This is a genomic window from Pseudomonas syringae group sp. J248-6 (genome assembly GCF_032586995.1).
Classification (GTDB): Bacteria; Pseudomonadota; Gammaproteobacteria; order Pseudomonadales; family Pseudomonadaceae; genus Aquipseudomonas; species Aquipseudomonas amygdali.
Map to the genome: position 1 here is coordinate 86,713 of NZ_JAWHOP010000006.1, position 53,322 is coordinate 140,034.

General features: G+C 57.4%; 67 protein-coding genes and 1 pseudogene (2 of these 68 cut by a window edge). 22 read left to right on the forward strand and 46 right to left on the reverse strand.

All coding sequences use genetic code 11. From position 1 onward, the window contains the following. Both tsf and rpsB read right to left on the reverse strand, forming a co-directional pair. Positions 1 to 542: the 5' portion of a translation elongation factor Ts gene (gene tsf / locus RYC17_RS10225; RefSeq protein WP_005743432.1), read on the reverse strand. 322 nt of this gene lie to the left of the window's left edge; the window shows 542 of its 864 coding nt (coding positions 1-542); the start codon lies at positions 540 to 542; the stop codon falls past the left edge of the window. Between the two features lie 190 nt (positions 543 to 732). Continuing rightward, complete coding sequence (gene rpsB / locus RYC17_RS10230) at positions 733 to 1,476, reverse strand: 30S ribosomal protein S2 (RefSeq protein ID WP_002554730.1); 744 nt, start codon at positions 1,474 to 1,476, stop codon at positions 733 to 735. Between the two features lie 312 nt (positions 1,477 to 1,788). Here rpsB and map point away from each other — a divergent pair, with 312 nt between their 5' ends. The 4 genes from map (at position 1,789) to RYC17_RS10250 (ending at position 7,542) form a co-directional block, all read left to right on the forward strand. Then, a complete protein-coding gene (gene map, locus RYC17_RS10235) occupies positions 1,789 to 2,571 on the forward strand; it encodes a type I methionyl aminopeptidase (protein WP_002554731.1) in 783 nt (260 codons plus the stop codon). Positions 2,572 to 2,621: 50 nt separating this feature from the next. Beyond that, positions 2,622 to 5,318, forward strand: coding sequence for a [protein-PII] uridylyltransferase (locus RYC17_RS10240; RefSeq protein WP_058399653.1), 2,697 nt, complete (start codon positions 2,622 to 2,624; stop codon positions 5,316 to 5,318). Positions 5,319 to 5,369: 51 nt separating this feature from the next. Then, positions 5,370 to 6,563 carry a succinyldiaminopimelate transaminase gene (gene dapC / locus RYC17_RS10245; RefSeq protein WP_316902930.1) on the forward strand — a complete coding sequence of 398 codons (1,194 nt, stop codon included), beginning with the start codon at positions 5,370 to 5,372 and terminating at the stop codon, positions 6,561 to 6,563. A gap of 133 nt (positions 6,564 to 6,696) precedes the next feature. Continuing rightward, positions 6,697 to 7,542: a matrixin family metalloprotease gene (locus RYC17_RS10250; protein WP_058399651.1), complete on the forward strand. Its 846-nt coding sequence runs from the start codon at positions 6,697 to 6,699 to the stop codon at positions 7,540 to 7,542. A gap of 161 nt (positions 7,543 to 7,703) precedes the next feature. Here RYC17_RS10250 and RYC17_RS10255 read toward each other — a convergent pair whose 3' ends face one another. Continuing rightward, entirely contained in the window at positions 7,704 to 7,934 is a 231-nt protein-coding gene (locus RYC17_RS10255; protein ID WP_058399650.1) for a hypothetical protein, read from the reverse strand. Between the two features lie 621 nt (positions 7,935 to 8,555). Here RYC17_RS10255 and RYC17_RS10260 point away from each other — a divergent pair. Next, positions 8,556 to 9,194 (forward strand): hypothetical protein, encoded by a 639-nt coding sequence (locus RYC17_RS10260; protein ID WP_058402173.1) that lies wholly within the window; start codon positions 8,556 to 8,558, stop codon positions 9,192 to 9,194. 21 nt (positions 9,195 to 9,215) lie between these two features. On the opposite strand, the gene RYC17_RS10265 is transcribed toward RYC17_RS10260, so the two are convergent. From RYC17_RS10265 to RYC17_RS10325, 13 genes are read right to left on the reverse strand one after another with little or no spacing between them, the layout of a single operon-like run. Continuing rightward, positions 9,216 to 10,460 (reverse strand): SGNH/GDSL hydrolase family protein, encoded by a 1,245-nt coding sequence (locus tag RYC17_RS10265; RefSeq protein ID WP_316902933.1) that lies wholly within the window; start codon positions 10,458 to 10,460, stop codon positions 9,216 to 9,218. Next, positions 10,457 to 10,636: a hypothetical protein gene (locus tag RYC17_RS10270; protein ID WP_316903098.1), complete on the reverse strand. Its 180-nt coding sequence runs from the start codon at positions 10,634 to 10,636 to the stop codon at positions 10,457 to 10,459. The genes RYC17_RS10265 and RYC17_RS10270 overlap by 4 nt, the downstream gene beginning before the upstream one ends. A 56-nt stretch (positions 10,637 to 10,692) precedes the next feature. Next, positions 10,693 to 11,223, reverse strand: a complete 531-nt coding sequence (locus tag RYC17_RS10275; RefSeq protein WP_316902935.1) for a DUF2514 domain-containing protein — start codon at positions 11,221 to 11,223, stop codon at positions 10,693 to 10,695. After that, positions 11,220 to 11,765: a glycoside hydrolase family 19 protein gene (locus RYC17_RS10280; protein ID WP_316902937.1), complete on the reverse strand. Its 546-nt coding sequence runs from the start codon at positions 11,763 to 11,765 to the stop codon at positions 11,220 to 11,222. Before RYC17_RS10280 ends, RYC17_RS10275 begins: the two co-directional genes overlap by 4 nt. Before the next feature lie 60 nt (positions 11,766 to 11,825). Next, positions 11,826 to 12,194 (reverse strand): phage tail protein, encoded by a 369-nt coding sequence (locus RYC17_RS10285; protein ID WP_316902939.1) that lies wholly within the window; start codon positions 12,192 to 12,194, stop codon positions 11,826 to 11,828. Next, a complete protein-coding gene (locus RYC17_RS10290; RefSeq protein WP_122280973.1) occupies positions 12,191 to 12,520 on the reverse strand; it encodes a hypothetical protein in 330 nt (109 codons plus the stop codon). Before RYC17_RS10290 ends, RYC17_RS10285 begins: the two co-directional genes overlap by 4 nt. Continuing rightward, complete coding sequence (locus RYC17_RS10295) at positions 12,517 to 13,362, reverse strand: hypothetical protein (RefSeq protein WP_227447917.1); 846 nt, start codon at positions 13,360 to 13,362, stop codon at positions 12,517 to 12,519. Before RYC17_RS10295 ends, RYC17_RS10290 begins: the two co-directional genes overlap by 4 nt. Positions 13,363 to 13,388: 26 nt before the next feature. Next, complete coding sequence (locus RYC17_RS10300; RefSeq protein ID WP_122280972.1) at positions 13,389 to 14,075, reverse strand: hypothetical protein; 687 nt, start codon at positions 14,073 to 14,075, stop codon at positions 13,389 to 13,391. Next, positions 14,075 to 14,383, reverse strand: coding sequence for a hypothetical protein (locus tag RYC17_RS10305; protein WP_316903100.1), 309 nt, complete (start codon positions 14,381 to 14,383; stop codon positions 14,075 to 14,077). Before RYC17_RS10305 ends, RYC17_RS10300 begins: the two co-directional genes overlap by 1 nt. A gap of 8 nt (positions 14,384 to 14,391) precedes the next feature. Then, positions 14,392 to 17,886, reverse strand: a complete 3,495-nt coding sequence (locus RYC17_RS10310; RefSeq protein ID WP_316902943.1) for a host specificity protein J — start codon at positions 17,884 to 17,886, stop codon at positions 14,392 to 14,394. Between the two features lie 54 nt (positions 17,887 to 17,940). Further along, a complete protein-coding gene (locus tag RYC17_RS10315; RefSeq protein ID WP_005747032.1) occupies positions 17,941 to 18,528 on the reverse strand; it encodes a tail assembly protein in 588 nt (195 codons plus the stop codon). Beyond that, a complete protein-coding gene (locus tag RYC17_RS10320) occupies positions 18,525 to 19,307 on the reverse strand; it encodes a C40 family peptidase (RefSeq protein WP_316902946.1) in 783 nt (260 codons plus the stop codon). Before RYC17_RS10320 ends, RYC17_RS10315 begins: the two co-directional genes overlap by 4 nt. 2 nt (positions 19,308 to 19,309) lie before the next feature. Further along, on the reverse strand, positions 19,310 to 20,008 hold the full coding sequence (locus RYC17_RS10325) for a phage minor tail protein L (protein WP_005747034.1): 699 nt from the start codon (positions 20,006 to 20,008) through the stop codon (positions 19,310 to 19,312). A gap of 163 nt (positions 20,009 to 20,171) precedes the next feature. Here RYC17_RS10325 and RYC17_RS10330 point away from each other — a divergent pair, with 163 nt between their 5' ends. Beyond that, positions 20,172 to 20,480, forward strand: coding sequence for a hypothetical protein (locus tag RYC17_RS10330; RefSeq protein ID WP_316902948.1), 309 nt, complete (start codon positions 20,172 to 20,174; stop codon positions 20,478 to 20,480). Between the two features lie 96 nt (positions 20,481 to 20,576). Further along, the gene (locus RYC17_RS10335; RefSeq protein WP_316902950.1) at positions 20,577 to 21,182 is read left to right on the forward strand and encodes a hypothetical protein; all 606 of its coding nucleotides are present in this window, start codon (positions 20,577 to 20,579) and stop codon (positions 21,180 to 21,182) included. A 222-nt stretch (positions 21,183 to 21,404) separates the two neighbouring features. On the opposite strand, the gene RYC17_RS10340 is transcribed toward RYC17_RS10335, so the two are convergent. From RYC17_RS10340 to RYC17_RS10405, 14 genes are all read right to left on the reverse strand, one after another. Next, entirely contained in the window at positions 21,405 to 21,749 is a 345-nt protein-coding gene (locus RYC17_RS10340) for a phage tail protein (RefSeq protein ID WP_316902952.1), read from the reverse strand. Then, positions 21,749 to 24,322: a phage tail tape measure protein gene (locus RYC17_RS10345; RefSeq protein WP_316902954.1), complete on the reverse strand. Its 2,574-nt coding sequence runs from the start codon at positions 24,320 to 24,322 to the stop codon at positions 21,749 to 21,751. The genes RYC17_RS10340 and RYC17_RS10345 overlap by 1 nt, the downstream gene beginning before the upstream one ends. A 55-nt stretch (positions 24,323 to 24,377) precedes the next feature. Beyond that, positions 24,378 to 25,022 carry a hypothetical protein gene (locus RYC17_RS10350; RefSeq protein WP_316902956.1) on the reverse strand — a complete coding sequence of 215 codons (645 nt, stop codon included), beginning with the start codon at positions 25,020 to 25,022 and terminating at the stop codon, positions 24,378 to 24,380. Positions 25,023 to 25,111: 89 nt separating this feature from the next. Next, complete coding sequence (locus tag RYC17_RS10355; protein WP_316902958.1) at positions 25,112 to 25,258, reverse strand: hypothetical protein; 147 nt, start codon at positions 25,256 to 25,258, stop codon at positions 25,112 to 25,114. Positions 25,259 to 25,314: 56 nt separating this feature from the next. Beyond that, positions 25,315 to 25,752, reverse strand: a complete 438-nt coding sequence (locus RYC17_RS10360) for a phage tail assembly chaperone family protein, TAC (protein ID WP_316902960.1) — start codon at positions 25,750 to 25,752, stop codon at positions 25,315 to 25,317. A 9-nt stretch (positions 25,753 to 25,761) separates the two neighbouring features. Beyond that, positions 25,762 to 26,259 carry a phage tail tube protein gene (locus RYC17_RS10365; RefSeq protein ID WP_005747041.1) on the reverse strand — a complete coding sequence of 166 codons (498 nt, stop codon included), beginning with the start codon at positions 26,257 to 26,259 and terminating at the stop codon, positions 25,762 to 25,764. 64 nt (positions 26,260 to 26,323) lie between these two features. Beyond that, complete coding sequence (locus tag RYC17_RS10370; RefSeq protein WP_003370680.1) at positions 26,324 to 26,692, reverse strand: DUF3168 domain-containing protein; 369 nt, start codon at positions 26,690 to 26,692, stop codon at positions 26,324 to 26,326. Continuing rightward, the gene (locus tag RYC17_RS10375; protein ID WP_003370677.1) at positions 26,692 to 27,177 is read right to left on the reverse strand and encodes an HK97-gp10 family putative phage morphogenesis protein; all 486 of its coding nucleotides are present in this window, start codon (positions 27,175 to 27,177) and stop codon (positions 26,692 to 26,694) included. Before RYC17_RS10375 ends, RYC17_RS10370 begins: the two co-directional genes overlap by 1 nt. Beyond that, positions 27,170 to 27,508, reverse strand: a complete 339-nt coding sequence (locus RYC17_RS10380; protein WP_316902963.1) for a phage head closure protein — start codon at positions 27,506 to 27,508, stop codon at positions 27,170 to 27,172. Before RYC17_RS10380 ends, RYC17_RS10375 begins: the two co-directional genes overlap by 8 nt. Continuing rightward, positions 27,508 to 27,984: a head-tail connector protein gene (locus tag RYC17_RS10385; protein WP_316902964.1), complete on the reverse strand. Its 477-nt coding sequence runs from the start codon at positions 27,982 to 27,984 to the stop codon at positions 27,508 to 27,510. The genes RYC17_RS10380 and RYC17_RS10385 overlap by 1 nt, the downstream gene beginning before the upstream one ends. Positions 27,985 to 28,002: 18 nt before the next feature. After that, the gene (locus RYC17_RS10390) at positions 28,003 to 28,404 is read right to left on the reverse strand and encodes a hypothetical protein (RefSeq protein ID WP_316902966.1); all 402 of its coding nucleotides are present in this window, start codon (positions 28,402 to 28,404) and stop codon (positions 28,003 to 28,005) included. Positions 28,405 to 28,454: 50 nt separating this feature from the next. Beyond that, on the reverse strand, positions 28,455 to 29,840 hold the full coding sequence (locus tag RYC17_RS10395) for a phage major capsid protein (protein ID WP_316902969.1): 1,386 nt from the start codon (positions 29,838 to 29,840) through the stop codon (positions 28,455 to 28,457). A gap of 11 nt (positions 29,841 to 29,851) precedes the next feature. Continuing rightward, entirely contained in the window at positions 29,852 to 30,694 is an 843-nt protein-coding gene (locus RYC17_RS10400) for a head maturation protease, ClpP-related (RefSeq protein WP_054986379.1), read from the reverse strand. A gap of 3 nt (positions 30,695 to 30,697) precedes the next feature. Further along, positions 30,698 to 31,843, reverse strand: coding sequence for a phage portal protein (locus tag RYC17_RS10405; protein ID WP_005747050.1), 1,146 nt, complete (start codon positions 31,841 to 31,843; stop codon positions 30,698 to 30,700). Between RYC17_RS10405 and RYC17_RS10410 the strand changes: the two genes are divergently transcribed. Further along, complete coding sequence (locus RYC17_RS10410) at positions 31,842 to 32,153, forward strand: hypothetical protein (protein ID WP_316903113.1); 312 nt, start codon at positions 31,842 to 31,844, stop codon at positions 32,151 to 32,153. The genes RYC17_RS10405 and RYC17_RS10410 overlap by 2 nt on opposite strands. 8 nt (positions 32,154 to 32,161) lie before the next feature. On the opposite strand, the gene RYC17_RS10415 is transcribed toward RYC17_RS10410, so the two are convergent. The 6 genes from RYC17_RS10415 to RYC17_RS10440 form a co-directional block, all read right to left on the reverse strand. Continuing rightward, complete coding sequence (locus RYC17_RS10415) at positions 32,162 to 33,895, reverse strand: terminase large subunit (protein WP_057420836.1); 1,734 nt, start codon at positions 33,893 to 33,895, stop codon at positions 32,162 to 32,164. Further along, positions 33,896 to 34,381, reverse strand: a complete 486-nt coding sequence (locus tag RYC17_RS10420; RefSeq protein ID WP_057420837.1) for a phage terminase small subunit P27 family — start codon at positions 34,379 to 34,381, stop codon at positions 33,896 to 33,898. A 167-nt stretch (positions 34,382 to 34,548) separates the two neighbouring features. Then, positions 34,549 to 34,896, reverse strand: coding sequence for an HNH endonuclease (locus tag RYC17_RS10425; RefSeq protein WP_410478455.1), 348 nt, complete (start codon positions 34,894 to 34,896; stop codon positions 34,549 to 34,551). Between the two features lie 38 nt (positions 34,897 to 34,934). Continuing rightward, positions 34,935 to 35,294: a hypothetical protein gene (locus RYC17_RS10430; RefSeq protein ID WP_316902975.1), complete on the reverse strand. Its 360-nt coding sequence runs from the start codon at positions 35,292 to 35,294 to the stop codon at positions 34,935 to 34,937. 305 nt (positions 35,295 to 35,599) lie between these two features. Next, positions 35,600 to 35,959 (reverse strand): hypothetical protein, encoded by a 360-nt coding sequence (locus RYC17_RS10435; RefSeq protein WP_316902977.1) that lies wholly within the window; start codon positions 35,957 to 35,959, stop codon positions 35,600 to 35,602. Beyond that, positions 35,959 to 36,330, reverse strand: coding sequence for a chemotaxis protein (locus RYC17_RS10440; RefSeq protein WP_096137009.1), 372 nt, complete (start codon positions 36,328 to 36,330; stop codon positions 35,959 to 35,961). Before RYC17_RS10440 ends, RYC17_RS10435 begins: the two co-directional genes overlap by 1 nt. A gap of 185 nt (positions 36,331 to 36,515) precedes the next feature. Here RYC17_RS10440 and RYC17_RS10445 point away from each other — a divergent pair, with 185 nt between their 5' ends. Beyond that, on the forward strand, positions 36,516 to 36,767 hold the full coding sequence (locus RYC17_RS10445) for a hypothetical protein (RefSeq protein WP_316902980.1): 252 nt from the start codon (positions 36,516 to 36,518) through the stop codon (positions 36,765 to 36,767). Between the two features lie 115 nt (positions 36,768 to 36,882). Here RYC17_RS10445 and RYC17_RS10450 read toward each other — a convergent pair whose 3' ends face one another. The 10 genes from RYC17_RS10450 to RYC17_RS10495 form a co-directional block, all read right to left on the reverse strand. Continuing rightward, the gene (locus RYC17_RS10450; RefSeq protein ID WP_189659289.1) at positions 36,883 to 37,269 is read right to left on the reverse strand and encodes an antiterminator Q family protein; all 387 of its coding nucleotides are present in this window, start codon (positions 37,267 to 37,269) and stop codon (positions 36,883 to 36,885) included. A gap of 2 nt (positions 37,270 to 37,271) precedes the next feature. Beyond that, on the reverse strand, positions 37,272 to 37,592 hold the full coding sequence (locus tag RYC17_RS10455; RefSeq protein ID WP_058401087.1) for a hypothetical protein: 321 nt from the start codon (positions 37,590 to 37,592) through the stop codon (positions 37,272 to 37,274). Continuing rightward, complete coding sequence (locus RYC17_RS10460) at positions 37,589 to 37,834, reverse strand: hypothetical protein (RefSeq protein WP_058401086.1); 246 nt, start codon at positions 37,832 to 37,834, stop codon at positions 37,589 to 37,591. Before RYC17_RS10460 ends, RYC17_RS10455 begins: the two co-directional genes overlap by 4 nt. Continuing rightward, positions 37,831 to 38,055 carry a hypothetical protein gene (locus RYC17_RS10465; protein WP_316902984.1) on the reverse strand — a complete coding sequence of 75 codons (225 nt, stop codon included), beginning with the start codon at positions 38,053 to 38,055 and terminating at the stop codon, positions 37,831 to 37,833. The genes RYC17_RS10460 and RYC17_RS10465 overlap by 4 nt, the downstream gene beginning before the upstream one ends. Before the next feature lie 16 nt (positions 38,056 to 38,071). Further along, entirely contained in the window at positions 38,072 to 39,352 is a 1,281-nt protein-coding gene (locus tag RYC17_RS10470; protein WP_316902986.1) for a site-specific integrase, read from the reverse strand. Further along, positions 39,349 to 39,780 (reverse strand): VRR-NUC domain-containing protein, encoded by a 432-nt coding sequence (locus tag RYC17_RS10475; RefSeq protein WP_046832813.1) that lies wholly within the window; start codon positions 39,778 to 39,780, stop codon positions 39,349 to 39,351. Before RYC17_RS10475 ends, RYC17_RS10470 begins: the two co-directional genes overlap by 4 nt. Then, complete coding sequence (locus RYC17_RS10480; protein ID WP_057404754.1) at positions 39,777 to 40,082, reverse strand: DUF1364 domain-containing protein; 306 nt, start codon at positions 40,080 to 40,082, stop codon at positions 39,777 to 39,779. The genes RYC17_RS10475 and RYC17_RS10480 overlap by 4 nt, the downstream gene beginning before the upstream one ends. Continuing rightward, positions 40,082 to 40,876 carry an ATP-binding protein gene (locus RYC17_RS10485; RefSeq protein ID WP_316902989.1) on the reverse strand — a complete coding sequence of 265 codons (795 nt, stop codon included), beginning with the start codon at positions 40,874 to 40,876 and terminating at the stop codon, positions 40,082 to 40,084. Before RYC17_RS10485 ends, RYC17_RS10480 begins: the two co-directional genes overlap by 1 nt. Beyond that, the gene (locus RYC17_RS10490) at positions 40,866 to 41,678 is read right to left on the reverse strand and encodes a phage replication protein (RefSeq protein WP_316902991.1); all 813 of its coding nucleotides are present in this window, start codon (positions 41,676 to 41,678) and stop codon (positions 40,866 to 40,868) included. Before RYC17_RS10490 ends, RYC17_RS10485 begins: the two co-directional genes overlap by 11 nt. A gap of 477 nt (positions 41,679 to 42,155) precedes the next feature. Continuing rightward, on the reverse strand, positions 42,156 to 42,635 hold the full coding sequence (locus RYC17_RS10495; RefSeq protein ID WP_316902993.1) for a hypothetical protein: 480 nt from the start codon (positions 42,633 to 42,635) through the stop codon (positions 42,156 to 42,158). Between the two features lie 444 nt (positions 42,636 to 43,079). Here RYC17_RS10495 and RYC17_RS10500 point away from each other — a divergent pair, with 444 nt between their 5' ends. From RYC17_RS10500 to RYC17_RS10560, 13 genes and pseudogenes are all read left to right on the forward strand, one after another. Beyond that, the gene (locus RYC17_RS10500) at positions 43,080 to 43,766 is read left to right on the forward strand and encodes a S24 family peptidase (protein ID WP_057404749.1); all 687 of its coding nucleotides are present in this window, start codon (positions 43,080 to 43,082) and stop codon (positions 43,764 to 43,766) included. A gap of 11 nt (positions 43,767 to 43,777) precedes the next feature. Continuing rightward, positions 43,778 to 44,017: a hypothetical protein gene (locus tag RYC17_RS10505; RefSeq protein ID WP_316902995.1), complete on the forward strand. Its 240-nt coding sequence runs from the start codon at positions 43,778 to 43,780 to the stop codon at positions 44,015 to 44,017. Positions 44,018 to 44,289: 272 nt separating this feature from the next. Beyond that, positions 44,290 to 44,781, forward strand: coding sequence for a hypothetical protein (locus RYC17_RS10510; RefSeq protein ID WP_316902996.1), 492 nt, complete (start codon positions 44,290 to 44,292; stop codon positions 44,779 to 44,781). Between the two features lie 649 nt (positions 44,782 to 45,430). Beyond that, the gene (locus RYC17_RS10515) at positions 45,431 to 45,832 is read left to right on the forward strand and encodes a helix-turn-helix transcriptional regulator (protein WP_316902998.1); all 402 of its coding nucleotides are present in this window, start codon (positions 45,431 to 45,433) and stop codon (positions 45,830 to 45,832) included. A gap of 73 nt (positions 45,833 to 45,905) precedes the next feature. Then, a complete protein-coding gene (locus RYC17_RS10520; RefSeq protein WP_316903000.1) occupies positions 45,906 to 46,682 on the forward strand; it encodes a hypothetical protein in 777 nt (258 codons plus the stop codon). Positions 46,683 to 47,229: 547 nt separating this feature from the next. After that, positions 47,230 to 47,568 (forward strand): hypothetical protein, encoded by a 339-nt coding sequence (locus RYC17_RS10525; RefSeq protein WP_316903002.1) that lies wholly within the window; start codon positions 47,230 to 47,232, stop codon positions 47,566 to 47,568. Beyond that, entirely contained in the window at positions 47,568 to 48,158 is a 591-nt protein-coding gene (locus RYC17_RS10530; RefSeq protein WP_316903004.1) for a hypothetical protein, read from the forward strand. The genes RYC17_RS10525 and RYC17_RS10530 overlap by 1 nt, the downstream gene beginning before the upstream one ends. Then, positions 48,155 to 48,421, forward strand: a complete 267-nt coding sequence (locus tag RYC17_RS10535) for a hypothetical protein (RefSeq protein ID WP_122280938.1) — start codon at positions 48,155 to 48,157, stop codon at positions 48,419 to 48,421. Before RYC17_RS10530 ends, RYC17_RS10535 begins: the two co-directional genes overlap by 4 nt. Positions 48,422 to 49,087: 666 nt before the next feature. Next, positions 49,088 to 49,693, forward strand: a complete 606-nt coding sequence (locus tag RYC17_RS10540) for a hypothetical protein (protein WP_316903007.1) — start codon at positions 49,088 to 49,090, stop codon at positions 49,691 to 49,693. Between the two features lie 59 nt (positions 49,694 to 49,752). Beyond that, on the forward strand, positions 49,753 to 51,564 hold the full coding sequence (locus RYC17_RS10545) for a DNA cytosine methyltransferase (protein WP_316903009.1): 1,812 nt from the start codon (positions 49,753 to 49,755) through the stop codon (positions 51,562 to 51,564). Positions 51,565 to 51,579: 15 nt separating this feature from the next. After that, a pseudogene (locus tag RYC17_RS10550) lies at positions 51,580 to 52,119 on the forward strand (hypothetical protein). Continuing rightward, entirely contained in the window at positions 52,116 to 52,634 is a 519-nt protein-coding gene (locus RYC17_RS10555; RefSeq protein WP_316903011.1) for a hypothetical protein, read from the forward strand. The pseudogene RYC17_RS10550 and the gene RYC17_RS10555 overlap by 4 nt, the downstream one beginning before the upstream one ends. Positions 52,635 to 52,693: 59 nt before the next feature. Further along, a protein-coding gene (locus tag RYC17_RS10560) for a hypothetical protein (protein ID WP_316903013.1) crosses the window boundary here: on the forward strand, positions 52,694 to 53,322 show its 5' portion. 160 nt of this gene lie beyond the right edge of the window; only the first 629 of its 789 coding nucleotides appear in the window; it begins with the start codon at positions 52,694 to 52,696; the stop codon falls past the right edge of the window.

Here is a 53,322-nt window from a genome sequence, read left to right on the forward strand (position 1 = left end):
AGGAACTCGGGGTTGCTTGCCGCTACGTGCATGGCGATATCTTTGGCCAGCTCGACGTCGCCACCCTTGAGGGTAACAACTACGCCGATCTTGTTGCCGTGCAGGTAAGTACCTACAACATCACCTTCGATACGCTTCAGGCGACGGATGTTGACGTTTTCGCCAACCTTACCCACCAGTACCAGACGCGCAGCTTCCTGAGCTTCGATCAACGGAGCGGCATCAGTCATCTTCTCAGCGAAGGCTTTTTCGACGCTTGCAGCAACGAAAGCCTTGAAGTCGTCTTGCAGGGCCAGGAAGTCGGTCTGCGAGTTGACTTCGATGATGACAGCGGCTTTACCGTCGTCCTTGATGGCGATAGCGCCTTCAGCAGCCACGTTACCTGCTTTCTTGGCGGCCTTGATGGCGCCGGAAGCACGCATATCGTCGATTGCTTTTTCGATGTCGCCGCCAGCCTTGGTCAAGGCCTTTTTGCAATCCATCATGCCTTCGCCGGTACGCTCGCGCAGTTCTTTGACCAACGCTGCAGTAATCTCTGCCATTTCAAAATCCTCTTGGATAGGTCTTAAACCATTCCACCCGGTTCGCCGGGCGTGCAATTCTTGAAAAATCAGGGTGGCAGCAACACATGACAGCAAGGTCATGGCTACAGACCGACAAATCATTTCCTAGGTGGCAAAAAGGGGGCTAAGCCCCCTTTTCGCGTACTGAGTAAACGCCAGGCGTTTGTACTCAGCCTTCTACAGCAGCTGCAGCTGGAGCTTCTTCGACGAATACGTCGGTGCCGCCAGCAACATTGTTACGGCCACGGATAACAGCGTCAGCCATCGAACCCATGTACAGCTGGATGGCGCGAATGGCGTCATCGTTGCCCGGGATGATGTAGTCAACGCCTTCCGGGCTGCTGTTGGTATCGACAACGCCGATAACCGGGATGCCCAGCTTGTTGGCTTCAGTGATCGCGATGCGCTCGTGATCAACGTCGATAACGAACAGTGCGTCTGGCAGACCGCCCATGTCCTTGATACCACCCAGGCTGCGATCCAGTTTTTCCAGATCACGGGTGCGCATCAGGGCTTCTTTCTTGGTCAGCTTGGCGAAAGTACCGTCTTCGGACTGTACTTCCAGCTCGCGCAGACGTTTGATCGACTGACGGATGGTCTTGAAGTTGGTCAGCATGCCACCCAACCAGCGATGGTCGACGTACGGCGAACCGCAACGTGCTGCTTCTTCAGCAACGATCTTGCCAGCGGAACGCTTGGTGCCGACGAACAGAATCTTGTTTTTGCCCGAAGCCAGGCGCTCAACGAAAGTCAGAGCTTCGTTGAACATAGGCAGGGTTTTTTCAAGGTTGATGATGTGAATCTTGTTACGCGCGCCGAAAATGTACTTACCCATTTTCGGGTTCCAGTAACGGGTTTGGTGACCGAAGTGCACACCGGCCTTCAGCATATCGCGCATATTGACTTGGGACATGATAGTTCCTTGATAAGTCGGGTTAGGCCTCCACGTATCCCAATGACCAACCAATGGCATCTGCCAAGGGCACCCAGGTCATCGTGTCGACACGTGTGTGGGTTTGTGCTTCAAGGACGGACCTTGGAAAGCGGCGCATTTTATATCACAAAAGGGAAGAGAACGGAACTCCCATCAAGTTCTTGTTTTGCGGTGCTTTTAAAGCGGCATCCGTTGCCTATAGAAGGAAGCGATGATTACCCGGCACTGGCGGTCTGATAGAATTGCGCCTTTGCGCACCAACCGCGTGCCAGCCACGCCGAGAGATTCTGTATGACCATCACCCTCAAAACCCCGGAAGACATCGAAAAGATGCGCATCGCCGGTCGCCTGGCCGCCGATGTACTGGAAATGATAGCGCCTCACGTAAAGCCCGGTGTGACCACCGAAGAGCTGGACCGCCTCTGCCACGATTACATCGTCAACGAGCAACAGGCGATCCCTGCCCCGCTGAACTACAAAGGCTTCCCCAAGTCGATCTGCACCTCGATCAATCAGGTGGTCTGCCACGGCATCCCGAGCGACAAGAAGCTGAAGAACGGCGACTCGCTCAACATTGACGTTACCGTCATAAAGGACGGGTACCACGGAGACACCAGCAGAATGTTCCATGTCGGCACCGTTCCGGTATGGGCCGAGCGCCTGTCGAAAGTGACTCAGGAATGCCTGTACAAGGCCATCGAAATCGTCAAACCCGGCACTCGCCTGGGTGACATCGGCGCGGTTATTCAGAAACACGCTGAAAAGAACGGCTTCTCCGTTGTTCGGGAGTTCTGTGGTCACGGCATCGGCAAGGTGTTTCATGAGGAGCCGCAGGTCATGCACTTCGGCGAGGCCGGAACCGGTATCGAGCTGCAGGAAGGCATGACCTTCACCATCGAGCCGATGATCAACCAGGGACGCCCTGAAACCAAGATTCTTGGCGATGGCTGGACGGCGATCACCAAGGACCGCAAGCTCTCGGCGCAATGGGAGCACACGCTGCTGGTAACCGCCGACGGTTACGAAATCTTCACTTTACGCAGCGACGACACTATTGCACAAAAAGCCCCCTGACCGGAGGCTGCACGACTGAACACCCGACCCGACGTGAGGAATACTGCTCCATGCCGCAAGTAGATCCAGACTTGTTCGATCGTGGCCAGTTCCAGGCCGAACTGGCCTTGAAAGCCAGCCCCATCGCTGCGTTCAAGAAGGCTATCCGCAGGGCGAAAGACGTCCTCGATGATCGCTTCAAGTCGGGGCGCGACATTCGGCGACTGATCGAAGACCGGGCATGGTTTGTGGATAACATCCTGCAGAAGGCCTGGGATCAGTTCGAATGGAGCGAAGACGCCGATATCGCCCTGCTTGCAGTGGGCGGCTACGGGCGCGGCGAGCTGCACCCGTACTCGGACATTGATCTGCTGATCCTGCTGGACAGTGATGACCACGAAGTTTTTCGCGAACCTATCGAGCGGTTTCTGACGCTGCTCTGGGACATCGGCCTGGAGGTCGGGCAAAGCGTGCGCTCTGTCAATGAATGTGCGCAGGAAGGCCGTGCCGACCTGACTGTCATCACCAACCTGATGGAAAGCCGCACCATCGCCGGCCCCGAGCATCTGCGCCAGCGCATGCTGGAAGTCACCAGCACCGAGCACATGTGGCCTAGCAAGGAGTTCTTCCTCGCCAAGCACGCCGAACAGAAAAAGCGTCATCACAAGTACAACGATACCGAATACAACCTGGAACCCAACGTCAAGGGCTCACCCGGCGGCCTGCGCGACATTCAGACCATTCTGTGGGTTGCGCGACGCCAGTATGGCACGCTGAATCTGCACGCACTGGCAGGCGAAGGCTTCCTGCTGGGCAGCGAAAACGCCCTGCTCGCCTCCTCTCAGGAGTTTTTGTGGAAGGTGCGTTACGCGCTGCACATGCTGGCGGGACGCTCCGAGGACCGGCTTCTGTTCGATTATCAGGTCCGCATCGCAGGCTTGCTGGGCTATGAAGACAACGATGCAAAGCTGGCCATAGAGCGTTTCATGCAGAAGTATTACCGCGTGGTCATGAGCATCGCCGAACTCAGCGATCTGATCATCCAGCATTTCGAAGAAGTGATTCTTTCCGACGACAGCGGCACAGCACAGCCGATCAATTCGCGCTTCCAGCTGCACGACGGCTATATAGAAGCCACCAACCCGAACGTCTTCAAGCGCACCCCATTTGCCATGATCGAGATCTTCGTGCTCATGGCCCAGCATCCCGAGATAAAGGGCGTGCGCGCCGACACCATTCGTTTGCTGCGTGAACATCGGCACCTGATCAACGATGATTTCCGTAACGATATTCGTAACACCAGCCTGTTCATCGAGCTGTTCAAGTGCGAGATAGGCATTCATCGCAACCTGCGCCGAATGAACCGCTACGGCATTCTCGGGCTGTATCTGCCGGAATTCGGCCATATCGTCGGGCAGATGCAGCACGACCTGTTCCACATCTATACCGTCGATGCGCACACGCTGAATCTGATCAAGCACCTGCGCAAGCTGCAATACACCGAAGTCTCCGAAAAATTTCCGCTGGCCAGCAAAATCATGGCTCGCCTGCCAAAGCCGGAGCTGATCTACCTGGCCGGGCTGTACCACGACATTGGCAAGGGCCGCGGCGGCGATCACTCTGAGCTGGGCGCAATAGATGCACAGGCGTTCGGTACGCGCCATCATCTGCCCGACTGGGACACCCGCCTTATTGTCTGGCTGGTGAGCAACCATCTGGTCATGTCGACCACCGCACAGCGCAAGGACCTTTCAGATCCACAGGTCATCCACGATTTCGCCCAGTTCGTTGGCGACGAAGTGCATCTGGACTATCTGTATGTGCTGACCGTTGCCGACATCAACGCGACCAACCCGACCCTCTGGAATTCGTGGCGCGCCAGCCTGCTGCGCCAGTTGTACACCGAGACCAAGCGCGCCTTGCGCCGTGGCCTGGAAAACCCGGTTGATCGCGAGGAGCAGATCCGTCGCACCCAGACCGCAGCGCTGGACATCCTGGTACGTAACGGCACCGACCCTGACGATGTCGAGCAACTCTGGTCAGCGCTGGGAGACGATTATTTCCTGCGCCACACCGCTGGCGACGTCGCCTGGCACAGCGATGCCATCCTGCAGCAGCCAGCCGACGGCGGCCCGCTGGTGCTGATCAAGGAAACCACACAACGGGAATTCGAGGGCGGCACGCAAATATTCATTTACGCCCCGGACCAGCATGATTTCTTCGCTGTGACCGTGGCGGCGATGGACCAGTTGAACCTGAACATTCATGACGCGCGCATTATCACGTCCAGCAGCAAATTCACCCTCGACACCTATATCGTCCTCGACAACGAAGGTGGTTCGATCGGCGACAATCCGGAACGCGTTCAGGAAATCCGCAACGGCCTGACCGAAGCGCTGCGCAACCCGGATGATTACCCGACGATCATCAAGCGCCGCGTGCCTCGCCAGCTCAAGCATTTTGCTTTCGCACCGCAAGTCACCATTCACAATGACGCCCAGCGCCCGGTGACGGTACTTGAACTACTGGCACCTGACCGCCCCGGCCTGCTGGCGCGCATCGGCAAGATCTTCCTGGAGTTCGATCTGTCATTGCAGAATGCCAAGATTGCGACCCTGGGCGAACGCGTGGAAGACGTGTTCTTCATCACCGACGCGAACAATCATCCGCTGTCCGACCCACAGTTGTGCAGCCAGTTGCAGGACGCAATCGTCAAGCAACTGAGCGTCAACTCAGAGCCCGGCCATGACTTGCGGATCAGCATATGAGCACTCGGCCAAACGAATCGACTCAACGCAGCCCATTGAGGAACACCCCACATGAATAACGCGATGCAACTGCTTCAGCCTTACCCTTTCGAGAAGCTGCGCGCCTTGCTGGCCGGCGTAACGCCCAACCCGGAAAAGCGCCCTGTTGCATTGTCGATTGGTGAGCCTAAGCACCGCTCACCCGATTTGGTCGCCAAGACACTGGCAGACAACCTCGATCAGATGGCGGTTTACCCGACCACGCTGGGTATCCCGGCGCTGCGCGAAGCCATTGCCGGCTGGTGCAACCGTCGATTCGGCGTACCACAGGGCTGGATCGATCCGGCACGCAATGTATTGCCGGTCAATGGCACACGCGAAGCGCTGTTCGCCTTCACCCAGACAGTGGTCAATCGTAGCGATGACGGCCTGGTGATCAGCCCGAACCCGTTTTATCAGATCTATGAAGGCGCCGCCTTTCTGGCCGGAGCCCAGCCTCACTACCTGCCATGCCTGAGCGATAACGGTTTCAACCCCGATTTCGACGCAGTCAGCGCGGACACCTGGAAGCGCTGCCAGATCCTGTTCCTGTGCTCGCCGGGTAACCCGACCGGAGCACTGATTCCGGTTGAAACCCTGAAAAAACTCATCGCCCTGGCCGATGAACATGACTTTGTCATTGCTGCGGACGAATGCTACAGCGAGCTGTACTTTGATGAGCAGACCCCACCGCCTGGCTTGCTCAGCGCCTGCGTCGAGCTGGGTCGCCAGGATTTCAAGCGTTGCGTGGTGTTCCACAGCCTGTCCAAGCGTTCCAACCTGCCAGGCCTGCGTTCAGGTTTTGTGGCCGGTGATGCCGACGTTCTCAAGGCCTTCCTGCTGTATCGCACGTATCACGGCTGCGCCATGCCGGTACAGACTCAACTGGCCAGCATCGCTGCCTGGAATGACGAGGATCACGTACGCGCGAACCGGGACTTGTACCGTGAAAAATTCGATGCCGTGCTCGACATCCTCGCGCCAGTGCTCGACGTCCAGCGCCCGGACGGGGGTTTTTACCTATGGCCGAATGTCGGCACCGATGATGCTGCATTTTGCCGAGACCTGTTCATCGATCAGCATGTGACTGCAGTACCGGGTTCATACCTTTCCCGCGAAGTGGATGGCGTCAACCCGGGTGCCGGCCGGGTTCGCCTGGCGCTCGTGGCACCTTTGGCCGAGTGCGTCGAAGCCGCCGAACGTATCCGCGCATTCCTGAGCAAATAAAAAGCCAAGCTTCAGGAATACAGCCCCGCCGCCTGCGTTGTGCGGCGGGGTAATTAGTTACCACCTGCTACACCCTGCACAAACGTACCTTCAACCTTCATTTTTCAGGCTTCCTGAAAGGAAGCGAACTACGATGAAGGTCAACCCCATGTCCGCACCCACCACACAGGGCATAAAGCTGCCTGCATCCTGCGCCATGCGCAGTGCAACGAATCATCAAGCCTCGTACGAAACCGCCATTCGCGAAAACCCAGCCAACGCGGCAATCACTCCCACTTACGAATCAGAAACAGGCTATGACACCGAGGAGTCAACGCGCATGGCACGTCTTCTGGTGTCGTTCAGCAAATACTGGGCACGCGGTCGGACTCTGAAAATTCTTTTCCAGAAAGACCCTCCTGCCATTCTGACGACACCCATCGTCGACGCTGCGAAGAAGTGGCTGCCTCACATAAGTCTGAAATTCGAGTTTGTGACAGGCGGGGCCAGCGATATTCGAATCGGCTTCAACGAACATCTGAACTGGAGCGCCATAGGCACTGATGCCCTGTTGGCCGAGCAGAATGAAACCACCATGGAATTCAACGTCAAGGAGCTGTACACGGCAGAGCTGAAACCCATGCCGGACTTGACGCGTATCGTGCTCCATGAATTCGGGCACGCCTTGGGAGCAGTTCACGAGCACCAGCATCCTCAGGCAAACATCCCCTGGAACGAATCGCTTCTACGCCCCCTGCTTTTGCAATCCGGATTGACTGACGAAGAAATCAATACCAATTTTTTCGACAAGTACGAAGCTGCTGATTTCTACCATTCGGCTTACGACCGTGATTCTGTCATGCATTACGATATTCCCAACGGCCTGACCCTTGGCGACTTTGAAATTATCAACACAGGCAAGACGCTCAGCCCTGACGACATCGAAGTGATGGGCTCCATATACGGGGACCGGAAGAACTCAAAGTTTGAAACGCGGTGACAGGACATCGCAAAGAAAATACTGATCGTCAGGCAGTGACGCGCAAGCAGTGCCTGCAGGGCGCTGGCCGACAGCCCTGCGGAACTCGCCAGTAACCGGATTTGAGCCATCGCGCCACGTACTTCACCCCGTGTGGCGCGATGGCTTTACAGCGATACCGGTCACTGTCGTGTTCGCAATTTTTCCGCAACCCACCCGACCGCCCAGCTTACCGGGTCATGGGACTGCATGGGCAGCAACGGCTTTCCTTCACGGGCGGCCAGCCTGCCTTGCGTCTCAGCCTCACCATGAATCCAGATCGTACTTTGCTTGAACCCCTCGGCACGTTGACGTTCCCTGTAATAACGTTGCCGGACAAGCGCTTCTTGACGCTTTCTCTCTTGTTCAGACATAACGCACCCAGCCTTTAAATGGAAAGCAATAATTGCCCGCCCGGGCTTGCCACTCAAGCGTGGAAGGGTGAAGTTTTCTTAATGACAGTTAGGGTTATTATCTAGTTTTTGTTCAGTCTTTGTACCAGCGCTGTCACAACACGATGCGGTCTGACGTGGCATAATACCCGGCTAAATTGCGAGGAGAGAAAGTGGGGAGTATCGAGCAAGATCAGCCACCCCACCCCAAAACGATGACTTACACTCTATTTGGCATCAAAGCCTGGAATACCCCGATAAATCCCCAATATCTTTTTTAAATCAAATAGTTACATAGAAAAAAGCTATATTTTTAACCGTTCTTTTCCACCTTTACTATCCCAATGAAATCAGATGTTTATGGTTGCGTTTTGGGGAAGATTTAGAAGTAAAGCACACGCAACTAGCCCTCCCCCGGCGTCCTGCCGACGAACACCACTCCCCAAATCCGAAACACTCAACTACTGTATGCACATACAGCAATTGAGAATCACTCCCATGAACGAGAGCAACAGCTCAGAAGCATTGGCCGAATGGCACAGAAGGCTCAACGATAGGAGGCAATGGACGAACCCTGCATTCACTTACCGGTTTCTGGCACGCATGGCCGAAGACATGCAGGCTGGCGGGCTGGTCGATCCATTGGAGCGCTTTGAGCTCTTCGAACTGGCCAGCGCCGCTTTCTGCCACTTCACCGAGGAAGGAAACCACGAATGGCGGCATCAGGCGTCGGACTATCTGGCCTACAACAAGGGCGGCGTCGTAGTCGGCAGCCTGCTGAACTCCCGATACGTGCTTCATGAGGCCGACCAGTCGCCCTACCATGCCGCCCACTTCGCCTTTCTCGATGAGAAAAACGACCTCATCATGAGGGATTACAAGAGGTACGGCGTGCTTGAAGGTCGCTACATCTATACCGAAACCGGCCAGACGCTGACGCTGGTTGAGCAATCCAGGCAGATCAACGGCGTGAGCTATCAACGCCTGAGCGATGAGGATCAATATCGAGCGCTTGTCGATGCCTCAGCGATAGCGCTCGACCAAGGCGACTTCAAGGCCTACGTTTCGCTGTGGGAGCGTCATAGCTACTCGATATTTATCAGATGCCTTCACTGCCTGGATGGATTCGCGGTGCGTGACGATTGCACGCACTGCGATGGACGAGGCTTTATCGAAGATCCGGAATGCCCGAACAAGCTGCCGCAGTCACTCAGCCGCCCAAGAGGCGTTGCGACAGAGTAACGGCACGCCCACCCCGCCCATCTACACCTTGCGTATCCCGAACTGCGCTGCCTTGACTGTCGAGTCCTGCGGTACACCTGCCGCCAGGTACAGGCCCATGCGTGAAGTGATCGTGGTTTCGCTCATGTCAATTGTGCCGCGCTGTGTTTCCAATGCCCCGGAAAAGCTGGCCGGCATGGTGAAAGGCTCTTGGTACTTGTCCATTGACCGATAGTAGAACGTGGACGACGCGCCGTTGACCGTCTTGGTGATGGTCAACTCAGCCTCCCAGGCTAGGATGCCGCGCGACGACCCCATGATTTCCGTCGCCGACACCATTTCGATAACGTCGCCGGCCGCCAGGTTGGTCTGTACCACGTTGGCCGTAGGTTGCATGTAGATGTAGCCGCCCGCCGTCGCCATGTTGCCACGCAGCTCGATGCACTGCGCCTCACCATAGGCGGCAGGCTCCTTGTACCAACGCGTCGTGATCCCGGTCAGACCAGAGCCAACGGCTTTGTAGCCGTCCGCCAGCACTGACCCGGCCACAGCATTCACGCCCGCCGGTAGCGCGCCGCCAGTGCCCGCCAGCAGAGGGTTGGCATTGAGGCAGCCGAACGGGCGGATGGCCGAGTAGACGTCGCCAGCGTCCGTGGGTAGCGGGATGCCGGGGAATTCGAAGTTGGCGGTGATGATCGGTACCACTCGCGAACTGATGAACTCAGCACCCAGGATGTTGGGATGCAGGCCCTCGACGGTCATCGCTTCGGTGAAGCCGTCCCAAATATTCACGACCGGTACGAACTGGCTGACATAGCTCAGCACCCAATCTTTGTAAGCGATCGCATCGGCCAGCGCCTGCCCGGTCAGCGCCTTGCTACCGAAGCGCGGCGTACCAGTGCCGACGATCAGGTACTTGCCAGGCGTGTTCAGGAAAGCGGTGACGATCTTCATCACGTTGGCTTTGGAGTCCGCCAGCGTCATGCCCGCAGTCGTGCTGTCATTGGTTCGGGATGGCAGCATCCACAGGTCGGCGGTGGATGAAATGATGCATGCCGGCAGGCGAGCCATGAATTGACCGGTGTGGTCGCCGACCTTGCCCTGGTTGTCGACATAGCTGGGAAACAGGCCGGTGCGCGCCGCGATCCAGCCCGCATAGCCATAGACCTCGGTACCGAACACCGTCGCCCCGATGGTGTGGCAGTTGCCCGAGAAGCTATCGCCGAGCAGACCCAGGCCGCGCCGGATCGGTTGGCGACGTGGAATTGGGTTGACCAGAAGGCTCATGCGTAGACCTCAAATGAAGCGCCAGCTGCGGGCACATAGCGGATCGTCGCGGGCGGAATGCTCAGCTGATAGCCACCGTCTTTCCAGAACGTGTCGGTGGTGATCCAGTTATCACCGGCCTGGATCTGGACCGCCACCGACCCGCCGTTCGCTTTCACTGCCAACGTCACTTTCATCGTGCGGTCGTAGGTTTCTTGCTTCGTTGCTGTCTGCACAGTGCTTCCCCGGCGGCCTACGGTCTGGCTGAATTGGTGGTGTTGGATAGCTCTTCGACAAAGCGGTTACATGCCAGCCCGGCTATTCGGGCCGAGTCAGCATATTTAGCGAGCTCTCCCGCTCGCGCGTCAGACCTGCTGAGCAGTTCGGAGAGCACCATGGCGGCGCGGTTGGCTGCTTTGCCTCGCTGGGCAGAGCCGGTATCGCCGGGGGCGCAACTGGTGGCGGCTGCCAGCTTTCCGGCTTCGACGCGCAACCGCTCGCCAGCAGCGTCAGCGACAGCAGCATCAGTAAGCGCAGCGGTCTGTTCTTGTCTTGCATCGTTTGCCACCTGGTTGGCCGCTTTCTGGCGGCGTTGTTCTTCGGTTCGGTACTCGGTGGTTGTGCTGGCCACCGCTTCGGATTGGACCTTGCTCTGTTCAGCCCACTTCGCCTGCCATGCCAGATCGGTGACGGTCACGCCGTGCCGGTATGCGCCGTACAGCGCACCGGCCAGCGCCAGCAGGATCAGCAACAGACCGATACCCCGCCACGGCACGGCCTTCACGCCAGCACCTTCAATGCTCGCTCATACAGCGCCTGCCGGTCAGCCAAGCCATTCGTACCGCCGTTGATGCGCTTGGTGATGGTCAGAAAGTCACCTTTGTCTGCCAGCGTGTTGAGCCCGGCCCGGTGCCAGAACCATGCCGCCGACATCGCGGCGTGCTGCGGCAGCTCGAGCAATTCGGGATGGTTGATCAGGTCCAGGCCCAGCGCTTCGCCGCATTCCTCGTAGTTGGCACGCCCCGTCACCTGGATCAGGCCCCGCCCACGGTACAACTGGCCGTCGCCGTCGGCCTCGGGTGTGTTGCCAAGCCGCTCAGCCAGCTTGCCGGTGTCGTACTTTGACAGGTAGTCGTTGCCGCCCAGCTCGCGCACGTAACGCAGCTGGCCGGACTCATGGCCGACCTGGGCGATGAACGCCGCGATGCGTGGCACCGTAACGATCTGGTACTTGCTCATGGCTGTGTTGAGGACGGGTGCAAAAACGCCGGCTTTCTGGCCGGCGTTCGGGAGGATCTGCAGTAGCTGCTGCGTGGTGATGGACATTCGGTTTTCTCCGGGCAAAAAAATACCCGCTCAATGGCGGGGTTCGGTGGCAGGTTTACGTCAGGCCAGTGGCTCTTCCACCAGCATGGGCGCGGCGGCGATCTCTGGAACAGCAGGCGCGACCGGCCAGACCGGTGCCTGATACCACGTAGGCTGTGCCGTGACCTTGCCCAGCGCGAACTTGTAGGCTTTCCACGCCTTGAGGATTGGCGCGAGCGCTGACGCTTCCTCTTCTTCCTCTTCGCTTGCATCCCCTGCCTCGATGCCATAGCCCAGTGTTTCAATGCGGTCCTGGATGCGGACTATCTGAGCGACCGCAGTGCTGTTGCGGGCTGCAAGATCAATCTTCGCCAATGCGAGATCGCGCGCGGCCTGAGCGGCATCCTTCATTTCCTTGGTAATCAGTTGTGACCAGTCGATATTGCTCATTGCCCGGATACCTCGTCGGCAGGTGGAAGAGGAAGCGGCTTAGGGAAAGCCACGGGGCCATCGGGGATATTGATCAGGTCAGCCGGAGAGGCTTGCTCCTGGCTGTAATTGGCGGGAAGCGGTAGCCACATCGTCATGATCAACTCACCGCCTACCCGATCAACATCACTGAAAAACCACTCCGATCTTATGGCAGATACCGGCAGGGTCGCCCCCTCTGGCATGGTCGAGAAGTCGAACTCCTCGCCATTGACTACGAGAACGTCACCCCTTTTCACTACTTCAAGCGTTCCCTCACGACGCTGAGGAGAAAGTTTTATAATCATTCGAACCACCTGCCTATTGCGACCCAGTCCATAGTTGCCGTTGCATTTTGACCGGGACTCATCATATTTAAATACCCGACTGATTGGTTACCATTTGCGGGATATGCCGGCCATGAAAAGGATCCGGTCTGCGCGCTTGTAGAGCCCAACAGTCGAGGCCTGCTTGAGAACGTTATCGGGTAGCCGATAGTTATGGTTCCTGAGTAATAGAAGCCGCCGAACGGGTTATTTGCAGTAAGGTTTTCAACTGATCCCTCACAAACTGCCATGCCACTGGCAAACTTGGTGTATCTGCGGCCCGATATGGTTCCTGATTCAATAATAGCGCCGGTCGGAGTTCCGCCTGATTGGGATACGGTGCCCAGAATTGGCGCGACCGCTGCCGAGTTCAGTCCCAGTGCACTACGCTGTGCTCCCTGGCTGTTCGCCGCCAGAAGCACCCTCGCCTGCGCTGGGAAATCTGTGGTTGCCATCGCGTCAGGCGCGGTGAAGTACACCAGCTTGTTGGCACCACCGGTCACCGCTGCCAAGGCATTGATCGAAGCGGCAGCCGCGAGCGAGCCGAACTTGTTGACGAGCGCCCTTAACTGGTCGGCTGCCTCTTTAACGTAACCCTGCAACGGGGCCAGCATGTAAATGCCTGCACCAACAGTCGCACCCTGATAAGCCGGGTAAATCGACAACGCAGTGTCACTGGAGATATTGATCACTTCATACCAGTTGCCATCGGGACCGCGAAAGCCATCGCCGACCCGACCACCTGAAATGAAAGCGGTATTACTGCCAATTACAGCATTCGAATTTTGGGTAACGGAAACCGTCCCCGTTTTTAGCCAAGGCATAATTTTTACTCGGTTAAATTAGGTAGTCAGACATTCATCTTTGCGAAGACTGCCGGCAGAAAGAATGCGGTAGGGTTGGCTGCTGCGATGGTAATTGCGTACAGCTTGCTGTTAGGAAAGTCCCACCAACAGTAAAGCGCCCTTGCTATCGTACTGCCTGAATTCAGCCCCATACCGAAAGAGTTAATCAACAGGTATTCGTTCTCGGGAAAGTTGAACGGCACTGAGTAATAGCAGCGCACAAGGTTCTGAGCGCTGTAGTCGAACTTCTCGTAATTCCACGATTGAAAAGAACGAGTAAAGTTTGCACTCGACGTTCCAGAATCAAAAAGCAGATTGGTAGCCCCGTCCCAGAGCCGCATTCCGAAATCGGCCACCGGCTGCGCAGCGAACTGTGCGACGAAGTACCGACCATTTGGCTGCGCGGTATTCACGTCGTAGGCGCGCACGTAGAAGCCTGTCCAGTTCCCGGCAGCGCCAATCAATCGCATGGCACAAAGCCCAGCCACCGCATTTACAGTATCTGGTCGCACAAACACCAACGGAGGCTCTTGGGAGGTAACTGGCCGAGGAAAGTAAGTTGTCGAGCCGAGTCCGCTTTCCTCCGTTGGCTGAAAGCGACCCGATGCGATGACCATCAGCCGCGCATATTGAGAATCGAGAACCACCACATTGCTGTTGTTAGAAAACTCCAGGCCGTATGCATCCGCCATTATGAAAACCTCATCACGATCAGTCGCATGGTTCCTGTGGAAACAGTGCTCGACCCGTAGGTCCGCGTGTGGTTGTAAACCCTAGCGATACCGTCAACGAGTTCTGTTTCGTGCTGCCTCTGATTGCCGTCGTAAGCGCCTGCCGGAATCACGATTGCCACACCGTTACCCGGCCCGACGCCCGGCACAGCAAAGTCCTGGCTGGTCTTTGTTCCGCCAGAGAAGGTAACGAGCGTCGACAACACAACCCGGATCGTGAACGAATTTTCGTCCAGCTGAAGCGCAGCATCTGCGCCCCATACCCTCATCCCGTTGCTCATTCGCTGAGGTCTCCCAACTGCACACGCTTGACGTTGTTGGCGTCGTACACGCGTACCGATCTGTTGGTGACCACCAGCCTGCCGCCAGCAGCGCCTGATCCATTGATCTCCAGCGTCCCATCCTTGCGCAAGATCCATCCGCGCTGCCCGGCCACGTAGTCGGTCGAGCTGATGAAACTGCCGATCTTGGCGTTGGTGATCGTGCCGTCCATGATGAACGTAGGCCCCAGGAACAGCTGGCCGTTCTGGGCAACGAATGGTGTCGAGATCGCCCCGCCAGCCAACGAATTGACCAATGCGAACCGGTCCGCCGACATGAGGATCTGGCTTTGCACAATGCCACCGACACTTTCAATACCGGCGGCGATCGCGGCCATTACGTATTGTCCGTTCGACGTGACCTGCAGCTTCACCGTGTAAGAAGCCGAGAGCCTTCCATCCAGACTGGCCACTGCCTGACTGGTTTGCTGGACTGCTGCAGTGTTCGAACCGACGGTAGCCTGTAGCGTCTCGGTAGCGGTGACCAGCGCATCATTTTGACTCGCCCGAACCACGACCTCGCGACTGTAGGCAGCCTGGGTGTCCCACAGCTTCAGGGCTCCTTGAAGGTCCCCTTCCCCGTCATCCTCACGGTAGGCAGCGCTCAGGGACTGCGTGCTCGTGGCCTGTGCCGTGATCACGCCTTCCAGCTCTGATATCTCGTTGCTATGGGTTGCCACCTGCCCGGCAAGGCCGTTGGCGGTCTGGAGCAGGTCGCCGACGTCCTCCCAGTAAGCGGCATTGGGCGGCGAAGTGTTGACCGGCACCGCCTGCTCTGCTTGATAGATCCGACCGTCAACAACGACCATCTGACCTTTTTCATAGGTCAGGTCTGGGTCGTAAGCCTTGAGGCCATCCAGTGCATCGATCTGGCCTTGCAGGCCGTCAATCTTGTCCAGCAAGCCCTGGCCAAGCTCGGTTTCTCCTATCTGACCGGCGATCATTTCAAGAATCGGTCCAGCATCACTGCTGGTCTGTCCCATCACGCCTATACCGGTCGGATACCACGGCCCCACATTGCCGGTCCTGTCCACCAAGCGCGCCCAGAAGAAGAAAGTCACGCCCGCCAGCAGGCCTTGCATGATGTATTCAGACTGCGGGTAAGCCAGGTCGCTAAGCTTTGTGGCCTTGGCCAGGTCGGTCGTCTGGCTGTACCAGATTTCAGTGCGCTGCGTGTCCTCTGCGCCTGGCGGAAAAGTCCACTTGAGCGCGATGCCGAACAGCAGCGACGTGGCAGTCAGTGAAGCTACGGCGGGCGGCAAGCTGGTCTTGCCCTGCAAGTTCGTCAGCAGCGACGTAGCAGGCAGCGACGACACATTCAAAGCGCTGACAGCGCGCACCCTGGCCATGTACTGACCGGAATAGATACCCGGCACATCCACCGACTGCTCGCCAGTGCGCGGCACCTTTACCCACTCGCGCGAGCCCCAGCGCCATTCCACGTCATACGCAACCGCGCCTGGCGCAGCGTCCCAGCTGATGGTCATGTTGGTGACGGCAATACCCTGCTCGATCACGACGTGCTGAGTCACAAACACAGCGCCCGGCGCAGCCTGCACGCCCACTGGAATGCCGCTGATTGGGCGGATATCCACCACAGCGCCGAAGTCGATGGCGTCAAACTTGCTCGGTTCGTGCTGGATGCACTCGAGCTGGTACTGGTGCCATTCCGGGCGCGTGATGTTGCGCACCAGAAACTGCATGGTTTTCAGGTCGTCGTACTCGAGTATCCATCCGCATTCGGCTTCTGGCACTTCGCTGAAGCTGGCGGCGACAGTTACCCGTCGTCCGGTGAGCGAGGTGATAACCCGTGCCTCGGTCTTGCCGCTGGGCAGGTTCACCCGCAGCTTGGCACCGGTCGGAAGATCGATGTCACGGTCAACGGTGATGACGCGCCCCGCCACCGTACTGATCCGCCCGCCGTTCGCACGACCGGCCAGCATTGGATCAGCCACGGCAATGATCTGCCCTGTCTTCGGAATGCCGCCATCCAGGCCGACGCGGAAGGTCGCGGGCCTTGTCTGCGTCTGTTCGGTGATCAGCGCATACTGGCCAGCACGCTGCGCCTGCCCGAGTGAAGTGCAGCCGTAGGCGTCCACCGACAGTTCGTTGACCGATCCAGATTCGGCCATCGCCACGTCATCAAAGACCGGCTCTTTGTCCGTCGCAAAACTCTGGTCCGGGTTGTCCCACGTCACCATTGCCAGGTTGTGGCGGTCGCGCGCCCGGGTGCCCGAATACTGGATTTCACCATTGTTCAGGATCTGCGACGGGTTGTAGGTGTAGACCGGGTCGCCTGGCATGTCGGCGTTGAACGTGATCTGACTGCCATCCCATGTGCTCATGCCGTGGAAGATGGCCGACAGGTCCTGCAGTACCGCATAGGCATCCGCCTGCTTTTGCAGGTAGATGTTGCAAGTCATTCGGGGGTGCATGCCGCCCATGCCGTTCGGCACCATCTGGTCGCAATACTGAGCAATGCGGTAGAGATTCCAGCGGTCCACCATCGTGGCATCGATCCGGTGCCCGAGGCCGTAGTAAGGGTTCAGCGCCAGGTCGTAGCACACCCAGGCCGGGTTGTTCGTGTAGGCCTCTTTGAACGTACCGTCCCATATCCCGTTACTGGTGCCTGCGCCAGACGTGGCATAGGTCCGCGTCTCCGGGTAGTAGTTGGTGGGTACACGCACGATGCGCCCGCGCATCAGCACTGCAATCTTGGCGATATCGCCGCCAAACTGCTGGGCGTCATACTCAACACAGCCCACAGCGGTGAGTGGGAATTCCTGATCGCTGTCTACGACCTCGGCCACCGCCTCGACGAACATCGCGTCCTGAACCAGCGAGCTGTTGGCTTCTGGTGTGATCCGGCGTACGCGCATCGTCCAGCGGCTGCCCGCAGGCAGGTTAAGCCGATGGCTGCGCTCATATTTGGTGACGTTCTTGCGGTCTACGTAGTCCGCCAGCACCTGAACAAAAGGCCCGCCGTCAGTGGCCAGGTCAATCGCATAATCGATTCGTACGCCGTTGATGTTGCCGCTCTGGTCTTGCGACTGGAGCTGCGGCCAGCTGAAACGCACACGAAGCGCGTCAAGCACCGGATTGTTGATGGAGCGCAGATAAGGCGTGGTGCTGAGCAGCTGCTGGTTTACGTCGACTTCGTTGCTCGACTCGGCAATTCCCTCAAGACGCTGTTGGTTCAGCTCGCCATTGCGAAACTGCCACTTCACGCCCGGGAAGTTGACAGTGCCGTCCTCGGCCATTAGCGGCGTTCCGTCGAGCTTCACTGAACGCAGGCCGTCCACCGGGCCAACAATGGGTCCCCAGCTCCACAGATAGACGATGCGCGCGGTGGCAATGGAAGCTGTGCTGTTTAACGCAATCGTCGGCTGCTTCTGTGTGGACTCGCCGCCCTTGCTCCCGCGAATGCTTCGCGCTGCTACCGCACTTCCCATACCACCCCCAGAAAAAAGAAAACCCGCCGAAGCGGGTCTGGTGTTACCTGATGATCAAACCTGATCTTGTGTGTAAATCCCGCCTGACTCGACGGCACCGCCGATCTCTCGTTCGCCGTAGAGCACGGGATAGGGATTGCCTTGGGCAACGGTGGTCACCGCGCCCCCAAAGCCATAGCTGGGGTTGTTTCCATCATCGTTGTTGCTGCCGACGCTGGCAGTGGTCGTGGGTGAAAGCATCTGCACGACACCGCCCAGGCCGACGGCTGCACCACCAGCAAGAAGCGCCATACCAACGCCGGAGCTGAGGCCGCCCGTAAAAGCGCCAGCAACCACCAACGCCACACCGAGCACGACCTGAAACAGACCGGCCTGCTTGCTGCCTTGAATCAGCGGCACGATGCGGATATCACTGGTGTCGCTGCCCTGCATGTCGAATTCGGCTTCGCCAGCGTTGCGCTTGCCGCAGAAGACGCTGAACACCAAGCCGCGCTCTTCGCCGGTCCGCAGAAACTTCTCGAAGCCAGGCTTCATCGCGCACAGCGCGTTCACGGCGTCACGCACGCTGTGCACGTCGATGCGGTACTCGCGCCCGAAGTGCTTGCGCAGCACGCCGTACAACTTGATGGTGCGCATGGTCATGGGGTGTATTCCTTGTGTCGCAGGATCAGTTTCACGCGGTTGGCCATCGACCAGCCGTAGACCTCACGGGCAGCCAGGCGACCGGGCATGTGGTGGTAGATGAACGGACCAGAACCGCCCAGTGCAGGCGCGTCCTCGCTTTGCAGGCTGGCGTCCGAGCCGAGGTAGATAGCTGCGTGATTCGGGAAGTGGCAGGCCCTGCCCACTGTCGGGATCTGAAACACCAGCAGGTCGCCGCGCTGAGGCTGCTCGACCCTGACGAACCCGCAGGCCTCGTAGTTCTCTTCGTAGTGGCTGGGGCTGTCCGGATCTTCCCACCAGAGTTCCTTACGTTCGAAGTTCGGCAGAGGCAGTGAGGCCTCGCGGGCGTACCAGTCACGGCAGGCCGACCAGCAATCAAGCAGACCGTGCGAGAAGTCCCGGCCCAGCAACGGGGCCTGGAACCCGCTGGGCTTGAACCATTGAATGTCACCGCCGGGCCAGCCCACAATCGCCCAAGGCAATTCGTGCAGCTCACAGCTGACCAGATCGGTCATGCTCGGCGTGGCGGCGCGGTCCGGGTGGCTGTGCACGATGGCCAGCACCTCGCCCCTGTCTTCTGCCGCCGCAGCGTCGTGCTTGTCGATTAGGAAGTGCTGCAGCGGGTTGGTGGCCACGTTGCCGCACGGTACGTACTCACGTCCGGCATCCGTCTTGATCAGCAGCCCGCAGGCCTCGGCCGGGTGTGACTGCTCGGCGTGCGCCCGCATGGCGTCCTGAAGCTTTTGATTGATTCGCATGGTTACCCCTTGGCGATCAGGCTTGCGCCCATTGAGCCGCCGAACCGGCGGGTATTGCCGCGCAACTTGCAACTGCTCCACCAGCCCCCGCAGCGATCCAGCGCTGGGTTGTCAGTGGGTTCGTTCTTCTTATCGAACATCGCAGTGCCGGTGTACGCGCATGCCTCCTGGCGGTACTGACCACGCATGGCCCACCGGCACAGCTTGGTGATCTGCTGGGACGGAAGCTGCTGGCCTTCCATGTCGATGGGGCTGGAAAGCTCGAAACCGACAGCCGAAAAGTTCTCTTCGGTCTTCTGCTCGATTCTCCACAGGCTGGTGCGGCACTGGTCTGCGGCATCTGGGTTGCCCCCGTCGAAGTTCGCCGCATCAAGGAAGTGCTTGAACGTCTCGATCACCTTGAAGCTCGCGCCGGCCAGATCCTTGAACTGAAGGCATAGCGCCGAAACTGCACGCGGTACACCCGACAGTTCGTTGGCCAGCCTGAGCTTTGGCGTAGCTGGCCGGCCGTCGCCGCGAATGTCGAAGCCGCTGGCCTCGATCTGGATCGGGGAATACAGCTGGCCCTGCCAGATGATGTCGCCTTCATGCTCGTGCCCGTGGAAGCGCCAGAGCGTGGCACCAAGCCGTGTGGCATCCAGTTCGTACAGACGAATCTGGTTGCCGGGCTCCAGTTTCTGGATGTCCGCACTGTAAATCATGGTGGTTACCTACGAAAAACCCCGCACTTGGCGGGGTCAGGGGTTTGAGGTGTCGATATCTGAAACTGTCCACCCATACAGCGTGGATGGAATGCCAGTGGCGGGGCTGTGTGCGGAGTAGTAGCGTTCTGCCTCCGACGGATTGCTGAAACAAAGGGACGACATGAACCAAGCGAATGTGGATAGAGCTCAACGCATCAAACGCGGCACGCAAAAAGTCGGCCATGCCCATGATGAACGCCAAGCAGGGCGGGAAGTATTAAAGAAAGAGCTGGAAGACACAAAGCTGCCTGCGCGAAGCATTTGCGACATCCTAATTCCATTGCAAAACCCAAAAAAAAGCGCACGAGCTAATGTCGATCAGCGCGGCCTTGATGATCTAATCGAAAAAATCAAACGCTCAAATCAGAGCGATTTATGTGATGTCGCCGACGAGTGGAATCTCATCCACGATGTCCAGCCTGTACGTTAAGCGCCGGCTTCGATGAGCTATCTCCCTGTCCTTAGCCTGCAAACCCAAGGACTGGGATAGCGCCAATTTCGGCGCGTTTATGACCAGGAGGTCGATGTGAATGCACAGTACGGCTATCTTGCCGGCCCTAGCGATGCAATGAAGCAAGAAATTGGTCAGGTTGTGATAAACCATGCGTTATGCGATCAAGGGCTATACGGTCTTTTCGCAGCGATTTCCGGACTGAAAGAAAGTCAGTCCGTTGTAGTTACTCGATCACTGAAGCTCAAAGCTGGGGCGCTGCTTGATTTGCTCATTGCGTTCCGTAGGTCGAACGAGTCACTGATTTACCCAGCCCTCCTTTCGCGTATTGATTCATGTGTAGCTGACTACCGAAAGCTCTCAAACGCTCGAAACGTCATTGCTCACTGGCATTGGGGTTTATCACCGGAAGGTGAAGAGTCCGCAACGGCCACCAACTTCTTGAGCATGAACCACGGAAACGCTGCCGGGACACAGCTGTTCACCCTTCAGGCGCTCAAATCAATCTCACTTGGCCTGTTTCACGTCAACACTTTGATGATGACAATCGCAGCACTATCAGCTCCTGACGTTCCTAGCTTCGTGAAGGAAAAGGCGCTTGAATCGTTTGATGACACGTATGAGCGGGTGAAGGAAGCTCTGCTTGGCCTTCCAGATCTTCCGGATGAAGAGCTGACATGATCCTGTAAATGTCGTCCAGCATGAAGACCGTTATATTTTGGTCGTGCAAGCTATAAACGTACTCCATTGCCGCATCCTTCATAGCTTTGGTGACTATTACGCAACGCAAATGCTCTGCAGGTCGGCCTGCGTATCTTGCAAGGTTTGCGAGACTCTCACTTTCGAGCCAATCTGATAGATCGCCCATTCTCGCCTCCGGCGGCCCTGCCGCGTCATGTCGTTTCATGGTTTGAATGTTTGCCTGAAGTTCGTGGACAGTGAGTGAAGACCGTTGCCGATGGTCGACAGCTTGTAGCCGTTCGACGCGTACCGGCCCTGCCCGCTGCCTGGAGGTGTCCAGAGGAATGACTTAAATCCCTCATGTCGGTCCAGAAAGTCCTGGACCTGTTGAAGTTTCTGGCCAGCGCCGAACCGCCCGGTCACCGTCACATCCCACGCTTGCGACTTGGTGTTGATACCGACACCGCCTGCCTGGGTGTAACCGTCGCCGAACTCGTTCGACCAGGTACGCTGCTTCACATCACCGGACGCGCCGACCTGTACATCAAAATCGAATGTTTCAGCCATTACGTGCGCCTCCACAGACGTCCGCCCTGACGCATTTCTCTATCCAAGAACTGTCCGAGCTGAGCCTCGAGCGCCGACGAAATCGCCGAACCCTGCCTGGCCGCGTCGGCATCAGTCATGCCCGGCTGAGCCTGCACATTCACTGGTGCATTGATGGTGAACGAAGGCCCGCCGCCACCGCCGGAGCCAGACTTGTCAGCCAGGTACTTGGTCAGGTCGCGGTTCTGGTTCGGGTTGAGCACGCGCTCACCACCATCAAGCAGCCAGGTGCCTTCCTTCGGGATGTTGTCCATACCGTTGTGAGCCATACCGGCAAGGGCTGACACAGATACGGCGGCAACCATTGGTGCAGTTGCCGCAGTCGCTGCAAGCGCAGCAGCTGGAGCAAGAGCAGGACCGACCAGAGGAATACCGGCAGTCGATGCGTAAGCGTTCAGCGCTGCCTGAGCCGATGCCGCTTGAGCATTGGCAATCAAGCCGGTGGCCGCCGCCGATTGGCCGCTTTTACCAACGAGCAATTGAATACCCTGATAGATCAACCACTGCGCCGCCATGTCGCTCAGAGCGTTGATCATCGACTTGGCCATATTCCCGGCGAAGTCGGCAATAGCGTCCGAAGCATCCTTTGCACCGGTAACTACGTCGGAGAACACATTGCCGAGGCCGCCGGTCAAATCATCCAGGCTGCCAGACACGAAATCAGCCGCGATCGCCGAGTAGTCTTCGGCCGCATCAACGTAGTTCTGCCAGGCATCACTGACGCCCGCCATCCAGTTGAACTGGGCCTCGTCAATCCGATTGTAATAGTCCTGCTGGATGACCATTCGTTCAGCCAGCGCTTCGGAGAGCATGCCGGTCTCTTTGGCGTACAGCTCGGCGCTGATATCGCCGGAGTTGCGCTGCGCCTGGAGGTCGGCCGCTTTGCGGGTGTAATCCTCCTGAATGGCCATATCCTGTTTCAGGCGGTCCCGCGCCTTGTCGCCCATCCCTGCGCCAGCAAGCTCCATGTCGAAGCCGCCGCCAATGGCAGCGTTCTCATCCTTCAGTGTGGCAAGGAAGCTGACTGCCTTGGCCTCTTCCTCGTTCGCTACCTTGAGTTTTTGGAGAGCATCCAGCTCCGATGCCAAGCCCTCGAGGCGCTTCTGCTGAACTGCGTTGATCCCTACCAGCTTGCCCGATGCGACTTCGAAGCGAATCTTGTCCACTTCCGTGGCGTTTTTCTGCGCATCCGCGCTTGTATTGATCAGCGCGATCTGGCGTTGCAGGTCGGTCTCTGACCCTTTGAAGGTGTCGCTCAGTTTCTTCGCCGCCGACGCAGCGTCTTTTGCAGCCTGCTTGGCTGCTTCCAACGCTTTGGGGTCGACTCCGCTACCTGTTCCGCCCTGATCACTGAAGCCAACGCCGCCAAACAGTCGCTGGTACTCGCCCGCCGCAGCACGCGCATCGGTGATGTATTTCTGAATCGTATCGCCCGCGAGTGGAGTTTCGAGACTTGCTTTAATCCCTGCTGCTGCCTCAGCGGCAGCGCCAAAGTTCACTTTAGCCTCATCGCGCAGGCGGGCACTGTCGGCTATGAACTGTTTGGACACATCGCCTATGGTGAACTTTGCCAAACCCGCCGCGACATCCGCCATCATCGAAGATGTATAACCGACTGCTGTCGCGTACATGCCTACTAGGGTATCCGAAACGATCTTGAATACTCTTGTAACTCCATCACCAGCACTGACGACAAAGGCAGTTGCGGTAACGAGCTTGTCGCTCATTTCCCCCACAACCTTTGTTACACCGCCACCTGCTTTCACGGTGTCATTAAGATCTTTGGTCAGTTGCTGAACCACGGGCATGAAGTCTTCGGCGATCTTATTTTTCGCACCCTGCAAGTTCTGCATGAGCCCAACAAGTTCACTCGAAAACTGTTTCGATACGGCTATTGTTTCGACGCTGAGAATAGCGCCGGCTGACTCTGCAGCCTCGCCCAGCGCTTTGAACTCCTTACCCCCGGCGCGCAGCAACGGTACCAATGCGCTCGCTTCATCAGCAATGCCTTCCATGTAGAACGTCATTTCAGCCTGAGAGACATTTGCTTTCTCAAGGGTCGAAACATACAACTGAAGTGCTTCTGCGCTATTGAGCTTTTTGAAACTCTCCGCTGTCACGCCGACCTTTGGCGCAATGACTTCAAAAAAATCCTTCAGCTCACCGCCGCCGGTATTGAAGAAGTCGCCCAGCTTGTCGTTGGTATCCTTGAAGATGTCTGCGAGCTTGTCCTGCTCAACGCCAACGGTTTTCGCGCCCGCCGCGTACTTCTGGAACTCGGTTGTTCCAAGACCAGCCAGCGCTGCAAGGTTGGAGATTTCCTTGGCGCTGCCTGCCGTATAGGTGACCAGCCCTGTCAGAGCGGCAGGGACGGCTGCGATGGCAACGCCCACACCCTTGGCCAGGTTTTCAAAAGACTTGGCGATTTCCGCGTTGCGTTTCTTTGCCTCCTGGCTTGCCCTATCAAGAGGGCCAGTGAACGAACCAATCCTGGCCACCAAATCCAGCGTGAGCGTGCCCAGTGACTTGCTCATTCATGTTTCTCCTGGCGAAAAAAAACCCGCCGAGGCGGGTCAGTGTGAAGTTAGCTTATCTGTCTGGATATCCTGACAGGTCAAAATCAAATGTCTGTTTTCCAGCGTGATAGAAGTCGATCCCAACCCTTAGGGAGCCGCCGCTTTTTACAATCCTTTCAAACGCTTTGGCATCCCGAATAAACATCAGATCAGCGTTTCCTGTGGAGCTGGTTAGCCCTGTCCATGTCTGAGGCTTCCCGCCGTTGACCCTTATTACAAAACCGCAGTCGGAGTAGTGACAAAGCATTTGCCCTTTATCAACCTTGAAATAAGCATCAAAGGTTTCGCCACCTTTACGGATATACAGACTGAGGTGAGAGCCGCCAGGATAGTTATACGGAAAAGCAAAGTTCACGGATGTAGTCGATTTAAGTCCATTTACTTTAACGTGCGCATCAGTCAAATCATCGGTATATGAAGACTCGGTCCAGTTGCTGCTAACTTCTGGTGGACGAGCTTGTTCGGGCAAATCCGGAAGCGCTGGCGTCGCCCCCACTTGCACCGAAGCAGGTAAGCTGCTCGTTACCGCCGTAGAAGGTGAAGCAGATTTGTAAACAATGACAACGACAATTAACAACATCAACCACGTAAACAGACTGGTTTTCTTCTTGGCTTTCGCGCCGCACGTAGGACACGCCTGAGCCTGAGTAGATATCAACGTACTGCATTCCCTGCACTTTATCAGAGCCACTTCGGATCCCCCCAGAAAGACGAGGACTGTATCAGCCTCGACGACCAGTCACCAGCTCACGCCCAACTCTCCATTGCCTGCTCGAGACTGATGGGTTGCTCAGCCTCATGCGGCATGAAGTCGAACACCTTGTACGGACCGTCCTTGTAATTCACGTTGGCGTACATCATTGCGAGCAATGCCGATCCGCGTTCCACCCGCATGCCGATGTTCAGAGAGCCACGTAGCGCCCGGTACTTCAGCCAAGACCTGAACTCGATCAGGCTGAGGTTTTCCTTGGCTTCCGCGATCGTACGCCCGCCGATGCCGGCGAGGACGAGCTCGTGCCAGAACTCTTCGTCGTCGGAGAGGGCTTCGTCTTTCCCAGGTTGTTGACCTCGGCAATGGCTTTCATCAGTGCCATTGTCAGGTTGCCGTCCAGCGCGCCGCGCTCGGGATCAGCGTCACCGGTGATGTCATCTACGGTGAAGACAGGCTTGCCCTCTTCGTTGCAGATGCTGGCAGCGATCCGGCCGGCATGAACCTCAAGCCTGCCGGCTGCGGAAAGCACATCGTTGATCGCCGTTTGAAACCCCATCGGCCTGACGTACACCGTGGCGAAGATCTCTTCACCGCCCTGCTGCCATTTGATTTCTTTCTCGACTGGGCGGCCGGTAAATGCGCCGACGCCCCTCAAGCTTTCAAGGCTGAGTTTCATGGAAATCCCTTATGCGCTGGCTGTCTTGCGGACCCAGGCGGAGCCGCCCGAACGCTGGATGGTGGCGGCCGTAGTCACCACAGTGTTGGCTGCGAAGTCGAACGGGAAGTCAGAAACGTAGCCATCGAAGATGAACCATGTCCGACTGGTCGGCAGCTCAAAGTCGTCACCGGCAGCGTTCAGTTTCGGAGCAGCCGTCCCGTCAGCCCAACCAACAGCCCATGCCACGCTCTCGATGGTGTCGTCTTCGGAAATCTGATGAAGACGAACGTGCGATGCGCTGCGAGGATCAGCGTTCAGGGTCAGGGAAGCTTGACCCGGAGTGCGAAGGCCGCGCATGTAGCGGCGCACTTTATCGCTCAGGCATGTGACTTCGATCTGATCGGCTGGGTTACCGCCCGGGCTGAATGCGGTGGCGCATTCGATCTCGAGGATTTCGAGAACCGCCGGATTGGTAGCGGAAGGCACCAGTGCGAAAACCTGAGTACCTTGGGTAAGAATCGACATGGCTTTCTCCAAATGTCGGACATAAAAAAGCCCGCACATTGCGGGCCGGATGAATGGGTTTCGGCTATCTGGGCACAAGCCAGTCGATATCGAAGCTCGACCGGTACAGCTTTGTTTCGGTGTCTTTGCTCTCGCCGCCCCAGCGCACCACATACGCTTTGAGCTCAATGGCGTGACTGATTGCGTCGGTCACTGCCCTTGCCTGCGCGCCTGTGGCGGCATAGACATCAACCTGCAACGTGAACCCATCGATATCTGGGCGGCCTGCGAGGTAGTTTTCCGGGCTGCCTGTGATGACCTGCCAGACTGCATACGGCTTCGCCACGCCTTCGGGCGCATCATCGAACGGATAGAGCCTGGTGGGGCTGACGCCCAGTAGTGCCGTTACCCCTTCGTCAGCAGCGCATACGGCGAATATGGGTGCATACGACATCACGCTCCCCCTGAAGCCTTGGCCGCTCGTTTAATCGCGCGGTCAATGGCCTTCTCGTATTCAGTGATGAATGTGTTGGTTGCCTCGGCTATGTTGTCGGCCAAGGCTTTTCGCGCGAACGGATCCGCACGCATTTTGGAAGTACCGAATTCGATCAAGCGCCAATGAGGCGTCGCAGCGTTCGCAGATTTGTCGCCGCCCTTCTTGAGGACAGCGCCTTGCAGAACACCAACCCGGAAACCCAGGTCCCCGCTCGACTTGAACAATTTCCCGTTCCAGCGAAGCGCGACGTTGTCCGCGATAGATCGGCCTGTTTCAGGGTCGTCTATCCGCTGCGCGCCTTCTTTCATCTTGTTGGCCACCAGCTGGGCAGCCTTACGTAGCGCCGACCGCCCACCTTTGCGCTTCATGTCCTGAGTGATCGATTCGAGCTTGCCAACGAGGGAGTCAATTCCCTCGAGCTGGAAATCCACTGAGTCAGCCATCGTTGACCCCCTTGGACACCAAGATGGTGAGATATTCCAGTCCCGAATCGGGATCGGGCAAAGCCGGGCCTTTGATGTCGTAGGTATCACCCCGGTACAGGATCCGCATCGTCGGTAGCACACCGGCTCGGTAGCGGATCACCATCCGCGCGGTGGCCTCTGACTGGCTGGCCTGGGCAGCAATAAAATCTCTGGCGCTCAGCGGCTCGACCGCTGCGGGCACCTTGTCCCAAACCGTCTGCCAGCTCGCCAGCTCTTCACCGGTTTTAGGGTCCTGCAGTCGGCCCAGCGACTGAAACGTAATGCGATGTCGCAACCGACCGGCACGCATTACACGCCCATCCCAATGCGGTAAGGCATAAGTAGCGACTTGGAGGCCAGTGGCAGCTCCGTCGCATTCGTACCGATTACCACTTCCTCGCGGTTGGCGAAGAGGTTGCCCAGCTTGAGCAGGCATGCTGCCTGTATGGCCTTGTTGATCACGATGCCGAAGTCGTCCATATCTATTTGCTCAAAGCTTTCAGACAATGATTGGCGAGCGCGCTCGCGAAGACGGCAGCGAATATCAACGTTTTCTGGGTCGTCGGCCAACTCCAGCTCACCCCGGTATGCAGCTCTCGCGGCTTGAGTGCGCTGAATGATTTCAGCCTTCACCTTTTCGACATCAGCCTGATCGGCATAGAACCGCCGCTGCAAAAACTGCATAACAGCTTCCTCCGCGGCGCCCAGAAGTTCCTCCACGAGCGGCTGATCCTCGGATTCTGCGTGCAGGTGATGCATGGCCGTTTCTATACTGATAACAGGCATGTTTCACTCCTGAGGCGGTTAGTGCTGCTCGGTTTGCGGAGGCGAATTCTCACCCTGAACCGGCGGTCCTTCGCTAGGAACATCAGCTTCAGGATTGCCGGCGGGATCCGGTGTGGTGGCGGTCAAAAGTTTGGCCAACTCGCTTTCGGCCTCTTCTTTCTTGCCGATAAAGTCACCGACCTGAGCGCCCTCAGCATCGACAACAATCCAGCGCTGCCCCTTCTTCGCTATCGTCAGCGCCGAGCGGTCACTGGAATCGTTGGTCAGCGCTGCGCCAGCCTCGCCTACGATCTTGCAAAGCTTGAGTTGCTCCAGTTCCTTGGCCAGCCATACAGGCGCGGCATAAGGCTCGTTGTCGGTATCACGGATGATGCCGCGGTCCTCGTAAGCCCGCAGCGGCTTGATCAATACATCTGACATATCTCACCTCGGTGGGCCGGCGGTGCCGGCCACTTTAGGGGTTGGGCAGCTTAAGCCGCAGCGGCGGCAGCCGTGAGCTTGCCAGTGACGAAGGCTTCGGTACGGTAGATGGCAAACGCCAAGCGCTCTTCAGCGCGAAGCGTGACCATGTTGTTCTCGAAGTCCTTGTCGTTCTCGGTGGAAATCAATATTTCAACTTCCATCCGGTCGAAGATCTGCGCGCCGAGTTTGAAAGCCCCCACCAGGAAGTCGTTTTGCTTCATCGCTTGGGTTGCGACTACCGGGCGATTCCACAGACGAGCCGCAGTGCCTTCCTGCGGTTGACCGATCAGATAGCGACCCTGGCTGTCTTTGATCAACTCGATCAGCGCCCAGTCAGTCGGGTTGAGCACGATGCCATCCGAAGGGAACTCTGCCAGCTCAGCTTGCAAAAGGGCCAAGCGAAGCCGGTCGATGCGCTGCTCGCCGGTTACGGTCCAGCCAGCTGGGGACGCGTATTCGTTTGCAACCGGAACGAGCCCTTGCAGATTTGCGCCGGCACCGCTGCCGTACAGCAGCTGCGACTCTTCAGTGAGCAGCAAGCCATAGCGAGCGCGCGCATCGATGTAGCTCTGCAAAGCCTTTGCGTCATCCAGAATCTGACGCGACGCTTTGAACAGGTGGGCGATTGTACGAACCGACGCCGTAACCAAAGCGGTCGTAATTTCGGAATACGGCTTTGCAGAGCCCTCCGCTACGGTCGCGGCATTGTTTGTAAAGCCTGTCTCGCGGACGTACTCAAGCGAGCCTGCCTCGGTCTGGCCGGGGGCAACCAGATCGCGAATGGTAGCCCGACGCATGCCCGGCAGCGCGACGGTATCCAGGCGCTCCGTGGCTGCCAAGCCACCGGCGGATGTGGTGGTGATTGCGGCGCGAGGTACGGAAACACGACGGGAGCCACGGAAAGACGAATTGACGCCTTCCATGTGTTCGCTGGTAACAACCAACTCGCCAGCGGACTTCGGGGTCTCGTTACGCTGCGTGTCACGATTGGCATTGACAAGCTTTTGCTCGGCTTCAAGCACGCGAGCCTGCAGTTCGCCCTGCTTCATCAGCAACTCGTCAACCTTGGCCGACGTTTCTTTGCTCAGGCCCTCGTGGCGATCGACATTCTTCTGCGCCTGCTCGGCATGTGCCTTGAGCTGATCACCGATGTCCTTGAGGTTGGCCTGGGTCTGCTTGTACTGGGTTTCGATGTCATCCTCACCGATTTTCCCCATCTGAGCGTTCCAGCCGCGATAGTGAGAGGATCCACGTTTTACAAGCGCAGTGGAGATACCCACCAGCAAAAGCGAACCCATAACTGCTTCGGGCGTGGCACCGAAGGTCAGCGGGATCATGGCAGCGATGGACAACACAGCCATCAAGAATGCCGGGGACAGACGAAATTTCTTCATTGTGTGAAGCCTCATACGGGAAAGGAAAAGTTGAGTTTCGGTAGGGGTGACAGGTCCAGCTCGACAGCGCGTGGCTTATCGGACGAGGCAGCGTATTGCGTACCCCCGCCAGCAGCGCGCGGCGTACTGGACTTGAAATTGGCGAAGAGTTCGCGGCGTTCGCTTCGGGCCATTCCGGCCTTTGCCAGAGCAATGTCCATGGCTTTCAGCGCGTTACTCTGCTGGGCCTGCTCGTCTTCACGCTCGGTGATTTCATCAGAAGAGAGAACGGCCGTTGCAAAGCCGAGCTCAACTGCTCGTCGGCCGCGTATGAACGTCTCGTCATCCATCATCTCGGCAATGTCAGCAACGGCCTGGCCGCTGCCTTCCGCGTAAAGGTCGGCCATCGCAGCGTCGAACTCTTCCATCGTGTTCGCTACATCGCGCAAGTCATGGCGGTTGCCGACAGCAAGCGTCCAGCAGTTGTGGATCATGAGAAACCCGCTGCTGGCCACTTCCCGCTTTGCGCCGGCCATGTAAATCACCGAAGCAGCCGATGCGGCCAGGCCCAGGACCTTGGTTGTGATCGGCTGGCTGTGCTCGCGCAGCCGGTTGTAGATGGCCAGGCCCTCGAACATGTCGCCACCTGGCGAATTGATATACACGGTGGCTGGCTTGTCGCCGATTGAGCGAAGGGCCGCGTCGATACGCGAGACGGTAACGCCTTCCCCGTACCAGTCCTGGCCAATAACGCCGTAGATGGTGATGGTATCGCTGGTGGACTCCACGGCCGCTTTGATGGCGGGATTCCATCTGTCGAGCGCGCGCGGGCTCAGCTCGCAGTTAAAACTGCCAGCCTTGGATTTTGGTTGCATGATTTATTCCTTCGAGTTTGCCGGCTGATCCAGCCAGTTCTGTAGAGCTGCCCTTGCGGCCTGCCCGTCATCGCCCTGACCCAGTTTGTCGATCGGCGAAAGGTTGGTTTGCACAGTTAGCACACCGGCATTTCCGCCCATTTTGGGCAGGTTCTCCTTCATGCGGCATTCGTCGCGCGTGTAAATGCCGTTCTGCACCATGCCCGAATACAGCGCTGCTCGTGCGGCGCTATCGGCCCGCATCAAGCCCTCGATGGAAAACTCGGGGTAAATCTGACGGCGCTGTGCAGGCGCCAGCAAACTGCGACTGATCCCTTCCTCGATGCGGCGCATGTAGCTGCGCAGCGTGAAGGTCAGGAATCGAAGCAACTTCTGCTCAAGGCCGGTCCCCCAATTCGATGCCTTATCGCTGTAACCGACCAGCGTCGGGTCCACCATGTAAAAGCGGCAGATCTCTTCGGCGCTGTACTCTCGAGATTCCAACAGCTGAGCGTCCACTGGATTGATACCAATCACCTTGGCGGAAACACCCTTTTCCAAAACCGGTGATTTACCGGCATTCATCGCCCCGCTGATGCGTTGGACATAGTCACGAAAATCGTCGCGCTGCTGCTTGTTCAGCGTTGCATCAACCTCAAAGGCCACGGTTTGGTGCATGCCGTTTTTGAACGTTGAGCTCGCAACGTCCTCTGCCGACATTGCCGCGCCGAATACGTCTGCGCCATAGGCGATGGGTGAGAGCCCGATTTGCCCATCCAGAGAGAATGCAGGGATATGCATCATGTTGCTGCCAGCAATATCGCGGAGCTGCCCGTTTTTTTCCCGGTATCGGTAAAGAATCTCGCCGTTGTCCGCGACATCCAAATCCATGCGGTTGGGCAGCAGGAATTCAAGCGCTACGATCCGGCCGCTTATACGGATGATCTCGACAAAAGCGTTACCCCGCAGCAGCATCGAAGCTACTACGGCCTCCCAAAACTGCACAGCAGTCATGCGGCTGTTCGGGTTGGTGTTGAGAATCCAATGCAGGTCATTGTCACCGGCCACCTCACGACCACCATCAGGCATGCGCCGGTATAGGCCGAGCGGCAGCGTTGCGATCGTTTCGGAGATGAGGCGCACGCAAGACCAGCAAGCGGCCAGGCGCATGGCTTTGTTGATCGTCACGGTTTTGCCGTTGGCGGATGTGCTGCCCACGGTTTGCGCCCAAATTCCGGAAGCGCTGCCTGAGAGAGACCTGCCCACCCAATCGATAATCGATGACCGCGGCGCGTTGATTGCGCCGTTCAAGACGGATTTAAAAGACTTAGCCAACGGTCAGTCCCCTTCGAATGAAAGCTGCCGCTACGAAGCACGAAGAAGCGGCGGCAATAAGCGCCCAACCCACGCCAAGCAGCACGTATACGCCTGCCACTGCAAGGGCAAAGCCCAGCACTGCTGTCAGCAGGTAAATGATTGATGCTGTGTTCATTCGAATATTGGGTCCCGGATTGAATCCATGAATCGGTCCACGCCGCCATCGCCGACAATGACTTGCATCATCGCCCGACCGACCGACATGATTAGTGCCACAGCGCCATCGATCTTGTTGTCATCGCCCTGTTTGATGGGCCGCACTACGTCGTCGTTACCGGGCATGTTTTTGCCGATCACGTTGCCGATACACCAGGTCATGATCGGATTGCCGTCATGGTGGAACCTTCCAGCGGTAATAGCCGCTTCCAGCTCTTTCATGGCGTCGGACATGTTGGTGTAGTTCTGGGTAATGGTGATCGGGTTGAAACCTTCGTCATCGAGGTCATGGCTCAACCCAGTAGCCCCATGCGGGTCGATGGGCGATTCACGCAGCGGTGCGTGTTGATTCGCCTCTTTGGTGTCTTCAAGAATTTCGTGGTAATCGATCTCGGCACCATCGGTAACCTCAAGGTGTTTCGAGTTCAGCCAGGCTTGGAAGCGCTCGGACATGCGCTTGTTGTCGCTGTCATAAGCGGTGTCGTACGGCACCCAAAACTTGGGAGCCACGCTGTAGTAGTGAATCTTTCCGTCGATCACCCGCCAAAACAGGCGCGCCCTCGAGTTCATGTCCAGCTTTCGTGCAAGGTCGAATCCGGCGATCCACTCTTGCCCCTCGAATTGATCGAGTGTGAGCGACGTGTCCTCGCAGGACTTCCAGTCCTGCATGTTGAAAAAGCCGGACTTGGCACTGACCCACAGATTCAGATGCTTGGTCTTGAACGTGTTGGTGAAACGCGCAGACCGAATCGCACGAGCCTGCTGGCTTTCCAGATACTCCTGGAACACAGACACGCCATGGTTGGGGTTGGCCTTGGCCAACATCTTGGGATCGGTCCAATCGTCGCCCTCATCAAGCGTCCAGATCCAGCCGAACAGTTCATCGTCTGGGACGGTGCCCTCCAGCATCTCAATGACCTGGCGACGCTTGTCGTAGCAGGGCCCCTCGATATCGGCGCCGGAAGTGGTGATGATGAACATCAGCGGTTGCCGGCGGGCGCCCATACCAGTGAGCATGGTGTCGTACTGAGCCGAGGTGCGGTGCTCATGATATTCGTCCACGATCGCGCAACTGGGTGATGCGCCGTCACCAGGGTCGCCAATAAGTGGCTCGAAGCGACTGAAGTCGGACGGAATATTCATGTTCGAGGCGTTGACCTCGATGCCCGCCGCCTGGACCAGCATGGGTGACTTGGCCACCATCAGTTTCGCAGGGCGGAAAACCTCCCAAGCCTGCTTCTCAGTGGTGGCACCTGCGTACACCTCGGCGCCGTACTCACCATCCGCAACGAACATGCTGATGCCGACACCGGCCGCAACTACCGACTTTCCGTTCTTGCGGGGAATCTCCCAATAGCTCTCACGAAACCGGCGGTACCCGCCCTTCTTCTTGACCCACCCGAAGGTGACGGCGAGACCGAAAAGTTGCCATGGCTCAAGGCTGATTCGCTGACGCTTGAACGCCCATTCACCCTTGGTATGTGGCAATAGCTGAATCAGCTTGAGTTTTTTCTCAGCCTTCGCCGGATCGAACTTGAATCTGAACCCGCGCTTGCGGCTGGCTGCCATGTCGTCGAAATGGCGCTGCACTGCCTGATGGATGTAGCGACAAGCTGGCACTTTCCCGCGTAGCAGAGACCTACCCCACACCATCGCTTTATCAACGTTGGGGTGGGCGGACTTGGCCATTCAGGATCTCAATAGTTCGGCGAATTCGTTGGTCTCTTTTTCCTTGTTTCCTCCGATCAGACGTGTGCGGCTGGCTGGATCAAGGCCGAGCATCGACCCGAACGTAACCATTTGCCGCATCGTTTCGTTCGCGGCGGTCAGTGCCGGGTTTTTCATCGGTCCGCCGGTTGCACCAGTAACCACGATGCCGTGGGTCTGGACTGATTCTTGCGCCATCCGCCAGTTGTCGTATGCAACGCAGAACGCTTCGACGTTGTGTAAATCAGTTATAGCGACCACGTTTTCGCGCAGAAGCTCGGGAACAATCATCTTCCACATCTGCGAAGCGCGGCCGCTGAGCCATTCGGGTGGATCAACATTTGTGATCTTCGAAAAAGCCGGCTCAGCCTTATTCAGCGCGCGTTTACCGGGATTTCCGGCTAGTGCTTTCTTGGCGGTCGGCTTGGGTTTGCGACCACGGCCGGCGACCGTGGCGGTACCTCCCATCGCGCAACTCCAGAATTTTTAATTTCGCGGGTGTAAAAAAACGATTGAGGGCGCGGTCTAGAAGCCAAAGGCACCAGACTTTTGACCCGCCCCCACCGCACCAGACTGATGCGCGCACCATAGTGGTGCGTTTTCGTGAAGACTGACGAGAATAGTTCTCGTTTCGCTCATCGGCGCCGGGCAGCCTGGGGGTTGCCCCATCCGCCGTCCTCTGCCGCCGTCTTTCTGCTATGACATGCGTGGCACAGGCCTTGCCAGTTGGATCGAACCCAGAAGGCATCCTTGTCACCGCCGTGAGGCACGATGTGATCCAGGTCAGTTGCCACGACTACCAATCCTTGGCGTTCGCACTCAGCGCACAGCGGATGTTTGGCAAGGTAGGACTTACGTGCCTGCTGCCACTTATAGCTGTAGCCGCGCTGGCTGCTGGTCTCGCGCTGCTTCTCACGCTGCTTCACTTCGAACTGCTTGCCTACATCCTTGTGGGCGTCACAGTACCGAGGGTTGCGGGTCAATGTGTTGCAGCCTTGGGCATTGCATGGCTTCTGCGGCCTTAAAGGCATGGTGTGCCGTCCAGGTAAGTGTGGGCCGGTGCATTAGGGTCTTCTGGCTCTTCTTCACTCAGGGCGTTGATCAGAAGCATCTGTTGCTCTGTCATCAGCCGAAGTAGTTCAGTTTGCTTGCGCATCTCCTCAAGGATCGCAGCACCGTTCGGCTGCAGAGCCACCTGAATGCCAGGTTGACTTACCAGCAAGTTGCACCCGAGCCGCTGAGCAAATGGCTCAAGGCTCTTGGTCACTCGTTCGTGCTCCTCCTTTGTCATAGGTTTCTCTGGGTATATCACCAGTAGATCGCCCTTGTTTGGGTTCAGCTTTTGTATCTGGCTGAACAAAGAGTTGCTGTGCTCGTTCATATGCCACCTTGCTCCACTTCTTGATCCACTCGCGTCGGGCATCACACCCGCTACAAGACATCAGCTCACTTGCTCGACAGTCACAACGCCTTTAAGCCGGCGGGTAAGCACCGTGCCAGATCGCCTGTTTGCCTTGTAGGGATATGGCATGAACACCGCGATACCCAGGCGGGTATCGCACCAAACAACGCGATTTATTTCGTTGCCATTGACGTATACCCGTCTCTGGCCGCGACCGTCGTTCCAGCTATGGAAGCTTTCATTTCGGGACATGATGACCTCTGTGCATTTCGGCGCTGGCTGCATTACGGGATCTGCCGCTCCAGTACCTCGTTGACCTTGTCAGCAGCCGTGCCAGCAGTCTTTGCGGCCTCGGTCGCCGTGCCTGCGGCTGCCTCAGCCTTAGCTGCGGCACCCTCAACCTTTACGGCTGCCTCGGTCGCGGTGTTTGCCAGCCTGTTCAGGCGCATGTCGCGCTGCTTGGTGGCTTCGTCATATCCCCGACGAACTTCGGTGACCTGAGCGGTGTACCAGCTGGATAGCCGCCACTCGGCGACCTGAAAGCCCAGCATTGCACCACCAGCCAGCAGCAGCACCGCTATCAGCCAAACCTCTACCCGTCTCCACCAATGGCGAGCGACGAAGTTGATTGCGCATCTTTCCATCAGTTGATTCCCCCCAACTTGGTGCGCAGTCGAGCAATCTCTGCGCTCTGCGTTGTTACCTTGTCGGTGAGCTGGGCAACCTGGCCGGTGAGGGCTTCGATCTTCCCTTCCATGCGGCCGACAGCGGCGGCCAGCTCGTTGCGTTCTTTCGCGAACTGATCGGCACGGGCCTCGGCGTCCTTTCGGGCGAGGCGTTCGGAGTCGAGCAGTTCATTCAGTCTGCGGACCGTGCCGATGTCGGCGTTGTCCATGGCGCGATCGGTCGCATCCTTAGAGAGGAATCGCCTTAACCAGAGGAAGCCGCCCAGCAGAATGGTGCCCGTGCCGCCCAGCCAGGTGGCGGTGCCTGGGCCAAGGTCGGTTGGGTCCATCATTACTCCAGAAAAGAAAAAGGCCCGCCATTACGGCGAGCCTGATATTTGAATAAAACTGACTTGACGGTTAACTATCGGTGATCCCCATTCAGGACAACAACTGACACCGACTTAAATGGATCCAATCAAGCATATGTGATATCTGTGAGACGTGGCGATTTGCCACGACCTATAGAGAATTCGTGATGGTATGGAAGAGCGATGACAACAAAAAGTACCGCGGAAAAATCGACAGAGTCTTTGTTTCCCTTACTGAGTATTGGGAAACTGAATACTTCATCGACCACTACCTGAAAACGCGCGGGTGTTCCGTGAGCGATGAAAATCAAAGCAAGGTAGCGCACAAGCTTGAAGACGCTCCAGGTAAAGCCCCGCATAAACGAGACGACCTGACCGCATGGCTTGATAAAGAGTGGGGGCTCAAGGCCAAATAAAAAACGAAAGCCCGACTTCGGTAATGGAATGTCGGGCTTTTTACTCTGGTGCCGCGCTGGAACAGCTAAACACCGTGCCATCAAAACAGGTGTTTATCAGGCCTGAAAGAACTTTTTACGCTGCCTCGCAAAAATCCCCCAAAGCACCGTCAAGCCATGCCACCCCTTGACGGATGATTTCTCGTGCCGACCGCTCCGACATCTTGTGCGTCTCAGCGATCCGGACCATCGTCCATTTGGAGCCGAAGTACCACCAGATGAAGTCGCCCATCTGCTGGTTGCGCGCGATCAGCCTTGCGATAGCTGCATCAACAAGCATTGCAGTGTCGTCGGTGATGACATAACTCATTGCAGTTGGCTCTGGGGCGCACTGATTCATCAGGGCTGCCAGCGGGGAGACATAGCGCGGCACGCCCATGCCAGACATCCGCCAGGAGCCCCAGTTTTCAAGTAGGTATTCGGTGTCGCCCAATGGCTTGTCGACGTATGTACGCTTTTTCATGGTCAATCCCCTGTGTAATTCGATCCACCGGCACCGCGGCGGTTATTCTGTTCGTACTGGGCAGCCAGGCCAGATATCTGCACTGGGCGCTTCAATTGTTCGATCTGCCGGTCAGCGGCCTGCAGGCGCATGCTCAGCTGCGTCACCAGCACTTCCAGCGGCAGAGCGTCACCTGTTTCGGCGGCGACCCAGCCCGAAGCGTTGCACTGCACGCAGGCCAGTTCATGAAAAACGCCCTTGATCACCGCTCGGCCTCGGCAGGCTTGGCACGGGGCAAGGTCAAGTGGGGCAGCGCGGAACGCTGGCCCGTGACTCTTCTTCACTGATCAGCCTCCGGCGCTATAGCCTTCAATCCCACCCAAAGGCTTTCGCCATGAACCGGATTGCCGTGCTTATCCATAACGCCAATCCGCACGGGGGCCGAATAACGGCGGCCGCTGCATTCATAAATCGGGCTACCGTCGGCGGCGATCTCACCCTCAACCAGCGTGGCGACTTGGCCTGTAAACAAAACATTCGCGGTTAATTCGGCCATTTTCAAAACCTCCTCGTGACTCTTCTTCATGCGGTCACACCAAGCCCAGGGCGAAGCCAGGCGACTATTGGGTCGATATCGAACCCGCAGGTTCTGCTGTCAAAACGGTGGGTACTTTCGTCAATCATCGTCAGATCCAACTGCGTGAAGTTGTCGAAATGTCTGACAGCAACGAAAACCACAAGCGGTCGGATCAGATCGATGTACGCCATCGTCAAAGGCGGGCCGGTAAATTCTGCGGTTTGAGTCATTTTTAAACCTCGCCTTTTATGGATTCGTGATCGCGCTGGAAGCCGCACCGGTACTGCCCTCGGCGGCATTCTGCGAATTTTCGTTTCTAGTCAGGGTCGAGCGGTGAATGCGGCTAAAGCCTTTCCCGTCTAACCATTCGTGCCACTTGATCAGCGCGTCACGCTTGAGCAGTTCAGCCGAGGTGTGGATATAGGTCTGCACGTTGCGGGTCAGCGTGTGGTTCACCAGCATCTCGCCGATCAGGAAGTCGACACCCAGATCAGTCCAGCCGGTCCGGGCCACTTTGCGCAGGTCGTGGCTCGTCCACTCACCCTTGCCCAGACGAGCGAATACGGCACATGCCTGGCTGTCGCTGATCGGTCCACGGTTGCGAGCCGGGAACATGTAGGCACCCTTGTAGCCCCTCGACGATTGCCAGTCCCGATACCGCTCCAGCAGCGCGCAGGCTTGCTGGGTCAGCGGCAGCCGATGCTCGCAGCGCGTCTTGGTGTTCTCGGCTGGAATGAACCACTCACCCTGCTCGCCTAGCGTCAGATGCGACCACCGCGCTTGCCTTGTCTCGCCAGCGCGGGTGCCATGACACAGCATCATCAAGGCCAACATGCAGTCCTGCGGGTGCTGGTCGAACCCAATGGCAAGCTCACCCAGCACCTCTTCCAGCTGAACGGCACGCAGGCGCGAGGGTTTCGGCAAGATGCGGGCCTTAGTGAAGTCGGTGAATTTGAAACCGGCGACTGGGTTTTGGGCGATCAGGCGGAGCTTTTCGGCCTGGCGGAAGGCGACCACCAGCACGCCCCACATCAGCCTGACGTAGGACAGCGACATTTCGGCCTGCATGGGCCACATCACCAGCTTATCCAAGGTGGACCGGTCCACGTCGGCAATAAGCAGGTCGGACAGACGCGGCTTGAGGTGGCAGGTGATGATCGAGGTGTTGGTGGCGCGGCGCTTGGCCGAAAGACTGCGCTCTGTGGACTGCCGAACCATGAACCACTCCAGCAGCTGGCCAACGGTCTGCAGGGTGCCAGCAGCTGCCGAGGCCTTCGGGTCAGTCGCAAGGCGCTCCCGGATCTTCGGCAGAGCGTTGATCAGGCCTTTCACCGGCAGCTCTGGGAAACCGGCGATCTTTTCCCACTTCTTGCCCACAACCAGGTGCCAGGTACCGCGCTCACGATTCTGATGAAACCGGAAGTAGACGCCCGGATAGCGAGCATCGCGCAGGTCGCGCACGTCTGAATTCGCTGCCTGACGGCGGATTTCCGCATCAGAGAACGAAGTAAGCAGGGTCTGGCTCATGCGGCCACCACAGTCTTAGGAAGTCTGAGGTATGCACGGATCTGCTCCATCGCGTCGAAGTGACCACGGCAGACGATCGCCAGATAGCCTTGCAGGTTGAGCTGACGTATCCACTCGTATTGGCTGCCCGAGACAGCGGCATCGTTCGGTGGCGTGGCCTTGAATTCGATGTACAGGCCGAAGTACCCGCCACGGGCCATCGGCAGCACCAGATCGGGAACACCGGCGCGCACGCCCTGCTCTTTCAGCTTTATCGCAACCAGCTTGTGCCGGTGGCCACCGTTGGGAACGTGATAGATCAGCGCCGCCACCAAGGGCATGCGCAGCTTGAGCTCGCGCAGCAACGCGGCCTGCTCCAGGCCTTCACGGTCGACGGACTTGGCGCGGGTGCGCTTCGGCTTGAACAATGTCATTTCGGCGGGCTTCACGGGGACACCTTCCCTTCACGAATGAGCAAGTCTTGGGTACGCATGACACCCTCGGCGTGGAAAAGCCGGACTTCTTCACGGCTCAACACCGCCGGTGCGCGCAGGCGGCCATCGGCGATGTCGTGGCAGTAGGCACAAGCCCAAGCGGCCTGCAGGTCGTTTGGCTTGATTCCCATGCCACACGTCCCGGCCAGCCGGTAATGGGCCAGCACCGTGGTCGAGGATTCGCTCGAGCAGCCTGGGTAACGGATCTGGCATTCGCGGTCACGCGCTGCCTTGGTGAGTTTGGTTTGCCGGGGCATCAAAAGTCCTCCTTGCCGCGATGCGATTCCCATTCGAAGGGCAGCACGATCACTCCGCCCTCACGTAGTCGGTCAACGCAGCGCTCGCCCATCGCCGTCGGGAGTGCCTTTCCGTCGAGGTTTGAAATAATCACGGTCGGGCGCATCTGCTCGTAACGTCCGTTGATGATTGCGAAAAGCGTGGTCAGCTCGAAATCGCTAGGCGCCTCTTTGCTCACGCCGATTTCATCGAGAACCAGCAAAGACGGCATGACGAGAGCCGCAAGGATCTGCCCTTCGGTGCGCTCGCTGCCCTGGCGGTAGGTCGACCTGATGTCATGCAGGATTGTGCCGAGCGTTCGGTAGACGGCCGTGGCGTCAGTCTTGCGCATCAGCTCGTTGGCAATGGCAGTGCCCAGGTGGGTCTTGCCGGTTCCAGGCTTGCCGAGCATCAGCAGGCAGCGGCCTGTTTCGGATATCTCCGGGAACTTGTCCACGTACTTTCGACACACCCGTAGAGCCTCTTTCTGGCCCGCGGTATCGGCGATGTAACCATTCAGGGTCTTGGATGCAAAACGCTTCGGAATCAGCGCTGCGCCGAACTTGAGGGATAGATCGTATCGCTCATTGATCCTTGCACGCTCAGCATCCTCATCCTTGGCGATACGCATGCAGTCCGGGCAGCCCGTTTTGAATACCCTGCCGAAAATCACGTTTACGGTCTGAGGGAATTGCCCATGGTCATCGCAGATGCCGGTCGTCTGTTGCGGCGGTGGCGTGGCGCTGGGCATGGAAACGACGTTCTCAGATCGCATAGCTGCCATCCTCCCGGGTGATCAGTCCAGCGGTGTAATCGCGATCAGCAAAACCGTGGTGCCGGGAGTTGGGGAACTGATGCACGTTGGTTGCAGGCTGCACCTCATCCTCCCAGCGCTGGCCGTTGAGCCAAGTTGCTGGGTGGGGAACGAACCGGCCGCCGTCCTTGATCCAGGCCAGCGAAGCGCATTGCTTGGCCAGGCCCTGGGCGATCAGCGTGAACAGCTCGTCATTGACCTTGAGTTTCCGCCAAACCTTCTCGGCTGCCGCCTTGCCCTTCTTGTTCGGGTAAAGCTTCCAGAACTTTGGGAACAGATCGCCCGTCGTCGGCGACGATGCCGAAGGTGTCGGTGTGTTGAGGGGATCAGGAATCAGAGAATCAGGAATCAGAGAATCAGGAATCAGAGAATCAGCCGGAGTGCTTCCGATAATGGCAGTAGCAGTACCGCCAAAATCGGTACTGATACAACCTTCTGATACAGAAGGGATAACTGACTCCGGCTCATTACGATGCGGGTTCTGATGTTTGTCGAAATTCTCGACTTGGATGTAGCGCTTGCCGGATACCGTATAGCGGACAATGAAGCCCTCGGCCGCCAGCCAGGCCAGCATGCCATCGACATCAAGGCCGTCACGGTACGGAAAGAGCTCACCCTTGATTCGGAGAGGACGATCCTCGAGGCGGCCAGCTTTATCAGCGAGCAGCCACAGACCCTCGAACAGCAAGGTCAGCATGGGATCAGCTACGCCAAGCACTTCGTTCTTAAACAGCGCTGGCTTGATATTGCGTGCGCGGGCCATATCACAGCCCTCCATGCGTGAGGGTTGAGAAATGACGCGTCAGATTTCGCATAAACGACCAAGCTGACAGGCCTTCGCAGGTATTGCTCGTCGCTGAATTGGTGGGCATAATCGACCTCGTTATGTTGTGAAGAAGCCGGTCTAGCCACCGGCTTTTTTTTGCCCAAAATTCAGGCGTTGTGGGTGTCCGGTGCATCCGTGGTAGCTTTCTGCTTCCACACAACAAGGTCACGGAGACCGGACATATGGGCTTTGAAAAAATGAACTACCTGAGGGAGTGGTACGCGCTTTCCGATCGGTATGAGCAGGCGCTGAGAGACAACCCTGAGGAAAGATGGGCAAGGAACAATTCGGATCAGTACCTTCGGCAAGCGCTCGGCGCTTACAAGCTGAAGTGTTTCGCAGAGCGACTGCGCTGCAGCCCGGAGGCCATCTGGAAACCGCTCGATCCGCTTGAAGCGCTGCGTCTTTACTTGATCAACAAGCATCACTGGCGCCTGGAGCACGTTCGCTTGATCGTCGATGACGAAGATTTTCTGTATCTGCTGCGTGAAGAGGTTCTGGCGCTAAAGCTGAGTCCTGCTGAAGCGGAGCCCGTATGGCAGTCTGCTCAGGGCTGGGGGACTTCTCGTGAGTTCGCTGCGCATTTTGCTCAGCCTGCTCTGTAGCTTGCCGAAAACATAAAATCGCAGAATCCCAAAAAGCTGCCTCGGACTTGTGCCAGGTGGCTTTTTCTTCGCGCGTGACATCCTCCGGCCAAAGCAGGATCGGAAGACGTCGGCCATCAAGCGCAGCGATGCCTGCGAGAATCTGGGTAGCGACCTGTGTTGTGGTACCAGTTGCCCGACTGCAGATCGCTTTCACCGCAATCTCGCGATCTCCAGCAGAAAGCTGAACTTTCTCGGCCTGCTCGCGGCGCTGCTCAGATGCATCGGTGTGGCTGTTGCTTTCGTTCATGTCTTACTCCGAGATTAGGTACTGGATGAATCAACAGCCCATCCGCTGTACTACCTGCCCTTCCCGCCTGAGCGGATAATTCAACTCACGCTGCTGGCATGTGTGGCTGATGAATTGGTTTAAGCGCTGATTTTTTAGCTTTGGCGCTGGATTGGGCCGAGCGGTTCTCGGTTTCCTCCTCCAAAGCCTTGAATACTTCTGGCCTGGCAACCCTTAGGAACATCATTCGTGCTCTAGGGATGCCGTGTTTCTTCCAGTCGCTCACGGATGGGGGGCGCACCTCGCACAACTCTGCTACGCGAAACGTCCCCCCGAGAGCTTCGATAATTACGCTCGCGTTCATGCCTGATCTCTCCGGCTATGGGTTCATAGCTGCGAATATTAGGCATGCCTTTTATTTTGGTCAATAGGAATACCTTAGATACGTGATGTTAGGCTCCCCTAATGAGTACATTTAAAGAACGCTTAAAGCTCGCCATGGCTGGGCCGCCAAAGATTTCGCAGGCGGCGCTTGCCCGCGCGTGCGGGGTAACGGCACCGTCGGTGAATGACTGGGTTTCCGGTAAAACGAAAACAATCGAGGGCCAAAACCTTCTTTTAGCTGCTGATTTCTTGCAGGTGTTGCCTTTGTGGCTTGCTACCGGAAAAGGGCGAATGCGAAAGACGGACGCTGCGGATGAGGATTCCAGCCAATTAAGTGGCGAGCAGTCCAACTTCGAGATGACTGCTCAGCCAGATCGGATGTACCGCTACCCGGTCGTGAGCACGGTTGCTGCCGGGGCCTGGTCGGAAGCGGTTGAGCCCGGTTTTTCAGATCGTTACGAGATTAGCGACTACAAAGCCAAAGGCCGAGCGTTCTGGCTTGAAGTGGCAGGCGATTCTATGACCGCCCCCTCAGGCATGAGCGTTCCAGAGGGAATGCTGATACTAGTGGACCCTGGCGTTGAAGCGAGGCCCGGCAAGCTGGTGGTTGCCAAGCTCCCCAGCAGCAACGAGGCGACCTTCAAGAAGCTGATAGATGATGCAGGCCAGCTCTATCTGAAACCACTCAATCCTGGATACTCGATGATCAAATGCACGGACGATTGCAAGATCATCGGCGTGGCTGTGCGGGTCACCGGTTTTTTGTAGGAGTACCAGTCATGGGATTGACGAAGCCAAATCAACAACTCGCACGCGACCTACAGGGCCTCGCCTCTGACTTGAAGTGGTCCGCCGTGGAGTTGCTGCGGATCGTTGAGCGATTGAGCCTGGCGGGTAACGAGCCTGATGCTCAGGCCATCCTGAAGATGATCATTCTGTTCCAGGCCGACGAGGACAAGCTGGCAGGGTATGTAGATGAGATTAGGGTAGGAAGGATTGTACGGGAACGATCTGAGTAGCCGGATCATCTGGCGCGGCGGAGATTTGTAAGACATTCGCTATAGATCGCGTAATCGTTTCACCATAGCTATTCACTATTCTAGCTATCAGCCGAAGTAATAGAGGAACCGCCCGGGAGCTTGAGCATCTGAGCTATAGTCAGATTGTCCGCGCCACGTTTTGTAAATTACGATTTCGTGGCGCGGAATTCATTTGACACACCGGTTCTGGTCATCATAATCGCGTGCCTAGCGCACTATTACGCTAGATATGATGCATAGGAGGAGATCTAATGCACATCATCACTCAAATTGATCGCATGGAGCGAATGAGTGACTACCTACGAGGTGAGGCGGTTCGCTCACTTGACCTGCTTCGCCAGATCGATGGCACCATCGAGGCGCTGGTGCTCATCCGTCGCCAGATGGATGGTTTCAACGAGCTGGTTGGAAGCCTGATCAAACAGGTCCACGCTCAAGCATCTGGCACATATACCGAAGATGAGCTGATTCCATCCTTGGAGCAGTCTCAGGATGTTCTCAAGCGGTTGCATGCCGATTTCGAGATGCGCCATAAATGTGCCAAGGACGCGCCGGAGCTTAAATCTGAGGATGGCGTAGAGGATGCCTACGGCGAGGTAATCGAATCATTGCTTCGCTACAGTGACTCCCTAGAAAGATTGAAATGGTCTGTCTTGGAGCACAACGCTGACATGGAAGGTCATCAAGAGCCACATTTGCTGACTACAGACAAAGACATTGATGACCTATTTGATAACCTGTGAATTTAATAATCAGATCGTTGGACGTGTCGAGCGGTAGATTCAAGAAAGCCTTAGGTAAGCTGCCAGACGAGATCAAGGCTCAGGCCAAGCAGGCTCTTAAAGATCTCAGACGGAATCCGCAGCCAGGCTACCTTAAGCTTGAGAAGCTGAACGGCTACAGCAGGCCGTCAATCTATACGATACATTTTACCGGTAACAACTCCCATAAAATGAGCTTTGAATTGAAATCCGACGTAGCAGTGATGAGAAACGTCGGGACGCACAAGCTTATCGACAGAACTCCATAAGCCCGGCCCAGCGCCGGGCTTTTTCGTTCCAGACCCAGCCTTTCCGATCTAAACAGGCCCGCCACTGAGCGGGTTTTTTTGTGGGCGCGTGAAAATAGTTAGGCATACCTATTGACTCATAAAGAAGGAATGCCTAATGTTCACCTATCGAGACGCGAGACTGCTCCGGCAGCCTTCCGAATCGGCCACAAGACTGGTGAAGCCGCCAGATAGCACGGGATCAGCGAAGTGATCTCCCAGCCCCGGAAAGCGGGACCGACTGGACGAAGCTCTTTACAGAGAACGGAATCACCTGTTGGACAGCATCACTGAAGCACCTGGCTTGCCGGGTGCTTTGGGATGACAACCACCGAGTAGACGTAATGGATACCACCATCGTATGCGGGGCATGGAGAGGCCACCTCGGCCGTGGTCTTGCGCCGCGAGAGTTGCAGTTTTTGTTGTCAGCGGCCCAGGGCTGCACCGCCAAGGAAATCGCCCGCACGTTCGGCATCGCGCCGGGCACGGTCGTCAAGCGGTTGTCGGTCGCAATGTTCAAGCTCGGCGTGAATCGCCAGACAGCGATGATCGCCGAAGCCATGCGCCGACAGATCATTTCCCCGCTCTGCCTGTTGTTCGTGTCGGTGATCGTTCTGCACGCGGTGCTGGGCGATGAATCGATGAGGCGAGAGCGCAGAGCCCCCGAGTCACGCCGGGGCGGGTACGAACAGAAGATCAGCCGTAAGGGCTCGGACAAGCTCCGGCCAGTGGCAGCGATCTGCTGAGAAAGAATTCGCTGGCTGACCTCGACGGCGAGGCCAGGCGGTAATCAAACAGAACCACACGGAGCAACGAGTCATGGGACAAACACTTGAGCAACTTCTGGCAGAACGTGTCAGCGCATACGCGGTATCTGATCGCCCTCGCCAGCTGATCGACGAAGGCATCGACAAGATGTTTAAAAGCGTCGTCGAGGATGCTTTCAGGTCCTACGGCACCATCAGTGAGTCGATCAAAGCCGCTGTAAAAGAAGCGTTCCCGGCAAATGTCACCGACGTGTTCGAGCTTCAACGCTACAACGCGTTGATAGCAAATGCATTGCGTGAACGCTGGGAGGCTGCCTGTATGGAGTCGGCGATCATGAAACAGGCCGATGCATCTATCACTGAGGTGTTGACCGGTGAAGGCCTTCTCACTGGTGAGATTTCGCTGAAAGAGCTGCTAGAAGCGTTCATTGATGAGCACAAAAATGAAGCTGCTGAAGAGCAGTGGAGCGCTCCAGAGATTCGCATTATTGAGGACGACAGCCGTTCTCGAAAATTCTACAGAATCCACTTCGACCCGCAGCCCGAAGGTAGCAACCGTTACAGCTTTAGCAACGAACGACGCAATGATTACAGCTTGAAGCACAGCCTGCATGTGATGGTTGAGGGTGAGCGAGAAACCGGCGACCGCTGGAGGCCTAAAGTCGAATTCGGCGAGGTATACAGCGCCAAGATCGACGACAAGAAGATCGCGGTGACGATGAATCTCCGTACGAAATGGGAACGAATCCTTGCTTCGCTTTATTTTGGCAATGCCGTCCTGTTGATCGATTGCGAGGAAAGCGATTTCTCCTACGGTTTCGACGACTGAGCAACAGCTACACGTCAGCCTGACGAAAACTGCCCGATCCCTGTCATAGCGCCAGGCTGCATCGGAGTGTGATCTGAAATCGGATCGGAGTGCACGTTTAAGTCGCGCCGAAACCCTGAGTGTCCGGAAAGGCAGATCACACCCCGATGCGGAATAGTTCAAACCGTTAAATCGGCCCCCTGCATCAACGCAACAAAGCAGATGAATGCGCAGGCTGATGCGCAAGTGGATTTACAGCGTGGCCGGTAATTGTGCCGGACCTGCTGGGTGTGAGGGTGAAAGCCCCGGAGTTATTGACCAAACCCATGCCGGGATCAGCTCCGGCCATCTGCAGCAACCGGCGAATAGCTCAACCCGCATTGCGCAGGGTCAGCGCCAACCTGGTATTGGCGAGCTACCTTGATCTGGCACAAGCGCCGTGACAGCCGGGAAAGACCGGCACCCTCCCCTAAATCAAACGACCGCATCGGCAGGTGCCAGGCCAGTCTCACGGCTGGGTTTGGTCACCCGCGCCTGTCATCTGACCAATGCGGTCAAGGAGCCTCATATGCACCAGACAATCAGCCAACGTCGTGCAATCCTCGAAGGCCTGCGCCAGCGCTGCAACCTTTCCACTGCCGAGTTTTACGACAAGGTCGGCCGCAAGAACCCGGCAGCTCTGCCGCGCTTCACGGTCGTGCCGAACGGCAATAACGAGTTCGGTATCGTCGAGCGCTCGAGCGGTACTGTGCGCGGCGTGCTTCGTGGCCACAGCGCGGCTTGCAGGGCCGCTGAGCAGATGGAAGCCCAGCCAGTGCGCCAGCCGTCTTTCGCGTCGTACATGCTGCGCTGGACTGCCGCCATCGCCACAGGCCTGGCTCTGTTCGCGCTCTACGGTGCAAGCTGATGATCAGTCCAGAGCTGAGCACGATTCAGCGCAACAAAGACCGGTCCGCCGCCCTTGAGGCTGAGGTGGCGGAATTTCTCAAGAGTGGCGGCGTGATCGCCACGCTGCAGGGTTTCGCATACAAGCCCAGGCCATACGGACGCATGGGGCCGGCAGCAACGCCTGCGCCGCGCCAGCGGACCAAGGAAGCGATGCGCGCAGCAGCTCCACCGCCCTCTGAGACGAATCTACCACGCGGCCACGTCAGCGATGAGGTGGTAGCGCAGATCCGCCACATGGCACAGACAACCACGATCACCGATGTGAGCCGTAACACCGGGGTCAGCCACCACATGCTGCGTAAGATCGCCGCCGAGCACCGGTTCGAGTACAAGCGCTTCGATCCAAGCCCATACCTATCGCGTGTGAAGGTCGAGCGTATAGACCCAGTCGAGGATGCGTTGAACGTTCTGCGCATCAAGGAAGCTAGGAACCGCGGCCTCTCTCGGTACGCCGCCAAGAACCTGATCGGCATCAGCAGCACGCTGATGGAACGACTCATCGCAGACTTCAACATCGATTACCCGGTGAACAGGATCTATCGAAAGTGAAGCGCACGCCAAAGACACAGGCGCAGCACTCCAAGGACTACCGGGATCGCAAGAAAGCTGAGGCTGAACGACTCGGGATTGAGAAGGTAACCATCAGCCTGGCGTCCGGCGTGAAAGCCGGCATGTCAGCCGCGATGAAGCGCAACGGAATCAACAGCCCGCAGGAAGCTTGGCAGAACCTGGGGCTGTACTTCATGCGCGCCAGCCAAGCCGAGCAAGATCGAATGCTTGGAACTGACGCGTCAGATTTAGCAGAGAACTAACGAAATCAACTACCCTCAGTACATTTTAACTCTCCGGTGGAGCCCCGAAAGTAATCAAGCCAAGTGATGTTGGGCCTGATTGTATTGTGAGAATGGATGCAAGTTTCTCTCCGGCGGATGGATCGGCTTTCCTAAAGCTCTGGACCCAATCATCCACAGCCTCACATACATCCCCACAAAAGGTAGCCACATCAAGCTGCATTAGGCTTCCGAACTTGTTCAGATGACAACCATGAACAGTGAAGTGAAAATTTGTTAAAGCGTTTCTTACTTTTTGAGCCGACTGACCTACTATATCAGGCATTCCATTATGCAATAACGCACACCTCAAAGCGTAACAATCATGCCCAGAAAGGAAAACAGTAGAGACTTTATCTGGTCCTAGTGGGTGAGTGTACTTTTTGGACAAGTTAGAATCGAACCAATCGGCATACCTTGCGCAGCTTGTCTTTCCATCTACAGATATAAGGCTCGCGCATACATCTGGCAGGGTTAACGAAAGGTAAAGTGCTGAGTACCAGTTTTTTTCTTTTATCGCCGACCTGACAGCAGTTGTAAATCTTTCCATGATTTTAAAATCCGCAGATATAGATCATCACTAATACCCTACCCCAAACAAATTTGCCACCACCGGACACGGAGGGCGGCGCATGCATGGAGATTGCCATGAAGATCGAAAAAAGCACCGTCACCAAACTGGTGATCTCGGACGTGCCGCGCCTTGATCCAATAACCGTTTTCCTTGAAGACTTCGGCCGCCGTGACTGCCCAATTGAAGGCAACCCCGACTACCAGACAGCTCAGGGAAAAATCACCATCAGCTGCTGGGGCAAGAGCTGGACCGCCTACTGGGGGGGAATGGGGCCGCGCACTGTGGCCCAGTTCGTGACGAATTGCGATTCAGGTTACGTTCTCAACTGCCTGAGCCGCGGGCTAGACAGCGCACGGTTCAGCGGTAATGCGCTCAAGAAGCTGGCCGCCAAATGTGTGATCGAGCGCCGCCGCCATCGGAATATGCACACATGGGAGTGCGGCTCGCTGGATGCGGAGGACGCACGAAGGCTTTGGGACCGTATCGAAGACCTGAGTGGAATAGAAACCCAAAACGATTGCTGGCATCACAGTGAATTGCTAACGGCTCTGTTCGGTGATGAGTGGCATTACCCGGTCGGCGAGCGCGCCGTGGAGAGCAACCACGAATACGACTACCTGCTGCGCATTGTTGAAGCCGTTCAACAAGCACTTGCCGAACCAGTCGCCAAGGCCGCCTAACCCCACCCTCACCTATTGCGCTGAACGCCTCGGCGGGCGGGCGGCTGTCTGGAGTATTTATGTTCGATGACCAGCGATATCCGCCGCTGACGTACGGAAGCGTATGCAGCGGCATCGAGGCCGCAACAGCGGCTTGGCACCCGCTGGGCATGGAACCGGTGTGGTTCGCCGAGATTGAACCCTTCCCCAGCGCCGTGCTGGCCCACCACTACCCTCGCACGCCGAACCTTGGCGACATGACCAAGCTCGGGGCTCTGGTCTTGGCCGGCAAGATCAAAGCGCCGGACGTGCTTGTAGGCGGGACGCCGTGCCAGGCGTTCAGTGTCGCCGGCATGAGACAGGGCATGCTCGACCCGCGCGGCGCTCTAACCATCAAATATGTGGAGCTTGCAGATGCAGTTGACTATGTTCGAACCAGTCGAAACCAACCCGAAAGCATCATTGTCTGGGAGAACGTCCCCGGTGTCCTTTCCGACAAAGGCAACGCCTTCGGATGCTTTCTTGGCGCGCTTGCTGGGGAAGACTGCGAGCTGCAGCCTCCAGGGAAACGGTGGCAGGACGCTGGTTGTGTGTATGGACCCAAAAGAACAATCGCGTGGCGGATCTTGGACGCCCAATATTTCGGCCTGGCCCAACGACGCCGCCGTGTGTTCCTTGTCGCAAGTGCTCGAGCAGACTTCGATCCCACCGCGGTACTTTTTGAGCGCGAAGGCGTGCGCCGGGATACTGCGCCGCGCCGAGGCGAGGGGCAAGACGTTACCGGAACAGCTCCTTTCGGCCCTGCACTCCAGTGCGGATGCGGACATGTGTTCAGCGAAGAGCTAGGCCATTACGGCTGCCCGAACTGCGAAGGCGATGAGGGGCCAGCGGTGAGTATGTTCGGCGGCATCCCAGCATTCGGCGGGCACAGCTTGTCCGGATCGGTTGAGCGAGCGGCAACGCTTACAGCCAAGGACACACGCATGGACATGGAAAGTGAGACGTTTTTCGTTCAGCCGTCTCATGACGTTACCGGCACGCTCAGTTCCAGATCTACCGGCGGCGGAGGACTGGGCACAGACTTCGATCTTGCGGGCGGCCTTCAAGTTGTTGGAGCTCTTACCAGCCACGCGTTCAGCGGCGGTGCCGGTGGCAGACCAGATGGCGCAGCGTGCGGCCACTTCCTTGCAGTCGCGGGTACGCTTCAAGCCAACGGGAAAGCTGCTGGCAGTGCCACGCAGCAGGACGCGGAGTCTGGTCTGTTGGTTGTGCAGGCTGGTACAGCATTCATTGCGGACGACTACAAGGAAGGCACTTTTCTTGAGTCAGAGACTTCCCGGCCGATCACGACCAGCGCAGACAGATCGCGAGCGGCACCGATAGTGGTCACAGCATTCAGCTGCAAGGATCACGGCGCCGACGTTGGCCATATTACTCCGACGCTGCGCGCAATGGGACACGGCGCCAGCCATCCAAATGCAGGCGGCCAGGTTGCGGTGGCGATCACCCAGTTTGGGGATCGCGCCGGCACACTCACAGCGCGCCATGATTCCAGCCCATGCGCCGACCTTGGCATGAATGTGGTTTCGGTCGCGCTGCGCGGCAGGGACGGCGGTGCGACTGCTGAGATTGGCGATGACATCGGCAACGCATTGCGAGCATCCAGTGGCGGCGGCGACAAGGCGCACGCGCTGGTCAACTCATCAGTGCGCAGGCTTACGCCGCGGGAATGTGAGCGCCTGCAGGGTTTCCCCGACGATTACACACTCATCCCCTGGCGTGGCAGGGTTCGGGGTCTATGCCCGGACGGCCCCCGCTACAAAGCGATCGGCAACAGCAAGGCCGTGCCAGTCGTGCGCTGGATCGGCATGCGGATACAACAGCAGCTCTAAACCTTAGGAATTCCCATGATCAATCTCTTCTGGCGACTGCTCGCCAAGCTACTCGCACGCCCGGCAATCGCTGCCTGACTCATCACCCGCGCCAAGCGCACCCCATACCTGCACATACGGTCAGCTGATGGCCAAGAGGTGTACATGGGCCGCTGGTGGCTGTTCAACGCCTACGACCGGGAAACCCACCTCGGGCGCATACGCTGGTGCCCTTGGTCGATTCGAATTCACCACATCATGAGGCCCGACGCCGACCGGGACCTGCACGACCATCCTTGGGACGCGCGCACGGTGATCCTTCGTGGCTGGTACACGGAACAGCGGCTGCTTGATGCAGGCCTTCCATCAGGCACAGCCATAGAGCTCACCGGGTACATCGACCGGAAGCCGGGTAACACCGCACGGCTCAACCACGGCGAATACCACCGCATCGACGAAGTGTCGCCCGGCGGCGTGTACACGCTCTTCATCACTAGCCGCTGGAAAGGCGACTGGGGCTTTCTGGTCAACGGCGTGAAGGTCGCTTGGCGTGAATACACAGGGGAAAGATTATGAGCAAGCAATTGAAGTGCTGGAGCTGCAAGGCAGTGTTCACTCTTTCCGAGCATGGCAACTGCGACGGATGCTGCTGGAAGTGCGGCGTCGAGATAGATCTGGATGAGATGGATATTCACCCAGCCGATCAGCAGGGCGAGCCGGTGCTGTCAATTAAACGCTACGAGCGTGACGCAGTTTCCGGCCACTGCGACGTAGAAATCGCGTTACCTGATCACAAAACCATTCACCACGACCACGGCCCAAACCTCGCGGAAGCTGTTGCGAGACTTGCTTATCGAATCGCCAAGTTTCACAAGCTCATTGCGCCGACTCTTGCTTCACACGCCCAGCCCGCCACGGCGAAGGTGGGCGAGAGGGCACAGTTCGAAAAGTGGTTCTTGGAAAACGTCGAACCTGATGAAGGTCTCACGCTGGAGCGAAGCGCTGCACGGCCTGAACAATATGAGCTGGACGAAACGGCTCAGCTTTACAGAGGCTGGCAGGCCCGCGCCAAGCTGAACACCCCGCAGTAACCACCCCCTCTCAATCAATTCAATGTCAGCCGCGTGTGCGGTATGGCGGAGATATGCCAATGGAACTTGAAACCATAACCAGTGAGGCCCAGCTGTGCGCGGTCTTCATGATGGAGTTCAACAGCCTGCCGGGCTGGACCTGTCATCCCGAGGCCGCAGGGTTTGACGTGCTTGTCGTCCATGAGGACGGCCGCCAAATCGGCGTCGAAGCAAAGCTGGCTCTGAACGCCAAAGTAGCTGACCAGATACTGCCCTCGCTGGGTGACGAATTTTACGGCCGGCCCGGTCCAGATCACCGCCTCGTCATTGTCAGCAAGATCACCGACGCCAGCGAAGGTATCAAGAAGATGCTGGAGCACTTGGGCATCCGGGTATTGGTTGCAAGCAAATACTCCAGGGTTAAAGGTTGCTCCCACGGCTTCAGCATTGACTCGGAGCTGTTCTGGCCAGAGAAGACGCTCCCGCGCTGGGGCTACTCCAACCGGATGTTCGACTGGTGGCCCGAAGCGCGCTGCAAGGTGCCGTCAGTTGTGGAAACCCTGCCTGCCGGTGTGCCCTCGCCGATCCGACTTACCCCATGGAAAGAGTCGGCTCTTCGCGTAATTGCGCAGATGCGGCTTCAAGGCTTCATCACTGCAAAGCAAATTGCATCCTTCGGAATTGGCGTGACGGTCTGGACTCAGGCACC

What these genes read in the sequence shown, in the direction of transcription:
- rpsB (WP_002554730.1), bottom strand. Translation starts at nt 1,476, where the DNA reads ATGTCCCAAGTCAATATGCGCGATATGCTGAAGGCCGGTGTGCACTTC.
- map (WP_002554731.1), top strand. Translation starts at nt 1,789, where the DNA reads ATGACCATCACCCTCAAAACCCCGGAAGACATCGAAAAGATGCGCATC.
- RYC17_RS10240 (WP_058399653.1), top strand. Translation starts at nt 2,622, where the DNA reads ATGCCGCAAGTAGATCCAGACTTGTTCGATCGTGGCCAGTTCCAGGCC.
- dapC (WP_316902930.1), top strand. Translation starts at nt 5,370, where the DNA reads ATGAATAACGCGATGCAACTGCTTCAGCCTTACCCTTTCGAGAAGCTG.
- RYC17_RS10250 (WP_058399651.1), top strand. Translation starts at nt 6,697, where the DNA reads ATGAAGGTCAACCCCATGTCCGCACCCACCACACAGGGCATAAAGCTG.
- RYC17_RS10255 (WP_058399650.1), bottom strand. Translation starts at nt 7,934, where the DNA reads ATGTCTGAACAAGAGAGAAAGCGTCAAGAAGCGCTTGTCCGGCAACGT.
- RYC17_RS10260 (WP_058402173.1), top strand. Translation starts at nt 8,556, where the DNA reads ATGGCCGAAGACATGCAGGCTGGCGGGCTGGTCGATCCATTGGAGCGC.
- RYC17_RS10265 (WP_316902933.1), bottom strand. Translation starts at nt 10,460, where the DNA reads ATGAGCCTTCTGGTCAACCCAATTCCACGTCGCCAACCGATCCGGCGC.
- RYC17_RS10270 (WP_316903098.1), bottom strand. Translation starts at nt 10,636, where the DNA reads ATGAAAGTGACGTTGGCAGTGAAAGCGAACGGCGGGTCGGTGGCGGTC.
- RYC17_RS10280 (WP_316902937.1), bottom strand. Translation starts at nt 11,765, where the DNA reads ATGTCCATCACCACGCAGCAGCTACTGCAGATCCTCCCGAACGCCGGC.
- RYC17_RS10285 (WP_316902939.1), bottom strand. Translation starts at nt 12,194, where the DNA reads ATGAGCAATATCGACTGGTCACAACTGATTACCAAGGAAATGAAGGAT.
- RYC17_RS10290 (WP_122280973.1), bottom strand. Translation starts at nt 12,520, where the DNA reads ATGATTATAAAACTTTCTCCTCAGCGTCGTGAGGGAACGCTTGAAGTA.
- RYC17_RS10295 (WP_227447917.1), bottom strand. Translation starts at nt 13,362, where the DNA reads ATGCCTTGGCTAAAAACGGGGACGGTTTCCGTTACCCAAAATTCGAAT.
- RYC17_RS10300 (WP_122280972.1), bottom strand. Translation starts at nt 14,075, where the DNA reads ATGGCGGATGCATACGGCCTGGAGTTTTCTAACAACAGCAATGTGGTG.
- RYC17_RS10305 (WP_316903100.1), bottom strand. Translation starts at nt 14,383, where the DNA reads ATGAGGGTATGGGGCGCAGATGCTGCGCTTCAGCTGGACGAAAATTCG.
- RYC17_RS10310 (WP_316902943.1), bottom strand. Translation starts at nt 17,886, where the DNA reads ATGGGAAGTGCGGTAGCAGCGCGAAGCATTCGCGGGAGCAAGGGCGGC.
- RYC17_RS10315 (WP_005747032.1), bottom strand. Translation starts at nt 18,528, where the DNA reads ATGACCATGCGCACCATCAAGTTGTACGGCGTGCTGCGCAAGCACTTC.
- RYC17_RS10320 (WP_316902946.1), bottom strand. Translation starts at nt 19,307, where the DNA reads ATGCGAATCAATCAAAAGCTTCAGGACGCCATGCGGGCGCACGCCGAG.
- RYC17_RS10325 (WP_005747034.1), bottom strand. Translation starts at nt 20,008, where the DNA reads ATGATTTACAGTGCGGACATCCAGAAACTGGAGCCCGGCAACCAGATT.
- RYC17_RS10330 (WP_316902948.1), top strand. Translation starts at nt 20,172, where the DNA reads ATGAACCAAGCGAATGTGGATAGAGCTCAACGCATCAAACGCGGCACG.
- RYC17_RS10340 (WP_316902952.1), bottom strand. Translation starts at nt 21,749, where the DNA reads ATGGCTGAAACATTCGATTTTGATGTACAGGTCGGCGCGTCCGGTGAT.
- RYC17_RS10345 (WP_316902954.1), bottom strand. Translation starts at nt 24,322, where the DNA reads ATGAGCAAGTCACTGGGCACGCTCACGCTGGATTTGGTGGCCAGGATT.
- RYC17_RS10355 (WP_316902958.1), bottom strand. Translation starts at nt 25,258, where the DNA reads ATGCGGGTGGAACGCGGATCGGCATTGCTCGCAATGATGTACGCCAAC.
- RYC17_RS10360 (WP_316902960.1), bottom strand. Translation starts at nt 25,752, where the DNA reads ATGAAACTCAGCCTTGAAAGCTTGAGGGGCGTCGGCGCATTTACCGGC.
- RYC17_RS10365 (WP_005747041.1), bottom strand. Translation starts at nt 26,259, where the DNA reads ATGTCGATTCTTACCCAAGGTACTCAGGTTTTCGCACTGGTGCCTTCC.
- RYC17_RS10370 (WP_003370680.1), bottom strand. Translation starts at nt 26,692, where the DNA reads ATGTCGTATGCACCCATATTCGCCGTATGCGCTGCTGACGAAGGGGTA.
- RYC17_RS10375 (WP_003370677.1), bottom strand. Translation starts at nt 27,177, where the DNA reads ATGGCTGACTCAGTGGATTTCCAGCTCGAGGGAATTGACTCCCTCGTT.
- RYC17_RS10380 (WP_316902963.1), bottom strand. Translation starts at nt 27,508, where the DNA reads ATGCGTGCCGGTCGGTTGCGACATCGCATTACGTTTCAGTCGCTGGGC.
- RYC17_RS10385 (WP_316902964.1), bottom strand. Translation starts at nt 27,984, where the DNA reads ATGCCTGTTATCAGTATAGAAACGGCCATGCATCACCTGCACGCAGAA.
- RYC17_RS10390 (WP_316902966.1), bottom strand. Translation starts at nt 28,404, where the DNA reads ATGTCAGATGTATTGATCAAGCCGCTGCGGGCTTACGAGGACCGCGGC.
- RYC17_RS10395 (WP_316902969.1), bottom strand. Translation starts at nt 29,840, where the DNA reads ATGAAGAAATTTCGTCTGTCCCCGGCATTCTTGATGGCTGTGTTGTCC.
- RYC17_RS10400 (WP_054986379.1), bottom strand. Translation starts at nt 30,694, where the DNA reads ATGCAACCAAAATCCAAGGCTGGCAGTTTTAACTGCGAGCTGAGCCCG.
- RYC17_RS10410 (WP_316903113.1), top strand. Translation starts at nt 31,842, where the DNA reads ATGGCTTTGTTGATCGTCACGGTTTTGCCGTTGGCGGATGTGCTGCCC.
- RYC17_RS10405 (WP_005747050.1), bottom strand. Translation starts at nt 31,843, where the DNA reads ATGCGCCTGGCCGCTTGCTGGTCTTGCGTGCGCCTCATCTCCGAAACG.
- RYC17_RS10415 (WP_057420836.1), bottom strand. Translation starts at nt 33,895, where the DNA reads ATGGCCAAGTCCGCCCACCCCAACGTTGATAAAGCGATGGTGTGGGGT.
- RYC17_RS10420 (WP_057420837.1), bottom strand. Translation starts at nt 34,381, where the DNA reads ATGGGAGGTACCGCCACGGTCGCCGGCCGTGGTCGCAAACCCAAGCCG.
- RYC17_RS10430 (WP_316902975.1), bottom strand. Translation starts at nt 35,294, where the DNA reads ATGAACGAGCACAGCAACTCTTTGTTCAGCCAGATACAAAAGCTGAAC.
- RYC17_RS10435 (WP_316902977.1), bottom strand. Translation starts at nt 35,959, where the DNA reads ATGGAAAGATGCGCAATCAACTTCGTCGCTCGCCATTGGTGGAGACGG.
- RYC17_RS10440 (WP_096137009.1), bottom strand. Translation starts at nt 36,330, where the DNA reads ATGGACCCAACCGACCTTGGCCCAGGCACCGCCACCTGGCTGGGCGGC.
- RYC17_RS10450 (WP_189659289.1), bottom strand. Translation starts at nt 37,269, where the DNA reads ATGAAAAAGCGTACATACGTCGACAAGCCATTGGGCGACACCGAATAC.
- RYC17_RS10460 (WP_058401086.1), bottom strand. Translation starts at nt 37,834, where the DNA reads ATGAAGAAGAGTCACGAGGAGGTTTTGAAAATGGCCGAATTAACCGCG.
- RYC17_RS10465 (WP_316902984.1), bottom strand. Translation starts at nt 38,055, where the DNA reads ATGACTCAAACCGCAGAATTTACCGGCCCGCCTTTGACGATGGCGTAC.
- RYC17_RS10470 (WP_316902986.1), bottom strand. Translation starts at nt 39,352, where the DNA reads ATGAGCCAGACCCTGCTTACTTCGTTCTCTGATGCGGAAATCCGCCGT.
- RYC17_RS10480 (WP_057404754.1), bottom strand. Translation starts at nt 40,082, where the DNA reads ATGCCCCGGCAAACCAAACTCACCAAGGCAGCGCGTGACCGCGAATGC.
- RYC17_RS10485 (WP_316902989.1), bottom strand. Translation starts at nt 40,876, where the DNA reads ATGCGATCTGAGAACGTCGTTTCCATGCCCAGCGCCACGCCACCGCCG.
- RYC17_RS10490 (WP_316902991.1), bottom strand. Translation starts at nt 41,678, where the DNA reads ATGGCCCGCGCACGCAATATCAAGCCAGCGCTGTTTAAGAACGAAGTG.
- RYC17_RS10495 (WP_316902993.1), bottom strand. Translation starts at nt 42,635, where the DNA reads ATGAACGAAAGCAACAGCCACACCGATGCATCTGAGCAGCGCCGCGAG.
- RYC17_RS10500 (WP_057404749.1), top strand. Translation starts at nt 43,080, where the DNA reads ATGAGTACATTTAAAGAACGCTTAAAGCTCGCCATGGCTGGGCCGCCA.
- RYC17_RS10505 (WP_316902995.1), top strand. Translation starts at nt 43,778, where the DNA reads ATGGGATTGACGAAGCCAAATCAACAACTCGCACGCGACCTACAGGGC.
- RYC17_RS10510 (WP_316902996.1), top strand. Translation starts at nt 44,290, where the DNA reads ATGCACATCATCACTCAAATTGATCGCATGGAGCGAATGAGTGACTAC.
- RYC17_RS10515 (WP_316902998.1), top strand. Translation starts at nt 45,431, where the DNA reads ATGGATACCACCATCGTATGCGGGGCATGGAGAGGCCACCTCGGCCGT.
- RYC17_RS10520 (WP_316903000.1), top strand. Translation starts at nt 45,906, where the DNA reads ATGGGACAAACACTTGAGCAACTTCTGGCAGAACGTGTCAGCGCATAC.
- RYC17_RS10525 (WP_316903002.1), top strand. Translation starts at nt 47,230, where the DNA reads ATGCACCAGACAATCAGCCAACGTCGTGCAATCCTCGAAGGCCTGCGC.
- RYC17_RS10530 (WP_316903004.1), top strand. Translation starts at nt 47,568, where the DNA reads ATGATCAGTCCAGAGCTGAGCACGATTCAGCGCAACAAAGACCGGTCC.
- RYC17_RS10540 (WP_316903007.1), top strand. Translation starts at nt 49,088, where the DNA reads ATGAAGATCGAAAAAAGCACCGTCACCAAACTGGTGATCTCGGACGTG.
- RYC17_RS10545 (WP_316903009.1), top strand. Translation starts at nt 49,753, where the DNA reads ATGTTCGATGACCAGCGATATCCGCCGCTGACGTACGGAAGCGTATGC.
- RYC17_RS10555 (WP_316903011.1), top strand. Translation starts at nt 52,116, where the DNA reads ATGAGCAAGCAATTGAAGTGCTGGAGCTGCAAGGCAGTGTTCACTCTT.